Genomic DNA, 57,671 nt, shown 5'->3' with positions numbered 1-57,671 from the left:
GTGGAAACTTCGGGCATAAATCCGTTTAAACTTATAGACAAGTACGCTTTTGAAAACGCTTTTTATTTTGATGCTGAACATAAAATTTCGGATAAACTGGCGTTATCGTACGGGTTAAGATGGAGTTCGTTTTTTCGCTTGGGGCAAGACGAACTTAATGTATATGAAAACAATCAAGCTGTCGTTTTTAACGCCAATTTTCAAATTTACGAAGAAGCCAATCCTATTGGTACAGAATCATTTAAACGTGGCAATGTGATTGAAAAATTCTTCAATTTAGAACCGCGTTTTTCAGCAGCTTATCAAATCAATTCAAACAGTTCTGTAAAAGCTAGCTATAACAGAATGAGTCAATATTTACATTTATTATCGAACACAAACTCGCCAACACCGCTAGATGTTTGGACACCAAGTGGTAGATATGTAAAACCCCAATTATTGGACCAATACGCTTTGGGTTATTTTAAAAATTTTAATAATGATGCATATTCATTAGAAATTGAAGGTTTTTATAAAACCATAAAAAACAGGATAGATTATATTGATGGTGCAGATTTAATAGCAAACAACGCTATCGAGCAGGTTATCCTTAACGGAAAAGCTAGAGCTTACGGCTTAGAATTTCTACTAAGAAAAAACGAAGGCCGATTTAATGGTTGGTTGGCGTACACACTCTCTAAATCTGAGCAAAAAACCCAAGGCAGAACAGCAAACGAAACAGGTATTAACAACGGCAATTGGTACAATACACCTTATGATAAAACGCACGACATCTCTTTAACGGGAAGTTATAAATTAAATGATAGTTGGGAAATTAACTCTAATTTTATATTCCAAACGGGGCAGCCAGCAACTTTCCCCAATGGTCAATATGTTTATAATGGTATTAATATTCCCAATTATGGCCAGCGCAACGAAAGCAGATTACCATCGTACAACAGACTGGACGTTTCGTTAAAATACCAGCCAAAACAAGCAAAAAACAAAAAGTGGAAAAGCCATTGGGTTTTTGGTTTTTATAATATTTACAATCGTAAAAATGCGGCTTCAATAAATTTCAGTCAAAATACAACAACAGGCTCAAACGAAGCAACGCGTTTATCAATATTTGGCATTGTGCCATCAGTTTCTTATAATTTCAAACTATAAGTTCATGAAAAAACTAGCATTCCTTATTATAATTAGCATACTTACAATGTCTTGCGAAGACGTTATTCAGGTCGATTTAGAGACTGCCGAAACCAGATTGGTTATAGACGCCTCATTAAATTGGCAAAAAGGCACAACCGGTAACGTACAACAAATTAAACTATCGCTCACTGCTCCTTTTTTTGATGAAGTTATTCCACCGGCAACAGGTGCAATAGTAACTGTAACCGATACCAATAACAATACCTTTAATTTTACCGAAGAAGGCAACACAGGCCTCTACAGAACCAATACCTTTATTCCTGTAATTGGCACCAAATACACCTTAACCATTGTTTATAAAAATGAAGTATTTACCGCTACCGAAACATTAATACCGGTAACACCCATTGAATTTGTTGAGCAAAAAAACGATGGCGGTTTTGCAGGTGACGAAACAGAAATTAAAGCCTTTTATACCGACCCAAAGGATATTGAAAACTACTATTTATTCGAATTTAGAAAACCAGTAACAAACACTATTAACCTTGAGGTTTACGATGACGAGTTTACAGACGGCAATCGAATTTTCGCGTTTTATTCAGACGATGAGCTTATAAGCGGCGACCAATTAGAAATTATAAGTTACGGCATCTCCAGTAGCACCTACAGCTATCTTAATATTTTACTGCAACAAACCGACGACGAATCTGGCGACCCCTTTGAAACCCAACCAGCAACCGTAAGAGGCAATTGCATAAACACAACCAACGCAAACAACTACCCCTTGGGGTATTTTAGGGTTTCTGAAACCAGTATTTTTTCTTACCTTGTAGAATAACTTTATAATTTGAAATTAACCATTATGACTTAATTTTTGATGTATAGTTTAAAATAAATAAAATGTTTAAGACGATTTTAACTAAAATAAAATCTTACAAGTTTATATTTTATTTACTTTTACAAACAATCAATCAAGACTCAAAGTAATATGAACAAAAAAAAAATCGCCTTTATTTTTGGCGCAATCGTTTTATTAATTATTGTTTATTCGTTTTTTAGCTCCAATACCGATGAAGATGTTTCACTTACCGCCAAAGTAGTTAAAGGCACTTTTTTAAACGAAGTTTTAATTTCTGGCGAAGCACAATCTACAAGTTCAAAAGAAATCAATGGCCCTAGTAACGCAAGACGATTTGGTATCTACAATATAAAAATTCAAGATTTAGTACCTGAAGGAACCATTGTAAAAAAAGGGGGGTATATTGGTAAACTTGATGTGTCTGAACTTAACGGCAAAATACTTGATGCCCAATTAAACCTTGAAAAAGCACAATCAAGATTTACGCAACAACAATTAGATACCACACTTACCCTAAAGCAAGAACGCAATTCCATCAAAGATTTATTATTTAATATAGAAGAAGACAGTTTAGAATTAGAACGCTCTATTTATGAGCCGCCAGCAACCATTAGATCTTTAGAAATTAAAATTGAGAAAACAGCCCGGGATTTAAAAGAAAAAAAAGCAGACTACTCTATTAAAAAAAGACAAGCTAATGCAAAAATGATTGAGGTTGGCACAGAGGTTTCCAAAATTTCTAAACGAATAAAAGAATTATTAGAATTACAAAAAGAATTCACCATTTATTCTGATGATGATGGAATGGTAACCTATATAAAGGAGTGGAACGGCACAAAAAAGAAAGTAGGGTCTACAATATCGCCTTGGCAACCTGCCATTGCCAGTTTACCAGATTTAACTAAAATGGAATCGCGAACTTATAGCAACGAAGTTGACATTAGAAAAATAAAAAAAGACTTAACAGTAAAAGTTGGTTTTGATGCTTTCCCAGATATTGAGCTTGATGGCATTGTAACCGATGTTGCCAATGTGGGCGAGACTAAAGCAGGCTCGGATATTAAACTGTTTCAGGTTTTAATTAAATTAAATGAAACCAACGAAAATATAAGACCTGGCATGACAACATCAAACAGAATACTAATTGATAAAAAAAATGATGTTTTAATGATTCCGTTAGAAGCCGTTTTTGCCAAAGATTCCATTAGTTATGCCTATGTAAAATCTGGTTTATCCATAAATAAAAAACAAGTAGAATTGGGTGCATCAAATAACGAAGTTGTAATTGTAAATAAGGGGCTAAAAGAAGAAGAGGTTGTTTATTTAAATAAACCCAAAGATTTAGAAGATAAAAGTATAACGCTATTAAAATAAGATGATAGACAAACTACTTTTAGACAAACTAAAATCTAATTTCACAGAGGCATTTTGGTTTATAAAAACAAATAAGGTTAGAACCTTTTTAACAGCACTAGGTATAATTTTTGGTGTAGCTTCTGTAATTACCATGCTTGCCATAGGTAATGGAGCCGAAAAAGAAATATTATCGCAACTAGAATTAGTAGGTGTAAATAACATTGTGGTTACACCCATACCCGATGAAGAAGATGAAGACGCCAAGGAAACCGATGAAAATGCTGGTGAATCTGAGCCAAAACGATTTTCAAAAGGGTTAGACATACAAGATGCTTTAAGTGCCCAAAGAAACATTCCGAGTATAAAACTTGTTAGCCCAGAAATTATTTTAAACACGTATGTTATTAACAATGGCAGACAAAACTCTGTTAAACTCGTTGGTATAACCCCTTCGTTTTTTGAGTCTTCAAATATAAACTTAGAAAACGGTAAAAGTTTTTCAGAATTCCAAATTAAAAACGCCTTACCCGTATGTATTATAGGAAAAAAAGTTGAAAAAAAATTATTTACAGGCGAAAGCGCTTTAGGCAAACAAATTAAAGTTAAAGATGTTTGGTTAAAGGTAATAGGTGTTATTGAAGAAAAATTAATCTCTGATAAAGCACAAGAAAACTTAGGAATAAGAGATTTAAATGAAGACGTATATATACCCATAAACACATTTTTAGTACGTTACAAAGACCGCAAAATAATTAGTGATAAAATAGGGGCTAGAAATAGAAATCAAAATGGCCCTAAACAGAGGCAACCCAGAGGCAATTATCATCAAATAGATAAATTAACGGTACAAGTTTCAAATTCAAACGAGTTAAAAGCAACTGCCGAAGTTTTAAGCAAAATGCTAAAACGAAGACATAACGATGTGTTGGATTTTGAAATAGAAATACCCATCCAGCTCCTTAAACAACAACAAAAAACAAAGCAAATATTTAATATTGTTTTAATCATTATTGCAGGCATATCGCTATTAATTGGTGGTATTGGCATTATGAATATTATGCTAGCTTCGGTATTAGAACGCACCAAAGAAATAGGCATAATCAGAGCCATTGGAGCCACAGAAGAAGATGTTATTCTACAATTTCTATCAGAATCTGTACTCATTAGCGTTGGCGGTGGAATTATAGGAATTATCGTTGGAGTTATGGGAGCTTACATTATTGAAATAGTTTCCGGTATAGAAACGGTTTTATCTTTAAATTCAATTTTGGTATCATTCTTTATTGCTGTTGCCGTAGGCTTGATATTTGGAATATTCCCCGCAAAAGCAGCCGCTAACAAAAAACCCATTCAAGCTTTAAGATCAGAATAATAAAATATGAAAAAAATACTCCTTCTTATTATTGTTGTTTTTCCATTATTCAATAATGCACAGTCCAAAAAACTAACGCTTAACGAAGCGATTGAAATTGCTCGAAAAAAATCGCCCGATTATAAAATTAACCTAAACAGAAACCAATCCAATTACTGGCGTTACAGACGTTACAAAGCAAGTTTTTTACCAGAGCTTAGGCTTACCGCTACACTACCGCAATACACAAATGCTGTAAATAGAATAACAAATGATGCCGGACAAGATATTTTTGTAACACAAAACCAATTACTTATAGAGGGCGGTTTGTCAATTTCGCAAAGTGTACCCTACACAGGTGGCACATTGTCCGTAAATACAAATTTAGAGCGTGTAGAATTATTTGGTCTAGACGATAATATCGGGTATTCTGTTGTTCCGTTTTCTGTTAATTATTTTCAACGTTCAATATTATTCAACGAATTCAAATGGGACAAAAAAATTGAACCACTCATTTACGAAGAATCAAAAAGAGATTTTATCGAAAACATGGAGCGCATATCTGTTAGCACCTCCAATCGCTACTTCGATTTGCTAAAAGCGCAAATGCAGTTGGCCATTTCAGAAACCAACTTAAAAAATCAAGATACCTTATTTCAAATAGCAAAAGGACGATTTAGAATTGGAAAGATTGCCGAAAACGAACTTTTGCAAATGGAGTTAAGGTTCTTAAATTCTAAAAATAGAGTTACCACAAATACGGTCGAGTTAAAAAGAGCGTCACAAAATTTAGCACGCTATTTAGAATTAGATACCGAAGATTTAACCTTAGAAATTCCAGAAGACCTACCGCTTTTTAATGTCGATGTAGATAAAGCTTTAAGTGAAGCGCAGTCTAACCGAAAAGCAGTTATAGAATTTAGAAGAAAACGGTTGGAGGCCGAAAAAGAAGTGGCATTTCAAAAAGGAAATAATAGGCTGCAATTAGCCATAAGGGCTAATTTTGGAATATCGCAAAATGGCGAAGATTTTAACAACCTTTTCAACAACTTTAACAAACAGCAAAACGTTACAGTTTCTGTTGGCGTACCTATATTCGATTGGGGCGTATCCAAATCCAGACGCAAAATGGCTGAAGCTAATTTAGATTTAACCAACAATAATATCAACCAAGACAAGCAAGAATTTGAACAAGAAATTTATCTGCATGTTTTAAACTGGTCCAACCAAAGAGATTTTTTAGTTACTGCCGAAAAAGCTAAAGAAGTTTCAATGAAACGTTACGAAATTTCTAAAAAAAGGTATGTGCTAAACAAAGTAACCATTACAGATTTGAACATTGCTTTAGAAGAAAGGGATAAAGCTATACTTCAATACTTAAATTCTCTAGAAAATTTCTGGCGAGATTATTATATATTAAAACAACTTACGCTTTATGATTTTATTAATGATAAAAAAATAGAAGTTGAAGATATTCTTTTTGATTAAAACTCGCTAATAATTCATACTTTTGAATTATGGGCTTTACAAAAATAACCGAACAAGATTCAAACTACAACCATCTGGAAAAGATGAGTGTAAAAGAATTAATTTCGAACATAAATACCGAAGATAAAACAGTACCGCTTGCTGTAGAAAAATCGCTTCCGCAAATAGAATTACTAATAGAGCAAATTGTACCAAAATTAAAAAAAGGTGGTCGCTTATTTTATATCGGCGCAGGTACAAGCGGGCGTTTAGGTATTTTAGATGCCTCAGAATGTCCACCAACATTTGGCGTTTCCCCAGATTTGGTTATCGGAATCATTGCCGGAGGCGACACCGCTATTAGAAACGCCGTAGAATTTGCTGAAGATTCTACAGAATTGGGTTGGCAAGATTTACAACATTATAACATTAGCGATAAAGATGTTGTAGTTGGTATTGCGGCTTCTGGCACCACGCCTTATGTTATTTCGGCTTTAGAAACATGCAACAAAAACAACATTATTACGGGGTGCATCACTTGTAATTTAAACAGCCCTTTGGCAGCGGCATCAAAATACCCCATAGAGGTTATTGTAGGTCCAGAGTTTGTAACCGGAAGCTCCAGAATGAAAGCAGGAACCGCCCAAAAATTGGTTTTAAACACCATAACAACAACAACTATGATACTGTTGGGCCATGTAAAAGGCAACAAAATGGTCGATATGCAGTTGAGCAACAACAAACTTGTTGATAGAGGTGTTAGAATGATTATGAACGAAATTAACGTACCTCAAGAAAAAGCAAAATACCTATTGGACAAATTTGGCAGTGTACGTTTGGCGGTTAAAAATTACAACCATGGAAACACATAAAACAAATAAAAACATATTGGTTAAAGGTCTAAAAAAAATGGGGGTTGCCCTAGGCGGAATGTTTTTAGGCCCAATACTTTTGCATATTGCGCTAAGCAATAAAGAAAAACCACTTTACATACCTATATTGATTCTAGGCGGCACAATTTGCGCACTAGCCGTTTTTTTTGCCTTTAAAGGCATAAATACGGTATTAGACAGTATGTTTAAAAACAACAATTCTTAATTTAAAGAAGAAAGCTTCGGAGTTGTTGGGTTATAACCAAAATCAGCATCGTTAAAAGGAATCTTCAAACCTTGCAATATATAATTTATAATAGCGTAATGATGAATGGTATGGCTATTTGCCTGTGCAAAAACAGCACCCAGGGTATATTTTATTTCTATTTTACCAAGGCCTAAATCATCAACTACAACTACGGGATCGTTCATATTAAAATCAGCTTTCCGCAATTTTTCAATAATTGTATTTAGATAATTTGCTGCACAATCACATTTAGATTCCACATCCTTACTTCTACTCCTAGCAGTCAAATCAATTAAATTATCCGAATTGAATATACAATCATAAAAATCTAAAATATGTCTAATATGGGTACCAATACTAGAATAATAAGGAGCTACAGTAGCATTGCTTAAGGTGTGGTCCTGCAAGCCATCTAATAAAACTTTAGTCTTTTGAAGTGTTTTAAGTGTAGATTCAATAATTGTAATCATATAAACCAAAATAATAAAAAAATAACCCAAAAATACTGTTGCTTAGTCTTTTATATCTAAAATACTTACAGTATTGTAAAATAAAATTCTGCGCTAATAATTACATTCTATGTACCTATTAATAAAATTCTTTGCTAAATTTACAAATAGCTATTAAACAACACTTTACTTAATTGAAAAATTTTGTCTCGGCTTTATTTGCTTGTACACTGCTAAACTGTTTTTCTCAAAATAATTTTGAAAAAGACACACTTAAACCAGAGATTAAAAAACAAATAGCCTTTAGCAATTTATCTATAACAGACGGGCTCTCACAAAACAGTGTAATTAGCATAGCCCAAGATAGCGTTGGCTATATGTGGTTTGCTACCCAAGATGGCCTAAACAAATACAATGGGCGTTCGTTTAAAGTGTACAACAAACAATTTGAAGACATTACAAGACCCACATTTAGCAGACTGGGCAAAATTTATATCGACAAAAAAAACAAACTATGGATAATTACCAACCCAGGAAAACTAGAACTTTACAACCCCAAAACAGACAGCTTTGTTGGCATTAAAGCATTTAGCAATGTAAGTGCGATTTTTCAAGACAAAAAACACCATACCTATATTGGTACTCATGGAAAGGGTTTGTTTAAAATAAACGCTATTACAAAAGATACCGTACAGCTATTAAAACCAATAGATTTAACAAAAACCATTAATGCCCTTTACCAAAACAACAACACAGTAATTGCCGCAACATCGGGTACGGTTTTGCAAATTAGCGAAAATAACAGCTATAAAAATTTAAAAACCAATAAAACAGATAGTATAAATTTTAGTACTATAGAAAAAACCAAAGATGGTACACTTTGGTTTGGTAGTTTTGGCAACGGGCTGTATTACAAAAAAGCAAAGCAAGATTCTCTACATGCGTTTGCAGAACATGGCGGTATTAAAATACCAAAACACTTAAATATTGAAGACCTTTTGGCAGACAGCAAAGACCGATTATGGATTGCCACCTATGGCCATGGTGTATATTTACTAGATTTTAAGCATAAAACTGTCGCCAATTTTCTGGAAAACAAAAGCAATCCCTTTGCCATTCAATACAACGATATTTTGTCTTTATACAAAGATAACACAGGTATCATCTGGCTTGGTACAGATGGTGCAGGTGCCAATTACTACGACGAACATTTACTTAAATTTAATGTGCTTACCAACAAACAAATGCCAAAATCCGTCAATATAGATGTGGTTAGAAGCATTAGCACAGATCCCAAAGGAAATATGTGGATTGGCACCTCAGGAAAAGGCTTAACATATATTAATAACGATAAAAACATTTACAATACAATATCAACAAACAACTCTGATATAGCAAGCAACCGGATTATCAGCTTGTCTTATAATAACAAATCCTTATGGATTGGCCACCAGGCATTTGGACTGAATATTATGGGAACAGATGGGCGTTTTAAATATTTTCCGGAGATATCTAACTACACCATTTGGTGGATGCTGCCCAAAACACCACAACGCAATTGGTTATGTACAGAAAACAACGGTTTGGTACTTTTTGATAAAAATGAAGGCATTATAGAAAAATACAACACCAAAAACTCTGCCTTAACCTCAAACAATATAAAAACAGCAGTTAAAGGCAATTTAAACGAACTTTGGATAGGCACAGAAAACAAAGGGGTTTTTAAACTCGACCTGCTAACCAAAAAAATCGAAAAACTTAAAAGCGTTAACGGCTCTATTAAATCGCTTTTATTTAAAGATGGTGTTTTATGGATTGGCACCGCGGGAAAAGGGCTAAAAAAGTACGATATTAAATTAAACGAAACATCTGTATTTACCACAGAAAACGGTTTGCCAAATAATGTTATCTACGGTATTTTACCCGATAACAACAACCTTTGGTTAAGTAGCAACGGCGGTTTAACCAAGTTTGGCTTATCGCCAAACCAAGACAATCCATTAATTGAAAACTATAATAATTATGATGGTTTGCAAGCTCTAGAGTTTAATACCGGAGCGTATTTTAAATCGCCAAACGGCACCCTTTATTTTGGCGGTCTCGAGGGCGTTAACTGGTTTCATCCAAATCAAATATCATTCAATAAAGTAAAGCCAAAAACCATAATTTCAAGCTTCGGAATATTCAATAAAAACAAACCCCTCATTCAAAATAAAGCCTACAAGCATAACCAAAATACCGTAACATTTACATTCTCTAGCTTGCATTTCTCTCAACCCGAACGCAATTTATATAAGTACAAACTAGAAAACCATGATAGCAATTGGCTAAACTCTAACAATGTAAACACTGCCCATTACACCAACTTACCACCAAATAATTATGTTTTTAAAGTAATCTCCAGTAATTACGATGGCGTTTGGAACCAAGTTCCGGCAACCTACGCATTTACCATATTAAAACCTTGGTACATAAATAACACAGCTAAAATTATTTATGGGCTTCTTTTAGTATTAATTCTATTTTTAACCTACAAATACTTTAAATGGCGATGGCAGCTAAACTTACAACTAGAGCTGGAACACGCCGAAACCAATAGGTTAAAGGATTTAGATGAATTTAAAACCAAACTCTACACAAATATCTCACATGAATTTAGAACACCCTTAACCTTAATTTTAGGACCAACCGAAAACCAACTGGCAAAAAACAAGATTAGCGATACCGACAAAAAAGAGCTTTCCCTAATCCACCGAAACGCTAAACGCCTTTTAAACTTGGTCAATCAGTTATTGGATTTGGCAAAATTAGAAACCGGCCATTTAAAATTAAACATAGAAAACAACAATTTAAGTATTCTTTTAAAACAGATCGCATCATCCTTTCAATATCGGTCACAAAAAAAAGGTTCGCGCTTTAAAACAAACATTTCAAACATCCCTAAAGCTTGGTTTGATAAAGATATTGTAGAAAAAATAGTAACCAATTTACTGGCCAATGCGGTAAAATACACACCCAAAAACGGCCACATATACTTTAGTGCAGAACAACAAAACCACTATGCCATCCTTACCGTTTTAAATAGCGGAAGCACCATTAAACCAGAAGATTTAAGTAAATTATTTACCCGCTTTTATCAGGTAAACCCCAATGCAGACGGTGTTGGTATCGGGCTGGCCTTGGTTAAAGAACTGGTTGCTTTAACCCATGGCTCTTTGGTAAGCAGTACCGTTAATACAAACGAGATCCAGTTTACCGTAACGCTTCCCATCTATAAAGACGCATTTAATATTGAAGATATAAAACATGAGCAAAGCAAAATTATAAACCGGCATACTTCAGACATAAAAAAAGAAGGATTAGAAAACACCAACGAATCTTCTGAAAAACCTGTTTTGTTAATTGTAGAAGACGATAAACACATAAGGCAATACATCGAATCCACTTTAAAATCTAATTACAAAATCATAAAAGCATCCAACGGAAAAATTGGTGTAAAAAAAGCGCTCGAAACTATCCCTGATATTATAATAAGCGATATAATGATGCCCGTTACCAATGGCATCGAACTCTGCAACACATTAAAAAACAACATGCTTACAAGCCATATTCCCATTATATTGCTTACCGCAAAAGCTGGTGAGGAAAACGAATTAAAAGGGCTTGAAGCCGGTGCAGACGATTTTATTACGAAACCTTTTAAATCCAAACTATTAATCAAACGTATTGAAAATTTAATTGAATTAAGAAAATCGCTTCAAATGCGCTATTCTCAGCATAGGTTTTTAAAAACAAAGGATATAGCAACCAGCACACATGATAAAGATTTTTTAAACAGCATAGAAAATGTCCTGGACAAACACCTATCAAACCCAGATTTTAACGCGGCCATGTTTAGCAAACTAATGCTGGTAAGCCGTATGCAATTGCACAGAAAACTAATAGCACTTACAGGTTTAACAACTACTGGTTTTATACGCTCACAACGCTTAAAAATGGCCATATCGCTATTAAGGAAATCTAATTTAACCATCTCAGAAATTGCCTACCAAGTGGGTTTCAACACCCCTTCTTACTTTATTAAATGTTTTAAAAACGCCTATAACTGCACGCCAAACGATTATATGAACAAAATATAAGTTATTCAATTTATGTTACAAATGTTCTATGTTTTGTTACATATATGGTACGCCCCAAAACACTTTCCATATAATTTTACATGGTAAAACAAAAGGTGTTTATAGACCTTGTGGCATAGCTTTTTAATGAGCAATTCAAAAGCAAACTATAATAACCAGTTCCTTAATTACCAAGATGCGATTATATAAAAAACAACCATTACAAGCTAAATTGTACACTTAAAAACTACATTATGAAAACAAGATTTACTTTATTATTTGGCCTGTTATTTTCTTATTTGTGCATGGGAAATAACATAACGGTAAGCAATATTACTTTAGAAAATTTAAACGAATCCGAGAGTTGGGTGCAAGTGGAATTCGACTTAAGTTGGGAAAACTCATGGCGCATTAGTGCTGGCCCTTCCAATTGGGATGCCGCCTGGGTATTTATTAAATACCGCGTAAACAGTGGTAATTGGGCTCATGCGCAATTGGCACAGACCGATTTTGTTACCGCAGCCGGTAGCACCATTGATGTAACCAATGATGGTGTTGGCGCTTTTGTTTACAGAGACAGCGACGGTAGTGGTAATATCAATCTGCAAAATATGCGCTTACGATGGGATTATGGTTCTATAGATACCAATGATATTATTGACATTCAAGTATTTGCCATAGAAATGGTATATGTGCCACAAGGTGAGTTTTCGGTTGGTGGCAGCACAGGAAATGAAAGTGGCAAATTCTACTCCTTTTTTTCTTTTGTTCCTTATAAAATAACATCGGAAAATGCTATTACAGTTGCTACCGGTGCTGGCAACCTGTATTATGGGCAACCTAGTGGTTCCGACACAGGAGATCGATTAGGCCCCATTCCCTCTACGTTTCCAAAAGGATTCAACGCTTTTTACTGTATGAAATATGAAGTAAGCCAAGGCCAGTGGGTAAGCTTTTTTAACACACTTACCGATACCCAAAAAACAAACAACGATATTACTGGTTCTATCGGAAAAAATTCGGATGCTCCGTTTGCCCGAAACACAATTTCATGGGAAGATGGCAGTGCCACTGCCACTACAACAAGTCCAGACATTGCCTTAAATTATGTTGCAACTACATATACGCTGGCTTATTTGGATTGGGCAGGCCTTAGGCACATAACCGAACTGGAATATGAAAAAGCATGCAGAGGACCTATTGCCCCAAAAGCAAATGAATTTGCCTGGGGAAACTCAAATATTGCCACAACAGCATACACCTATATTAACGAATCTCAACCTGCTGAGTTGGTAACCAACCCGGAAACAGGTACTGGAAATGCTAACTATACAGTAACAAATGGCACCCCGAGCGGTCCCAAACGCTGTGGCATTTTTGCCGCCAGTGCCATAAACAAAACCCGTGAGGAAACTGGCGGCAGCTATTACGGCATCATGGAATTAACAGGAAATCTTTACGAACGTTGCATAACCGTTGGGCTTCCCGAAGGCAGGGCCTTTACCGGCACGCATGGCGATGGTGTATTAACAACAGCCGGAGCCTCCAATGTAAGCTCATGGCCCACAAATGCTACGGGCATTGGGTATAGAGGTGGATCTTATGCAAATGGCACGGACTTTATAAGAGTATCCGATAGATATGATGCCGCCAACGCTATAACAAATGGCAATACTAGATTAGGCTTCCGTGGCGGTCGTACAGCTGAATAATATCCATAAAACCATGAAACATCTATTTATAACACTATGTGCTGTCTGTATTAGCCCGTTTGCAAATGCCCAATTTGCAGGTGGCGATAACGAAGGAAGCGATACCTCACCATTACATGGTAGCCGCCTTAATGGAGAAATAGCTTCATTTTCGGTGCTTTATCAAGGTGGTTTTGGCGATGGCTTTAATGCAGATAAAAATCAAGGGCTGCTCATTAATCAACCCTTTACAATTTTCCACGGAAGTTCTGGAGATGGGTTTTCCATTAATATGGCATCCAGCACAATAACCGGTAGTAATGTGAATAGTATGTACGGCGGAAAGTTTGGTGATGGCTTCTCCAAAGATAACCTACAATCCGTTCTTAACGGACAGGATTTAAACGTTTTATATGTTGGCAACTCTGGCGACGGGTATGATGCCGAAGTATTAAACGGCACATTTCTTAAAGGGTTTATCGCTGAAATTTTTAATGGTGGAGATGGTGATGGTTTTGCTAATTTGTTAAAATCGGACACCTATTTATCGGGGCTTATGTTGATGCTTTACCAGGGCGGAAACGGCGACGGCTTTGATGCCGATTTACTAACAACCGCATTAACGCTGGATGTGGTAGAACACCTGATTGAAATGGATGTGCTGCTATACCCTAATCCGGCAAACCATTTGGTTAACATTAAAGCTGGTAACGGCATCATCATTAAAGCTATAGATTTATATGATATATCGGGAAAAAAGATTGAAGTTAAATTATCGAACAAAAACCAATTGAACGTAAGTAATCTGCCTGATGGCATTTACCTAATAAATATATATTCTGAAACAGGAGCGGTGAGCAAAAAACTTATTGTTAAAAAATAATTCACAAATTGCTAACTATTTCGTTTGAATTTAACACAAAACTATTCAGTAAAAAATGCTAATAAATTTATACGATTCCTCAGAAAACAAAAAACAATAACCTAAACACAGAACAAACGATTATAGATGCACAATAACATAAAATAAGTAGCCCGATGTTACAAATGTGCTATGTTTTGTTACATATATAGCATGTGTTAAGACTTAATAATTCTAATTTTAAATCAGCATTAAAAACTGTTAAAGTGTGTTTTTCACAGCTATTAAATAATGCCAGAGCTAACTAAAATAAACGAAGACGAAAATAAGGAACATCCTATATATTTAAGCATAGATCATTTAAAAGATGGCCGTTACAAACTAAACATAACTCTTAAAAACAAGGTAATAAAATCTATCAAACTGAATAAAAATATATAAAGACGCTATTAATCAAGTCTGTAAAGGGGAATAACAAAAACGTTAGTTGGCGTTGTTCCCTTTTCAATTTAAAATCAATTAACCATTATAAAATTATAGTTATGAAAACAAAGTATATCCTTACCGCAATTTTACTATTCTTAATAACAGGAATGAGTTTTTCACAAAACTTTCATGACAAACCAAATAATGAAACAGATGGTGATTTCCCATCTAAATGGGATTTAATAAAAGGTTCTGCTCAAATTGACACGTTTCAAGGCGAAAAAGTAATTTCGTTATCAAATGGTGCGATAATTACACCTTTATTAAACAGTAAAAGCTACTTAGCCGATTCATTTACATTAGAATTTGAAGCTTATTTTAATGTGGTTAGAAAAGGCCCTACCGAACAACATTATAGCATTAGGTTTTGGGATAGCAGTGATCGAATTATCTTCAAAAACAGTATTGGAAAAGGATGGTACGGCCCTGTCAAAATTTTTAGACATGGCGCTTATCTTTATGGTAATGACGAAATAAATAAGAGAAACATAGCTCACAATGTCTTTAACAATGATCATGCCCAAAAAAAAGAAGCCACTTGGCGCTTTATTGCAATACATTTTAATAAAGGTTCATTAAAAGTATCTATTGATGGGAACCAGATAATTAATGTGCCAAAGTACAAATTCAAACCTGCCATCATTACCATTGGAGGTGAAACCTTAGAGACTGGCAATGCTTTTGTTCGAGCTATAAAAAACGTTAAACTAACTGGTATCAAATCATCTAAACCAAATCAAGCAGGCACAAAAATAGTGCTGGTTATTGATAAAGAAACCAACCAAGTTCAGAATATAGAATTGTTTGAAAGCATGCAAAATACAGAGCTTGTCAATGCAAAATATCCAAACAGCAGTTTCCGTTTAGGTATTTTATATGGTGATTATGTGGTACAACCTTTAAAAAATTCTGCGATTTCTATTAACACCTCAAAAGCGTATTTACCTGGGGATCAGTTTCTTCCTGGTGATCAATTTTTACCGGGAGACCAGTTTCTTCCTGGTGACCAATTCCTTCCGGGTGATCAGTTCCTTCCAGGAGATCAGTTTCTTCCAGGTGACCAATTTTTTCCTGACGACCCGCCTTTCTTACCAGGAGATCAGTTTAATAAGGGCAAGCAATTCCTTCCTGGTGATCAATTTAATATGAGAATCATAAAAGCAAAAATACTAGCTACAACAAACAATAAAGTCCTTTTAAAAGTAGAATAGTTATAAAACCAAAATTAATTTTGTTAGTGTTTCTTCTTTTTTCTGGGTTACAAACCCAAGCACAACTATTAGACGAGTTAAAGAAAAGAGTCAAAGAAAAAGGGCTGGAAACCAGAGAAGTTTCACTTGACACGTCTGATAATGCAAAGCACAGAACAAACGATTATAGATGCACAATAACATAAAATAAGTAGCCCGATGTTGCCAATGTGCTATGTTTTGTTACATATATAGCATGTATTAAGACTTAATAATTCTAATTTTAAATCAGCATTAAAAACTGTTAAAGTGTGTTTTTCACAGCTATTAAATAATGCCAGAGCTAACTAAAATAAACGAAGACGAAAATAAGGAACATCCTATATACCTAAGCATAGATCATTTAAAAGATGGCCATTATAAACTAAACATAACTCTAAAAAGCAAGGTAATAAAATCTATCAAACTGAATAAAAATATAGAAAGCCAAAAACATATAAAGACGCTATTAATCAATTCTGAAAAGGGAATAACAAAAACTATTGTTGGCGTTGTTTCCTTTTTATTTAAAAACTTATTAAGTAGTTAGCAACAAACACAACATTTAGTCTTGATCCGTAATTAATTCTTTACCAGAAGAATAACAAAGTGCTTGATTTAGTATCAAATCAAATTAATAGCTTGAAAAATTCATTATTCTGTACTTATTCTGTACTACCCTAAATAGAAAAAGGCTTTCGATTTCTCGAAAGCCTTGTCTTCTCTAGTAGCGGGAACTGGACTCGAACCAGTGACCTTCGGGTTATGATTACCAAGTAGTTACACATAAATAACATAATATGTATGCCGAAAAGTGTGCCTTATTTACTCTGCAATACTATTTGGCAATGGTATTTATCTTTGATTAGAACTTCAATAGTTACCTCTTTAAATGCACACTGATTAACTTTAGATTTTAGATAACTGTAATGAGATAGCTCAAAATCGCAAATTACACTATAGAGTATATCTCCGTTATACTGTAAGATTACATTATTTGAAAATGGTATTCCAAATAGTGTTTTAAAATCTCCTTTTATATACTCATAATTTTCATACTCTAATTCATTACTAAAAGTTGATTTTAAAGTCTTAAGATTAAACTCATTTAACTCATACTGTTCTCCAATCTTAAATGGTAACTCTTTTAATAAGGAATTACACATACCTTAATTAAAAGTATATTGATACTGATAACTTTGTTGGTTTATAGTTTCTTGATGTACATTAACACCATTCACAGAACCATAAAAACGCATTTCAGCTTGAGAAGAATCTTCTATATAGAATTCTAAATCAAAGCTTGCTGTATTCTCTGGAATCTCTATACTAACTATATTTTGAGTATAATCGAAATCTGAATTAATTGTTGACTCTGTACCATCTTCTAAAGTCAATGTAGTTGTTAATCCTACAGATACCCAACTTTCAAGAGAACCTGTTGTAAACTCTACTATATGAGATTGGCTAATTTGCTGTTCTTCTCCTTGATTGTCATCATCACTTGAACAGGCTGTAAATGCAAAAATCGCTATTAATGCTAAAAAAATATTCTTCATAATTTATTATTTATTGGTTAATTGATTTTTTTGTTAAAATGGCAAGTCATTATCTGCTTCATCTAAAAAGCTAACTGGTTCTTGCTGTGTTTGGATTTGAGGTGTAGGCTGTTCACTATTTACAAGCTCTATTCTCCAACCTTGAATAGCATTAAAGTATTTAGCTACTCCCTCTGGATTAATCCACTCTCTACCTCTTAAATTAAGAGCTATTTTCACTTCTTGACCTACAACATAACTATCTAGCAAATCACACTTATCTTGTATGAACTCTACTAAAATATGTTGAGGATACTGTTCTTCTGTAGTTATAACAACCTCTCTTTTTCTGAAGCCATTATCACCTAGGACTTGAGTCCCATTTAAAATTTTTATCTTTCCTATTAAGTCCATTTGTTGACGTTTTAATTTTCATTATAATATCTTTAAGATATACCTCTTCTTTACTAAATGGTTTTGTAGTTTCAAAATTCTTATTTACTCCCTCATATAGTTCTGTGAATAGTAATTCTACTATAAAAGATTTATGCTCTCTTAAGTTTCTATCAGGAAATTCAGCTTCTAAAGTGTCTTTAATTTTACTTAAACCAATGTATCTTTCTTCATGTTTAAATAACCACCAAGCAACTTTATCCCTACTACAAAAACCTTCAAGATTTAATAGAGCTTCTAGCTCGTCTATTACCTCTTTAAACCTCATATTAACCTATTCTATTTATAGAATTTTTAAAATTGAGTTTACTATAAAACTCTATGAACAATTGTCTCACCTTTAAAGAATAACCTTCATATACCATTATCGACTTACTTCCCTTACTACTATTTGAAGTACTAAAAAAGATAAAGTCACTTTCAAACTTATCAGAATCAGAACTTTCTACATTAATTGGACTGAACTCAAGTATTCTTTTACCTGCATGATTCAACTCATAAACATTAAGACCTTCAAAAATTAATTTATAGGGCACTTCACTAGATGATAGTAACTTATAAGGAACATAAATAAGCCCTGTGAATGAAAGTAATATCATTAAAATATTATCACTAAACAATGCTAGTACACTTACAACTAAAAGCACTAATAGAACAACATAAAAATGCTCAAACATCAAATGTTTATGTAGCATATTTCTATGGTTTGTATTCACAAAAACCAAACTATTAGCATTGTTTTTAGAAGTTTTCAACTCATAATCAATAAAATTATCTTTATCCTTATAAAGGTCTAAAACAACATTTTCTTTAGACCTCAATGAGTCCTTATTTTCTGTAATTCTTGAAATATTTAGTTTCATACTGTATTAATCTATAATTAACAAACATACTTATTTTATCATTTATGATAACCAAAACAACACAGTTAATTATCATTTTTGACAACTAGATAATATGTGTTTTAAAATGGATGATAAAGACCAACTTCAAATAGCAATTGGAAAACGAGTTAAAATGTTAAGAGAAAAGCAAAGAATTGCTCAACAAGACCTTGCTGCTAAATGTAATATTGAAAAATCTAACTTTAGTCGTTTAGAAGCTGGTGGAACCAATCCTACTTTATACACTTTAAAAAGGATTGCTGATAATTTAGGTATCACTTTATGTGATATTGTAAACCTAGAGGATAAAAAGTAAGATTTAGCTATTAATACTAATCTATAGGACTTACAAACTGCAAATTTTCACTTAGAAAGACTACTCACACACTCTTTCACACATAAACAAAAGACAAAAAGTCCCACTTTTTCCAATTCACTATATATAGAAATGGAAAAAAGAGGACTATTTTATCAATCCATTATCACTAAAACTATAAAAGTCATCTTTAGTAACGATTAAGTGGTCTAACAATGTAATATCTAAATACTGACCTGCCTTTTTTAGCTTTTGAGTTAGATTTTTATCTGCTTCGCTTGGGGTTAAATTTCCACTTGGATGATTATGGGAAATAATAATACTACTTGCATTGCATTTAAGAGCTACACTAAACACTAATTTCGCATCTACCACAGTAGCAGAAACACCTCCTTTAGAAAGCGGATAAACACCTAAAATCTGGTTACTCCTATTCAGCATTAATATTTTAAACTCCTCTTGTAATTCTATGGTAGAATCACTCCAGCAAGCCCTTATTATATCATAAGATTGCTTACTATTACTTATTTTTAGTCTATCACTCCTGTTATTTGAGTATGAGACACTTATTTCTGAAATTTTCATATTTTTAAATTTAGTTTCCTAGGAAAATAATTACCAATTTACTTGCATCTTAATTTTGGAACATATACCTTTGCCAAAGAAGTTTCTTTCTGAAACACTTCAGAACAATTCTTCGCAAAAAGTATATAAATATGGTTGAGGGGAAGAGCTATGAAGTTTCTTTCTTTTTGGTTCTTTTTCTTTCTTAAGCAGAATTAAAACCTATTAATACTATCTTATTCTTACCTTCAAGATTAATAATATATCCTTATAGAAAGTGTAAACTAGCTACAGCTAGACTATTTTTTATTTATGAAGGTATGAGCAAACAAGTATAATAAAGTAAGGGTATTTTAAAACTCAAAAAACAAAGCCCAATCTATTTACATAGACTAGGCTTATATTTTTACTCTGCATGTTCAAGAATTCCATTCTTTGAAAACACATCAGAGTTTGCAATAACATTCTGCTCATACTTAACAGCAGTCTGTTTTGGCTTAACAGCATCTTCTGTAACATACACCCATCTATGGGATAATGTTATTTCTTCACCTGTTTCCTTAACAACATATTCAAAAGGCTCACAGTCCTCTTTAATGATGCTTCCTGGCATTTCTGTACCAATCAAACCTGTACAGGTCTGCTCATCAAATGTTGAAGGGATATAAGCTTTCTTGGCAGTAGCATAAAAGTTACCTGTAACCTTGCTTAATACCATTTCAATTCCTCCTTGCAGTTCCAAAACAAAGAATGATGTTCCATCCTCTTTCTGTCTCTCTTTGTAGTTTACGATTCTAACCATTGTTCTAAAATTTTTGAGTTGTAGTACACCACACAGAAAATCAATCCTCCACAGCATATAAATTACAGCTATCAACTTGAATTTATTTATCCTGCTAGAAAATTATCTTTACTATATAAAGTGGTGGGGGAATCTCTATCCCCAGAAATGGGTGGGGGTTTTGCACAAGGTACTCAGCTCTCTCATATAGCATCCAAAAAAAAATTTTTCAAAAATTTTTTATATCAATAATTCTAGTTAGATTTAGACAATATTTGACAAGAACTAATTTGACTACCAAATGATACTCTCAGAATTACTAAAATCAAAAAGGGAAACTAAAAACCTATTACTGCGTGAAGTAGCTTCTATGATAGATACAGACACTGCTTTAATAAGTAAAATTGAAAAAGGAGATAGAAAACCTACTAGAGAGCAAATAGATAAATTGGCTATTGCTTTAGATATTGAACATAGTAAACTTTTAAAGTTATGGCTTAGTGAGAAAGTATATGAAGATGTAAAAGGAGAAGAAGTTGCTATAGACGCCATTAAAATAGCCTTAAAAAGAATTAAATCAGAAGAAAAGAACTAACTGTATGCCAACATTAAACTGGATAGGAAAAGAAAAAGTAATAAACCATCATCAAGATGTACCCTATAAAACATTAGAGCCTCAATACACCTTTACTAATAGTAAGGAGGGTAAAGATGCTACCTCGCAAAATAAAATTATACATGGTGATAACCTAGAAGCCTTAAAAAGTTTATTGCCAGAATATGAAGGCAAAATAAATTGTATCTATATAGACCCTCCTTATAATACTGGTGATGAAAAGTGGATTTATAATGATAATGTAAATAGTCCTAAAATAAAAAAATGGTTAGGAAAAATAGTTGGTTCTGAAAGTGATGATTTGTCTAGGCATGACAAGTGGCTATGCATGATGTATCCTAGATTAGTTTTACTACACAAACTTCTAGCTAAAGATGGTGTTATTTTTATTTCAATAAATTTCAAGTATGAACATGCTCATCTAAAATGCTTATGTAATGAAATTTTTGGAGAAAGGAATTATATAGGTGAATTAACTTGGGAATCAACTACCCAACCAATTAATTCAGGTTCTGCAAGATTTGGTCTTCAACAGAAAGTTGAGCCTATTACATTTTACGCTAAAAACAAGAATAGCATTAATGGCTTTTTATTAGAAGAAATTGAAAGTGGACTTAAGTACCCTCATCAAGGGATTTTAGGAAAGTGTAGGTTTGAAATTATTGAAAAATCTGATGCTGGTGGCTACCAAAGAGACACAATGAAGTTTGAAATTTTAGGGCAGAAACCAAGAGATGGAAAAAGGTGGCAAATTGGGATAGATACAGCTATAGAGTTAGAAAAAAATAATAGATTAGAAATTATTGATGGTTTAGTTAAAAAAGCCGTTTACCCTGAAGATGAATTAGAAAAAAGAAAATTTATTCCATTTTGGTCTCACTTTAGCTCAGAACAAGTTGGTTCTGCTTTAAATGGCAAAGACATTTTAAATGAAGTTATGGGAGAGGCTGTTGGATTTGATACAGTAAAGCCTCCTAAACTCATAGAGGAATTAATTTCTCACCTACCAAAAGATTCGATTATTCTTGACTCCTTTGCAGGTTCAGGTACAACAGCTCACGCAGTACTAAATCTAAACAAGCAAGATGAAGGTAACAGAAAATTCATTTTAGTAGAAATGGAAGACTATGCCAATACCATAACTGCTGAAAGAGTAAAAAGAGTAATTAATGGTTATGGAGAAGGCTCTAAAGCTATTGAAGGTACTGGTGGAGATTTTACATACTATGAGTTAGGAGAACCTTTATTTTTAGATAATGGCTTTTTAAATGAAGATATTGCCTTAGATAAAATACTAGAGTATGTTTGGTATAGTGAAGCTAAAGCTCCTTTTATCAAACCTAAAGAAGATTATCTATTAGGCGCCAAAAATGATACTGCTTATTATTTCTATTACCAAAAAGATAGTATAACTACTTTAGATGAAAGCTTTTTAAGGTCTATTAAAACCAAAGCTAGTCAATACATTATTTATGCAGATAACTGTTTGCTAGACCAAAGCATTATGGATAAGTATAATATTGTTTTTAAAAAGATACCAAGAGATATAACTAGATTTTAAACACATAATTTAAAAATATGTTGTGCATGTAGTACAACACATGCACAAAAATACGTACTTTGTTGTGCATGTTTAGCTGTTATTAACAATGTAACAGATAATATTGTGCATAAGACTATAAAAGATGACAGAAATAACCATAAAACCATTACCTCCCAAAACAAATTGTGAATCAGTAGCAATTTTAAAAGCTTTAACAAAGGCTAGTAGAGCTCTTGGAGAATTAAAAGGAGAAGTTAAAAAAATTCCAAACTCTCAAATACTTATTGATACACTGTCTCTCCAAGAAGCTAAAGATAGTAATGAAGTAGAAAACATAGTAACCACAGATGATGAACTATACCAAGCTGCTGTAGATGAAGATGTCACTTCAATTGCAGCAAAAGAGGCTAAAAATTATGCAGATGCTTTAAAACTAGGTTATAATGTTATTAAAGAAAAAGGTCTTTTAACTACCAACGATATTATTAAAATTCAAAAAAAAATAGCTCCCAATCATCCAATAAGAAAAGTTCCTGGAACAGTTTTAAAAAATCCCAGAACTGATGAAGTAGTATTTACACCACCTCAAAATTATAATGAAATAAAATCTTTATTGGAGAATTTAGAAGTTTATATCAATAGTCCAGAATTTCATGATATAGATAGCTTAATTAAAATGCCAATTATACACTACCAATTTGAAAGCATTCATCCTTTTTATGATGGTAATGGAAGAACTGGAAGAATTATTAATATGCTGTATTTAGTACAACAAAAACTATTAGACATTCCTGTTCTGTATTTAAGTAGCTATATCATTAGAAACAAAAATGATTATTATAGATTATTACAAGAAGTAAGAACAAAAGACTCTTGGGAAGAATGGATAATATGGATGCTAAAGGGTGTAGAAATAACTGCACTTGAAACAATTAAAGTAGTTAACAAAATAAAAATATTAATGGATGACTATAAAAAAGAAATTAGGTCAGAGTTTAGCTTTTATAGCCATGACTTAATAAATATCTTATTTAAACATCCTTACACAAAAATTGATTTTCTTCAAAGAGAGTTAGGAGTTCATAGAAACACAGCTAGTAGTTACCTAAATGCATTGACAGACCATGGTTTATTGACCAAAGTTAAAATTGGTAAAAGTAATTACTACATCAACCAAAAATTATTTAACACACTTACCAAAAGGTAAATTACGCATTTAAACTAATGGAATTAAAACCATACCAACATAAAGTCATTAAAGATTTAGAGCATTTTTTGTCTTACACACAAAAAGAGGCTACACCTGCAAAAGCATTTAATCAATACTGGGAAGATAAGTTAGGCATACCCTATACCCCACAATTAGATGGTTCTTTTACAGGTATGAAACCTTATAAAGATAATATTCCAAATGCATTACATATAGCCATAAAAGTGCCTACTGCTGGTGGTAAAACATTTATTGCTTGTAATGCTATACACACTATAAACAAGCATTTTTATCAAGGTAATGCAAAAGCAGTTGTTTGGTTAGTCCCTTGGTCTAATTTATTACAACAAACAGTAAAAAACCTTTCAGACTCTAATCACCCTTATAGAGAAAAGTTAAATAGCCTATTTGGTAACAGAGTTGAAGTGTATGAAAAAGACCAACTCTTACAAGGTGCTAATTTCAATCCTACTTCTGTAACAGAACAGCTAAACATTTTTGTTTTCAATTTTAGTAGTTTACGTATAAACTCAAGGAAAAAGGATGATAGAAAAGTGTTTCAAGAAAATGGTGCTTTAGAGTCTTTTAGAAACACTATTGTAGATAAAGACCTTGTGTTACCAGATACAGATGAAACTGCTTTAATTAATGTTATAAGAAGCCTAAACCCTATTGTAATTGTAGATGAAAGCCATAATGCTGAAAGTGATTTAAGTGTTGAAATGCTGAACAATCTAAACCCATCTTTAGTTTTAGATTTAACCGCTACACCTAAAGAAAACAGTAATATCATTTCTTTTGTAAATGCATTGGCTCTTAAAAAGGAAAATATGGTTAAACTTCCTGTTGTAGTCTATAATCATCATAAAAAAGAAGAAGTTATTACAAGTGCATTGCACTTACAAAGGCAATTAGAACTTTTAGCTATTGAAGAAGAAAAGCTAACAGGAAAATACATAAGACCTATAGTGTTATTCCAAGCTCAATCTAACATTAAAGGAAAGAACAACACTACTTTTCAAAAGATTAAAGAGCAGTTAATTAAGATTAAGATTCCAGAAGAACAAATAAAAATAAAAACAAGTGGCATTGATGAGCTAAAAGGTATTGACCTAATGGCTAAAGACTGCCCTGTTAAATACATTATTACAGTAAATGCTTTAAAAGAAGGATGGGATTGCCCAAATGCATATATTTTAGCATCATTAGCAGATAAATCTTCCCCTGTGGAAGTAGAACAAATTTTAGGTAGAGTATTAAGACAACCTTATGTAGTAAAGCATAAAGAAGCGTTATTAAACATGTCTTTTGTGTTAACAGCTTCAGCAAAGTTTAATGAGACCTTAGATAGTATTGTTAAAGGTTTACAAGAATCTGGTTTCAGTAAAGATGATTATTATGCAGAAGAAGCACCTGAAGAAGAATTAACTCCAAATGAAATACTTACAGATAACTTATTTTCAAATGAACCTGAACCTGACAGCTATGTTAAATCTGATGAAGATTTTGATGTCGAAGCTGTTGAGTTTAATCCAGAGGAAGAAGTTACATTAGATACTATTAGTCAACAAAACACTTTAGTATCTCATATTACAGAAAAGGCAAAGGTTGAAGGACAAACTTTTGAACAGAAAGTAAATGATATTGAGATTGATGATACCACTTCTATTTTTACAGATATTATGAAAACTGCACCTAAAGTTTATAAATTAGACTCCCAATTTAAAGAAGTTGCAACTACTATTAAATTACCTCAATTCTTTAAAAAAGTGGAAGAAGGTGAGCTTGATGGTGTTAGTCTTTTTGAAGAATTAAATTCTGAAGACCAATACCTAAACAAGGTTAGTTTACTTGATGGTTTTAAGTTATCTAATTACAGCACACAAGTAACTTTTGATGATATTTCTAAAGAGATATACGCAGTAGATTTTAATGAGCAGAAAAAGACTGCTACAGCCCAAAAAGTAAGTAAGAGAGCAAAGGATATTCTAGTTGACACCATATTATCTAAACCTAAAGCATCACAAGTAAACCAAATTAGTAGTATTATCGTTTCTAAACTTGGTGACATGACACCTATTTCGCAACAAGAATTACAAAAATATGTCAGTCGCGTTTTTGATAATCTATCTAGTGAGCAAATTAGAGATATTGTAGATAATGATTTTATTTATGTAAAAAAGATTAGAGATAAAATCAATGAACTAACAGACACTTATGCTAAAGAGCGTTTTAAAATTCTTATAGATAGCAACAAGATTGTTGTAAAAGAAAATTTTGAGTTTCCTGAAACATTAACCTTTTTAAACCCTAGTACCACTATTGGCAAATCTCTATATGATAGAGAAGCTAGTATGAACAATTACGAGCAAAAAATGATTATGGAAGTTGCCTCACTTGAAAACATAGTCTTTTGGCATAGAAACCTAGAAAGAGGTAAAGGGTTTGCTTTAAATGGGTTTAGTTCTAACCATTATCCAGACTTTATTCTTTACACTAAAAAAGGAAACATCATACTATTAGAAACCAAAGGAGATGTCTATGATAATGATGATAGTAGAAATAAAAATATTTTAGGTAAGACTTGGGCTGAAAAAGCAGGAGATAACTTTAAGTACTTCATGGTATTTGAATCTAAACAGGTTGAGAATACTTATACAGCTAGGAGTGTCATTGAGGTATTAAAAGATTTGTAAGATGAGTAAATTGATTTCTAAAATAATCATTGACAATGTAGCCAGTTACAAGGAACCTACAGAAATTAAAGACTTGAAAAAAATCAATTTCTTTTTTGGTAGTAATGGTACAGGAAAGTCTACCATAGGCAAATATTTACAGGCTTTAAAAGAAGCAGAAGACAAAGAAAATGTAAAGGAATTTGAGCAATGTTCCATTCAAGGTTATAATCAAGATGAGCATGAGATTATAGTTTTTAGTCAAGATTTTATTGAAAGAAATTTTATTAAAGCCAAAGATATAGCTGGCATTTTCACTTTAGATGAAATAAATGATAATATAGAAAAGCAAATCAAAAATGAACAAGACAAAATTAATAAATGGAATGAAATTCTAAATAAACTTGAGGAGCAAAAAATAGAACATGAAGATTCGAGAACAAAAATCTATGAAGGTAAAAATGGAATTCTTCAAAAATGTTGGGACATAAGAAAAAAAGATTTTGAAAATAATTTTTCCAAACTATTTAAAATTTTAGAATTTAAAAAACGTGAAACACATTACAATAAATTAATATTAATTTTAAAGAACAAAGAAGAACAAAAAATTGACTACGAAAATTTAAAAGATGAATATCAAAAACTATATGAAAAAGTAATATCAAAAATTGAGCAATCTTTCAATTCAGATATGTACAGAAAAATCAGAAGACTTGAAAGACAAATCAACACTAAATTATCTCTCCCTTTTACGGGAAATAAAGATGTAGATATTGCCAATATGATTGAAACTTTAAATATCAATAAATGGGTAGAAGAAAGATATATTCAATTAGACAAATCTACTTTACCACAAAAGTGTCCTTTTTGCCAAGAAAAAACCATAAATAAAGACTTAATACAACAATTTGATAATTATTTTGATAGAACTTATACAGAAAAAAAAGAGGCTATTAAAAACTTAAAAATCCTCTATAACTATCACACCAAAGAATTTGTTTCTCATCTAAAGAGTATAAAACTTAACTATCCAAACAAATCTGATTTAAACCAATTAATAAACAAGTTAGAGAAGTTTTTTGAAAAGCAAGAGAAAATAATTCAGGATAAAATAGATAACACAAATAAAGAGCTTTCAATTACAAGCCTCAATTCATGCATTCAAGACCTAAAAAGAGTTATTATTACAGTAGACTCTAACAATGAGAATTTTGAAAAACTTGATGAAAAGAGACAAGAATTAATCCAAAAAATATGGAGTTACATGGCATTTCATGCCAAAGAACCTATTGAAGTATATAAAACCAAGAAAGTTAAAATTGAGAAGAAACTAAAGCAAATTAGAAACATAACTCATTATTTAAAGAATACTAAAATAAAAAATTCTAAATCTCTAATAGAAGCTAAAAGAAAAGATACTGCTAATACTGATACTGCTAAAGATGAGATAAATGAGATTCTAAAGAGTACAGGGTTTCATGGTTTTGAAATAGACAAAAAGGATGAAACAGAAAACAATGTCCCAAGATATTATCTAAAAAGACATAATGAAGAAGAAAATGATGTTTTTAGCACCTTGAGTGAAGGAGAAAAGAATTTTATTGCATTTTTATATTTCTATTGGCTTTGTAAAGGAACTGATGACCAAAAAAAGAAAAAAGGGAAGAAAAAAATAATTGTTATTGATGACCCTGTTTCCAGTTTAGATAGTCAGGCACTTTTTGTGGTAACAACTGTTATTCGTGAATTGATAAAAAATGAAGGACATAGCAAACCTCAAAAAAAAGAACTATTAAACAAAAGCATTAACCAAGTCTTTGTGCTTAGTCACAATTTATACTTCTATAATGAAGTGTCATATAATAATGGGTTTAGACTTATTTGCCAAAATATTAACCATTATAAAATATCCAAGCCATCACATAAATCTTTAATATCTAAAGGTACAGAATATAGTAAAATTGAAAATGATTACAATCTTATGTGGAGAGGTCTTTTTGAGCTAAAGGAACAAGAAGGCAGTTTTAATATTGTAATTGGTAATTTGATGAGAAGAATTATCCAAAGCTATTTACAATTTACTCACAATCATAATAAAGAAAGAGTGTCTTATGAGGCGCTAACTTGTACAACAAAAAAGATGTTATATGACGCCTTTTCTTCCCAAATTAATAAAGAAAGCCATCACATTAACCCAATGGAAGAACTAAGCTTTCAAAGAGTTTCAGGATTTAATAGTTTAGACAACAATACTCTTTTTGAAGTGTTTGAAATATTATTTAAAGATATAGGAGGTGAAAATCACTATAAAATAATGGTCAATAGTAGTAATTAAAATAACCCAACCTCCATATAAACAGAGATTGGGTTCTACTCAACTCAAAAACCAACGATGTTTAGAATCACCATTGATAGCATTTGCCAGACCTTGAGTAAAATCAAAGGCATTGACATTTCTTGATAGAAAAGAGTCTATGTAAGAGCTCTTATTGGCTCTGGTAAATAAATTATAAACTTTCCACAGGTTTATGTCTCCATTTTCGTTTCTACAAAAGCTTTCATCCTGATAATAGTCTTTGGCTACTGTAGAAATTTGTCCATCATTAAGCATTAATTCTGGAATTAGAGCCTTTTCCTGTTTAGGTAAAAAGTTATATAATCTTGCTCTACCTAAAAGTTGAGCAAATTGTTTTTCAGTAATACTCTGTTGTGATAACTGCTTCATTTCCTGTAAATGAGATTGTGCATTGTAATTCTCTATTAAGTCCATAATTTTAGACTGTAATTCAGAATAGTTCCCTACTCGCATTTCATCTTGATACCCATCTGTAGAAACACATAGGTTACAACACACCATATTTTGAAAACCTACAAAGAACTTAAATTTCTCATAAGATTTCCTGTTATACAGGTTTTCTTGGTTGTAAGCTCTTACACCTCCAACTGTTAATGATACATTATGACCATTTATGTTTTCTGTAATAGATGGTATTCTAATGATAAATGCCATTCTTTCAAAGTACTGTGTTTTTTCATGTTCTAAAAGCTCTTTTACAGGCTTGTAAATAGCATCAGCAGTTCTCCCTTTAATTTGATGAGAAACTCTAACCTCTGGCACTTCTATTGTATGATGTGAAAAGACTTTACCAACACAATCTTGAGCTATCTCTATAAACTCTTGATGTGCTAAAGTCTTTTCATTATCTTTTGAAAATACTGGAATAATGCAATCATGCTTTAAAGTAGAAAGGCTAACCTCCTTTGTGTTAGCCTCTATAAATGGGTTATGTTGATATACTTTATTTTCTGAAGGTATTTGCAAAGGATGCACAATTTCAGGAATACCTTCAGGATTATTAAATACTCCATTACGTTGCTTGTTAAGCTCTGTTACTGATACTATTTCCATTTTGACTAAAATTTTCTGGTTTAACTAATTGTTCTAACTGGTCTTTTTTAGCTTGATACAAAGCTTTTAATGGCAACTGAAAACTAGGATACTCTTTGTATAGCTCCATTAACTGACTAACAGATAAGCAATCTTCTATCCTTTGTTTTACATCTTCTTCTTTTATAGGAGATGTACACCATTCTAAAATGCGTTTTCCTGTAGAAGTATTTATCATAAATTCAGGCTTTCCAGAAAATAGATTAGTTCTGTCCTTGCTTGCTACAGCAAAGTGCTTTATATCTATATCAAACACAATGGTAAACTCATAGGAAACATCATCTCTTTGTACAGCTTTAAGACCAACTTTTTCAGGAACATATTTTCCATCTTTTTGTTGTAGTACATAATCCTGCTTTGTTCTCATTGTAGCTATAACATGTGCATCACATTGTAAAATCTTATTGATAAATGCTTTTTGTCTAGGTGTAACTTTGTTCCAATTAGCAAAAGAATTCCCAGGTAGTTTTGAATGGTAATCTAAAAGCTCATCCCACACTTGAGATATAGAATCTAAAATTATCACTTCCATTCCTGCTTCTTCACAAACAGAAATAGCTTGGATGAATTTCTCTGGTGTATAAGGTGGTTGTAATGGTAATACATTGTAGTTACCTAAATGAGCATAAAGGTCTGCTGAACCATTCTCTGTATCTATTACAGCTACTTTATCCAGTTGGTCATTAGTCAGTCCTTTAGCAAGTAAAAGAGAGCTTAAACTCTTGCCTGAGCCTGATGAACCTTGCAGAGCCATTTTAATTTTTGCTTGTTGTCTTTCTGATTTTCTTAATTGCATAATTTTATGTTTTTGAAGGTTAATATTAAATTGAATTGTTTTTAAGTTGAATCTGAATAGATTCAGTACATAATGAAAAAGACCCTCATAAAATGAGAGTCTTTATTGTTATTTAGGTATTCTTAAAACGGCATAGTTTTTCCAAAACACTATATAGATGAATGGAAAAAGATGTCCTTTTTTTTTATAAAATTTCTTCTGGTAAGTCTTTAAAAAGAAGATTAGGTAAGTTTTCAACTTTTTTTGATTTGACTAAATAAACTCTAGTCTTAACATTATTAACTCTAATTGTATCTTTCTTTTCACAAAAGAAAACATTTATTGTTAAGTTGTAGATTGTATTCATTTTTTTTGAAGGTAATCGCTCTTTTTCAAAAGTGTTTTTAAGAGGAAAAATCCCTGTACTTAATAAAGTATCATTAGATAAAAGATATTTAATATCATTCTGAAAACTAATTGCTTTATACTCTACTTCAAATGCTTTTTTTGCTTGCTTATCAATGTAGTTATGTTTCTTATAAGTTTCTATATTTAACTCTATTACATCAACTAAATGTTTCCAATTTTTATAAGCATTAACAATATGCAATTTAGACTCAGGTATTTTCTTAAAATCCTTTGCTTTAATTGAGCTCATCACACAAGACTTTAGATAAAGTTGAAAAACTTCAGTCTTGGTTGTATCTTGAGAATTAAAGAGTATAATTTTTAAAATATCTAAGAGTACTTTTGCTTTTTCAGAAGCGCCTATCTTTTTCTTGTCTAGAATTACTATGATAGAAAAAATGAAATTTTTAAACAACTCTATTTTCTCAAAAGGTTTTAAATAGATATAAAAATAATTTTCTTCTATAACCTCAATATCATAAAGTATGTCTTCAACAATCTTTTCTAACTGCTCATATTGCCAAGGTGTATTTAAGTAAATTCTTTTTATGAAATTAATATCTTTCAATCTACAGTTTAAAAACTGATTTGTAAGTGATGCCCATAAAATATAAGCTGGTAAATCACCTCCAAAAAAACCTCTAACTAGATGTTTTTCACCTTTATCTAAATTAAAAATCTCTTTAGTTGGAAACAGTAATCTATTTAATTTCCTATCTCTATTAGCTGTTTCTATTTTTTCTATTGCAAGTTCAACTTCTCTATAAAGTTTATTGTAGGTCTTATCTAATTCTAAACCTTGACCATTTATATATGAATAATCTATAGTTTTTTCTCCATACTTTTTACCCTCTTTAAAAACATCTAATATTGTGTTCTTTTGATTTGCTGTATAACTTAGAGGCAAAGTATCTTCATTAATATCTATGGGAGGAGGCATAAACAAATGTATTTCACCTTTTTTTCTTTGCCTTGCCAAAGCCTGTATAACAGTATTAGAACCCATAGTAAAAATCCCCTTATTATTTATGAACTCAACATTTAAGTCCTTAGGAAAAATCACAATATAAGTGTGCTCCTCATGTTCAATACTAATACCTGTACTAAATTTAGTCCCAATATTAATTTTATCCTTATCATAACCAATAGAACCATCATCATGACTAAATGGGTCATTAATACTTTTATTAATATCTGCTTCTCGACTTATAAATAATTGACCAATCCTACTTTTACTACTAGTCAATTTTTGTACTAGTTTCTTTGAATAGACAAGTATATCAAACTTCTTATCACTATCTAATAACTCTTTTATCAATTCAAAAAGAGTTTCATCTTTTTCTATATTCCTGTCTATATAAAAGTTTAAAAACAAATCACTTTGTCTCTCTTTTACTGGCAGTCTTGTAGATTCAATAATTTTAATAGTATTATCTGTAAATTCTGAAAGATACTTTATGACTTCTTTTGAAGCTTCATTATAAGTTGCACTTACAATATAGTTTTTGTGAACTAAACCATGATAGTTCCATAGCTTGTAGATGAACTCTTCTTTAAAGTTATGAATACTGGCATGTATTTCATCAAACACAAAAACTAATTTCATATCCGTTTTTTCACAGTAACCAAGTAACCTATTGAAATACTCTGTTTTTTCCCTAGCCTGAAACAAACTCTCTACAGAGTTCCCAAGTAATGCGTTTACAGTTAAAATATGAACATCAAAGTTTCTTATATTAAACTTATTGATAACCTCTTCTTCACTGTAAAGACTTCCCCATTCAGATTTTACTTCTTTCTCTTTATTATCAAAATATTTATCAATTTCTAATTGGTTAAAAATCCTATGTTTTGAAATGTCATTTTTTATACAAACTTCTTCATACTGCTCTATAAGACTTTTGAAAGGTACTGCAATAACAACAATATAATCTTTGTTATTAGCAAACTCTTTTATGACCTCTATAATAGCTGTAGTCTTACCTTGACCTACACCAGCATTGATAACAGTAGTATTTTTTTCATGAAGGTCTTTTGTTAAAATAGGTATCAAGTTATCACTTAAATAACCTTCATCATTTGGTTCAACAATCTCTTTTGGTTCTACCTTGTATAGGTTTTTATCAAAATCAGTATGATTTATTTCTTTAAACTCTATTGGAGTATCTTCAAAAAGGCTGTTATCAAAATCCATGTATAATATTTAACTGTGCCATAAATGTATTACAACACAGTTAATTTATTATCCTTTTTTCTTCAATTTCTTACTTAACTTACTCATTTGACTACTCACCTTGTGCTGAACTACTTTAGCATAATGCCTTTGTGTTATAGAGATACTTGAATGCCCTAGTAACTCAGAAACTGTTTCAATAGGAATATCATTATAAAGCAAAACTGTAGTCGCAAAAGTCTTCCTAGCTATATGGTGAGTTAATCTTTTATCAATCTCAACCAACTCCGCTATTTCTTTTAGATAAGAATTAAACTTTTGATTGCTAATCACAGGAAGTAATCTTCCTTCAGGTCTATACTTATCTAGAATTTTTGATGCAGTAGGTAACAAAGGGATTGAAACTTTAGATTTAGTTTTTTGTCTCATCATTTCAATCCAGATGCCTCCATCAAACCCTTTTATTAAATGCTCCTCCTTTAAAGTTGACATTTCTTGATATGCCAGTCCTGTATAACAACAGAAAATGAACATATCCTTAACTTGGTTCAACCTAGCTTGTCTGAAAATATGCTTTTCGAGTTTATCTAATTCTTTTTGATTTAGGTAAACTACTTTACTTTCATATTTTTTAGGTTTGTAAAGAATGAATGGGTCTTTCTTCAAATAGCCTTTTGCTAGTGCTAGTTTAATAATCTTTCTAACACGTTGAATACTCTTATTAATAGTAATCTGCTTTTGTTTCTTTTCAGATTTTAAGTAGAAATCAAAATCATCTAAAAAGTTTTGATTGATAGATTCTAGTAGTATATCTCCTTTCTTGTATTGGAACCGAATAAAGTTTGAAACATGATTCCTAGCCTCTGTAAACTTGTTATAAGTAGACTTTGAGTACTCAATACCTATTAGCTTCTTCATTCTATTGTTATGCAATTCAAATACCTCTAAAAGCGTTTTATTAGCCTTTACATTCTTTCCTACATACTGCAAATAGATATCTTCTACATCAAAACTCTCATTGTTAACTTGTAGCAACAAAAAAGCCTGATTAACTTTTTGCTTAATCAGGCTCAAATGAGTATTAATGTTTTCATTTTCTTTATTGAGAGGTATTGCTTTTTGTTTTTTACTGTTCCAACAATCTACAACAGTAAATAAGCCTGTAGAGAATACTCTTCTTTTTTTTAAATAAGTAATCCTACACTTTATAGGACACTTCTCCTGTTTATTTATTTTGGTTTTGTCAATTAAAAACAAAACACTTAACTTATTATATTTCATAATGTTCTGTTTTAAATTTTGGGGTACTTTTTTTAAATAAGGGTGTGCCTTTTTGTGTGCCTTTTTTTAGTTAAATGAAGGTAATCTGTACTTTAGTAAGAATCTAAAATAATTGCCAAACAGCTGAGTTTACTGCATAAAAAAAGAGTAACCATTTCTGATTACTCTTACTTAGTAGCGGGAACTGGACTCGAACCAGTGACCTTCGGGTTATGAGCCCGACGAGCTACCTACTGCTCTATCCCGCGATATAATTTTAAAAATGATTGTTTTAGCTTTTAACTATCGGTCCATAATGCCGATCAAATCATTTCCGACTGCAAATATACAACCCTTTTTAAATTTAGCAACAATAAATCAATAAAATATTATTGCTCTATGCTATCTGCCTGAAAATGTGTTAATTTTAAATTTAAAAATTTAACAGAAACTTGAATGGGGTTGCAACAAACCTCGCAATCTTCAATATAAACCTGATTGGATACAGAGCTATCCAACAACATAGAAATAGTTTCCCAACAATATGGGCAAGTAAAATAATGCGCTTCCATTTGAGTTTAAAATAAAAAAAAGATAACAATAAATTGCTATCCTTTTCTAATTTATAAAACTAATTTAACTCAAACTAATCTTTTTCAATATCCATTGTCGCCGTTGCGTTTTGCAACTCTAAATGCATTAAACTAGGTGGGTTTTTTCCAGAAACGCTTAGGTATTCTTTGTTTAGGTTATTGTCGCTTACCATAAAGGTATTTAGCTTTTTTAAATTCATAAACTCCATAGGCAAATCGCCCGTAAACTTATTACTCGATAACAATAACTCTTGCAACTGTGTTAACTGTGCAATCTCTACAGGTATTTCGCCTTCCATTTTATTATCCATTACACTTAGCTTTTCTAGTTTATTTAAAGCATAAATCTGGTTTGGTATGGTACCTGTTAAAAAATTACTACCCAACAAAAGCTCTTTTAGGTTGGTTAAGCCCATTAATTCTACTGGGATATTGCCTGTTAGTTTGTTACTGTATAATTTTAATGATTGTAATTTTGTTAGACTACCAAGTTCTGAAGGGATCTCGCCTTCAAAACCATTCATAAATAATTCTAAGGAGGTTAGCGCTTTTAAATTTGCCAATGCCGTTGGGATTTTTCCAGTTAATTTGTTAAAGCCTAAGTTTAACTGCCTTAAAGAGACTAAATTCCCTATTTCCTTTGGTAAATTTCCCTGAAGATTGTTAAACGGTAAATTAAGCGCCACTACTTTATGATCTTCAACGGTTACACCGTACCACGAATCCATAGAAGCGTTAAGGTCCCAAGTAGTGTTCCAGTCGCTTCCTTTTGTTGAATTGTATAAGGCTATTAATGCGTCTTTATCGTTAGTGGAAATGTTGGCAAAAGAATATGCTGATACCAAAAAGCACAACATTATAAGTTTTAAAGTTTTCATCCTAAAAATAGATTTGTGATTGTTTGCTAGACAAAAGTAGATCTAAATTAGACGAAATACTATTTTATTCGTTAAAATACATTAAATTTTAACATTTTATGCATTATACTTTTCGATCTCGGTCTGGATGTTTTCCCATTTTTGCATAAACCCCTCTAAATCTAATTTCTTTTTTTGATAGCTATCAAAGAAATTGGATTGAGACGTCACTTCTTCGTAATTCTTTTCTAAAGATAAGTCAATGGCTTTAATCTCCTTTTCCAACTGATTGATTTTCGACTCAACGTTGCTCAATTTGTTATTCAAGGATTTTATTCTTTTCTGGTCTTCGTAAGATTGTTGTTTTTTTACCTTTGGTGTTTCTTTTACAACGGTTCGTTTTTCAACTTCGCGCAAGCTCTCTACTTTCCGCAGATCCAAATAATAATCGATATCGCCTAGATATTCTCTTATTTTATGGTCTTTAAACTCGTAAACCGTATTGGTTAAACCCTGCAAAAAATCACGGTCGTGCGAAACAAGAATCAAAGTGCCCTCAAATCGTTTTAAAGCTTCTTTCAACACGTTTTTAGATTTAATATCCAAGTGGTTGGTAGGCTCATCCATTATTAAAACATTAAAGGGTTGCAGCATTAATTTTGCCAATGCCAAACGGTTGCGCTCGCCACCAGAGAGCACGCGCACGTACTTATCGACCTCGTCTCCCCTAAATAAAAACGAGCCCAAAATATCGCGCACCTTACTCCTGTTGGTTTCGTTTGCGGCATCAATCATGGTGTCGTGCACGGTTTTGTTGCCATCTAGATATTCTGCTTGGTTTTGGGCAAAATACCCAATCTGCACGTTGTGCCCCAATTTTAAATGCCCTTTGTGCTTTATATCGCCAACAATAATTTTGGCAAGCGTAGATTTGCCCTGTCCGTTTTGCCCAACAAAGGCCGTTTTGCTATCGCGCTCAATTAGTAAATCGATATGTTTTAAAACTTGATTATCGCCATAATTTTTAGAAACATCTTCAGCTTCAATCACCACTTTACCTGGAGTAATTGACACCGGAAAGTTTAAAGTCATCACACTATTATCATCTTCATCAACTTCAATGCGGTCAATTTTATCAAGCTTTTTTATCAGCGATTGTGCCATAGTTGCTTTTGAGGCTTTTGCACGAAACTTCTCGATAAGTTTTTCGGTTTGTTCAATTTGCTTTTGCTGATTTTTTTGCGATGCCAATTGCTGGGTTCTCAACTCTTCGCGAAGCACTAAATATTTCGTGTAAGGCTTCGGATAATCATAAATTCTACCTAACGAAATCTCTATGGTTCTGTTGGTTACATTATCCAGAAACATTTTATCGTGCGATACAATAACCACGGCACCAGCATAGTTTTTCAAGAAGCCTTCCAACCAAATAATAGACTCGATATCCAAGTGGTTGGTGGGCTCATCTAAAAGTAAAATATCGTTGTTTTGAAGCAGTAATTTTGCGAGTTCTATTCGCATACGCCACCCGCCTGAAAAGGTATCGGTAAGCTTGTTAAAATCGTCTCGTTTAAAGCCTAAACCTTGTAAAATCTTTTCGGTATCGCCCTGGTAGTTGTAGCCGCCCAAGATTTCGTATTGGTGCTGTAGCTCGTTAATATCTACCATAAGCTGGTGGTAGCCCTCACTTTCATAATCGGTGCGTTCTGCCATTTGGGTGTTAACCGCTTCCATTTTAGTTTCCAAGGCTTTAATTTCGGTAAAGGCTTCGTAGGCTTCTTCAAGTACCGTTCTTCCAAAAACAAAATCAATGTCCTGTTTTAAAAAACCAATTTTAAGCTCTTTATCGGCCGCAATTTGCCCAGAATCGGGCTCCATTTCTTTCGATAAAATTTTAAGCATCGTCGATTTTCCCGCACCATTTTTTCCAATAAGCCCTACCCTATCGCCGTTTCCTAGTTTAAACGTAAGGTCTTCAAACAAGTATTCGCCTTGAAACGAAATCGATAAATTATGAATGTTCATCATAGAAATGTAACTTATATCACAGAGCCTTTAGTATTTATATAGTATTTTTGCTTCTGCGATTGCGCATGCAAAAGTACATTAAAATATATGTTTAAAAAAGGAACAAAATTATATAGTATTTTTACGGGTACTTGCCCAAAATGCCACGAAGAATCTATGTTTAAAAACAAGAACCCCTACATGCTTACCGAGGCATTGAGCATGTACGAAAATTGCTCGAATTGCGGTACCAAATACAAAATTGAGCCGTCTTTTTTCTACGGCTCCATGTATGTAAGTTATGCCGTTGGTATTGCGTTTGCAACCGCAGCTTTTGTGATTTCGTTTTTTGTTTTCAATGCCGGCATACATGCCATTTTCATCTCAATAATAGCAACATTAATTGTTTTTATGCCGGTAATTTTAAGGCTTTCCAGAACTATTTGGATTAACTTTTTTATGCATTACAACAAAAATTTAGCTAAAAAATAATTTACCTATGGGCGTTACCACTCCCGATAACTATCGGGAGGTCGGGCTTTCACTACTCGCTTCCTCTCCCGAAGCCTCGGGATCGGCGAGCTCAAACATGCCGTTCAATCCCTAACGCAAATGCTCAACTTAAATTGATAAAACGTTTAATATCAACTTCATTATCCAAAGGCACCTCGTGTTCAATAAAATTATAAAGTTGCTGTGCCACATAAGGGCCAACCATAACACCGCGCGTACCCAATCCGTTTAGCACGTACATATTTTTGTAGGTTTGGTGCCGCCCCACCAATGGGCGCCTATCTTTTACCGTAGGCCGTATGCCGGCAACTTGGTTAACCACCTTAAACGGGCAATCTATTAGGTTTTTAAGTTTAGTTAACAACTCAGTTTTGGCCTTATCGGTAGTTTTATTGGTTGTTTCGCCCCAATTGTAAGTGGCGCCAACTATATATAAATCGTTTTGCAACGGAATTAAAAAAACTGCCGCTTTTAACACAAAATCGATCTTTAAATCTGGGGCTTCAATTATTAACAATTCGCCTTTTGTTGGCAGTAATGGTAGGGTATTAAAAAACGGGTTTTTATTGGAGCCAAAACCTTCGGCAAATACAATATGTTTTGCTTCTATGTTATTATATTTAATAGCATTATCTAAAATTTCAATTTGGCTGTAATTAAATTCGTTCTCAAAAAACAAGTCCTTTTTTAACAATTGGTTTTTATAGGCCTCTGTTAAGCACTTTACATCAATTCTGCCAGATTGTAACACTTTGCCATAACCAAAAGGGGCATCTATAAAATTATTTTCATTACTCATAATTTTAGTCGATAGGTAATCCGAAAGACCTGGTTTATCAGAGGCAGCAAACCAATCGTTTTGTTCTTCAAGCGATGCGAATTTGCGATACACCGGAATTTTATAATCTAACCTTACTTTTAACTTTTTCTCTAAATTGGCATACATGGGCAGTGCCACTTGTAATTGCGCTTTGCTTTTCCAAACCGAAGTAAACCGCTTTAAAACCACCGGATTGTACAAGCCGCCAGCAACCACAGACGATTGTTGCGATTTATCATCAAAAACCACAAAACTTTTGTTATGGGTGCTTAGTTGTTCGCAAAAACCAATACCCGCCAACCCAATACCAACTACTATATAATCTACTTTCATATGTTGCGAATATAATTAGAAAATAGATTTTAGCATACAGGAAACAACAATTTAAAATAAGGTATTAAAACTCTCTGCAATTGCAGGAATCTTATAACCGAGAAACTATTAATTGTAAAAAGCTACTGTTTTAATTTTAGGTAAAGTTTCATAACTTTATAAAAATTTTTTTATGAAAAAAAAAGCGTTCATACTAATTGCCATTTCTATACTAAGTTTTAATTTATCTAAAGCTCAGAAGGATCTTCCTCTAAGTTCATTTGATGTTTTTTATATAGGAATGTCAGAAAAAGAATTTCGAGATTCAATTACCTCAAAATATGAGATTAACAACGAAATAGTGCATACCCATACTAGTTTTGCTACTAAATCTGTTAAGTCATTGGATAAGTATAATTTACGCAAAAAAACTCTAACAATAAAACCCCCTAGTTACAAATTGGGCAATACAGGTTTAGTTTGTAATTATATTGATTTTGATTTTCTTAACGATCGTCTTTTAAATATTAAGCTAATTATGCCAGATTATAAATTGTCAGAAGAGGATATAAATTCGACAATAAAATACCTAAACAATAATTATGCGAACGAGTTTAAATCTTCGAGACATTATAAACATTCTGCTAGTTTATCTAAAGGGCATTATGTGCTGCACAGTGACACAATGATTAATGATAAATGGTCAGATTGTGGTAACAGTTTAACCTTTAGGTATACTGTGAAAAACAAGCATAAATACAAGAGAGAAAATTACCTATATCTAAAAGATAATGAAGCTAATTTTTTTTGGAAATACCATATTTTAATGACGGAAGAGTTTGAGTCAAAATCCTTAAAAGCATACAATGCATTTAGAAATGTTAATTTAGGAGGTAGTTTATCAGATTTTTTAAAAACTTATAACAAAGAGCTTACTTTTGTTCCTGATTCAATAGTAGCTAAAGCTTATAAAAACAATTCAGATGTTGGTGTTTATCAAATGCACGAAACCTACGTTGATGCTAATCCTGAACCTTTGCCTGATGTACGTTTAAATGAAATTCAGTACTTTTTTTATAATGGATTATTAACAACAATTACCCTAATTATTGATCCAAAAGTTGATGTTGTTAAACTTGAAAACTTGCTTAATCAGGTTTATGGTCCTGTTGATAAAATATTTTCTGACAATAATACTTTGCGAAAATTTAATGATTACAAAGAAAATTTAAAACAAAGTGCTTTCGGTTTTTCTTTGCAATACTACAGTGGTTCAAAAGAATATCCGCCTGCATTGACATATAAAAGCGATTATCTTTTTAATAAATGCCAAAATGAATATAAACTCAATAAAGCTGAATCTTTAAAGAGTGCGTTTTAAAGTAATCTGAGATTCGAAATTAAAATCCCTATAAAATAAATACTAAAATATTGAACGTTACAATTTTTAATAAATAGCAATTTGTTGGTTTTTCGTTTAAATAAGTTGGTAATTCAAGTATATTATAATAACCTAAACGTTTATAATAAAGGCTACAAAATTTTATACAGTATGCTCAAAAAATGATAAAGAAATTAGAAATCGCCAGAAATCTTTTAAACTGAAAATTTTAAATCCAAACAATTGATTATTATCAACATAACAAAATATTTTATACAACCTCAAAAGCAGTTTGAACCACTTAATAACGTTTATTGAAAAATAATATAGATACCAAGATTGATGAACAATAATAAAATGTAGTTAAATAACAGCCATGTCATAAATTTAACATAAACCTAAAAACAAAGGAAGTATAAAGTCTGGGCTAAACCATATAATTATAAACAACGTACTTATCTTATTATGGCGCTAAGGCGGACTTTTACGCTAAAACAAATAAAATTAACAAAGCCATTACGTATCTTGACTTAGCTTTAAACTCAGTAAATAATCAGTTGGAAAAAGACTATTTACGGAAGAAAAAATTATCCCTAATTAAAAATAAAACTGATTGAAATTTTTGTAGATTTATAGAAAAAAATGAAAAAGCTATATGTCTTAATATTTATAACTCTTATTCCTATTATTACTTTCGGACAAGCCAAAAAACTATACAGGCAAGCCACAAGGGCAACTAACCCAAAAGAAAAAATAGAGTTGTTCACACAGGTTATTGCACTAGAACCTAAAAATTTAGATGCCTATTTTTACAGAGGTATTGCAAAAAACGATGTGGGCGATTACTCTGGAGCGATATTAGATTACACAAAAATACTTTTTTACAAACCCGATGCCGATTCGTATTACAACAGAGGCAATTCCAAATACAATTTACAGGATTATTTAGGAGCAAAACTCGATTACGAACAGGCCCTGAAACTAGACCCGCAATTTATTGATGCGCAATACAATTTGGCCAGCACAAAATATTTTTTAGAAGATTATATGGGAGCGATTACAGATTTAAGTAAAATTATTGAAGTCGCACCAACCGAATCTAAAGCTTATACCCAACGTGCCAATGCACTTTTAGCTCTTAGAAAATATAAATTAGCCTTACAGGATTTTTCGATGGCCGTATTAACCAATCCGAATGCCAACACCTACTACAACCGAGGTTTAACGCATTTAAACATCAACTACTATAAACAAGCTAAAAAAGATTTTGATAGATCTTTAAATTTTGATGCCAACAATGATTCTGCTTATTTTTTTAGAGGGGCATCGCATTTACTGTTAGGTAAATACACTAAAGCCATTTCAGATTTTAATACTACTTTAAAATACAATGCTTCAGATTACGAGGCTATTTTAGGCTTAGCCATAGCTTACCATAAAATAAATGATACACAAAAGGCAAAACTAAACTTAAAAAAAGCCAAATCTTTGCTCTCTGATTTTTCAGAAGAAAGCCAGAGCATCAATTTGTTTTCAGATACCTACTGGTATAAAAATCAATTCTACTTTTTCAAACAAAACCTTGAGGCCTTAAATAACATTTAAAAAAAATCAGCCTTTATATTTTAACGGCAGATGCACCAATTTTTTGGTTTCAAAAAAATCTTCAGCATAATAATCGCTTAAATTATAAATAGTTGCCGTTTTGTAGGTTTTAAGTTCTTCGGTTAAATCGCCACCCTTTAAATAAAGTATGCCGTTTTTTAATTCGTGGTTTTGTTTTTTGGCAATCTTGCCTTTAACCCAATGCACAAAGGTTGGCATTGCAGCTACGGCGCGACTTACTATAAAATTGTAAGTGCCGTTAATATCTTCAACCCTGGAATGTGTTGTTTTTACGTTGGTTAAACCCAATCCCTCAACCACATCATCAACAACTTTTAGTTTTTTCGCTATGCTATCTACCAAATGAAACGAACATTCTGGAAACAAAATAGCTAACGGAATGCCAGGGAATCCGCCACCCGTACCAACATCTAAAAGTTTAGTACCAGCCTTGAACCGTATTAATTTCGCAATGGCCAAAGCATGCAGCACATGGCGCAAATAAAGCTCGTCTATATCTTTACGCGACACCACGTTTATTTTTAAATTCCAGTCTTTGTAAAGCGTTTCCAACTTGGTAAATTTTTCAATTTGGTCTTGGGTAAGATTTGGGAAATATTTTAGAATAAGCTCCATTTAAGTTAAATTTTCAGCAAAAATATACTTTTTATGTGCATTTTTTTATAAAAAAACAGTAATAGTTAAAAAGCATAATACCTATCTTTGCATTATGCTTAGTTATAAACTTAAGAATTAAAAATAGCACAATTAAAATGAATAGTATGAATAAAGAAACCCTTACGTTTTCTAGAACAGACTCCGCGAAATTTTTTAAAACACTTAACAAACGTGTTAACAACTATTTTAAAGAGAACAATATAAAACGTACAGGTAACTGGAAACTCTACCTAAAAGCTATCGTTATGTTTGCTTTATTGATTGTTCCTGTGGTTTTGGTTTTAACAATCGATTTACCTGCTTGGGCTCAAATTTTATCAATGATAATTACCGGTGTTGGTATGGCCGGTGTTGGCATGAATGTTATGCACGATGCCAATCACGGCTCGTTTTCAAGTAAAAAATGGGTTAACAAACTTATGGGAAGCAGCATTTATATTTTAGCTGGAAACGACTACAACTGGAAAGTACAGCACAACGTTCTGCACCACACCTATACCAATATTCAAGGCCATGATGAAGATATTGACGCTGGCAGGATTATACGTTTTTCTAAACACGCCAAATGGTTTAGATTTCATAAATACCAAAGATTTTATGCCTTCTTTCTTTATGGTTTGCTAACAGTAAATTGGGCTATCACTACCGATTTTATTCAAACCTACCAGTATTTAAAAAGAAAATTGGCTTATGGTAAACTGCCAAATCCTGCAACACAATGGACAAAACTAATCATAGGAAAAATAATCTATTATGCCATTTGGGTAGTTTTACCTTTATCGCTAGGTTTTGCATGGTGGCAAGTATTAATAGGCTTTTTGGTTATGCATTACACTGCTGGTATTATTTTAAGTGTTATTTTCCAATTAGCACACGTTATGCCAAATACAGAAATGCCATTGCCAGACGAAAACGGCAACATGAAAAACACTTGGGCAATCCATCAGCTATTCACAACCTCTAACTTTTCGCCTAAAAGTTGGATTGTAGAATTTTACACGGGCGGGTTAAACAGACAGGTTGAACACCATTTATTTGCCAACATAAGCCATATTCACTACAGAAAAATAGCTAAAATAGTTAAAGAAACAGCAAACGAGTTTAGCTTACCATATAATGAATATAGCACATTTTGGAAAGCCGTGGCCGAACATTACAGGCAATTAAAAGAATTGGGGCAAAAACCAAGTTTACCTCAACCCAGCTTAGCCTAATTTTATACTTACCAATCTTAATAAACAACATGCAATTATTATCCAACAGAATTTTAAACATGGCCACTTCTGCTACGCTGGCCATGGCTGCAAAAGCCAGAGAGCTTAGAGGCGAAGGAAAAGATATTATAGGCTTAAGCCTTGGCGAGCCAGATTTTAATACACCAGATTTTATTAAAGAAGCAGCAATACAAGCAATTAACGACAATTACAACTCGTACACTCCCGTTGATGGTTACGTAGAGCTAAAAGAAGCCATAATTACCAAGTTTAAACGCGATAATAATTTAACTTACAGCCTACCCCAAATTGTAGTTTCTACAGGAGCCAAACAATGTTTGGCCAATGTGGCTGCAGTTATGCTTAACGCAGGAGACGAGGTAATTTTACCATGCCCGTATTGGGTAAGTTACGCAGATATTGTAAAGCTAAACGACGGCATCCCGGTAGAGGTAAAAACATCTATCGATACCGATTTTAAAATGACTGCTGCTCAACTTGAAACGGCCATAACGCCTAAAACCAAAATGATCTGGTTTAGCTCGCCCTGTAACCCTAGCGGCTCTATTTACAGTAAAGAAGAGTTAAGGGCTTTAGCCGATGTGTTGGTTAAAAATCCTAATATTTATGTGGTTTCAGATGAAATTTACGAACACATAAACTATATTGGCGGCCATGCAAGTATGGCGCAGTTTGATGATATGTACAACCGCACCATTACCGTTAACGGCGTATCTAAAGCATTCGCTATGACTGGTTGGCGTGTAGGCTATATTGGCGCACCAGAAAAAATTGCCCGTGCTTGTAATAAAATGCAAGGGCAAATTACCAGTGGCACCAACTGTATTGCGCAACGCGCAGTAATTACCGCTTTAAACCAACCGCCTTTGCGTGTACAATATATGATTGATGAGTTTAAAGTACGTCGCGATTTAATCTTGGGCTTATTAAACGATATTGAAGGCTTTAAAACCAATATGCCAGAAGGCGCGTTTTACGTATTCCCGAATGTATCTCATTACTTTGGAAAAACATTACGAGGTAAAACCATTAACAACGCAACAGATTTTTCTTTGTATTTGTTGGAAGAAGCGCTTGTAGCAACCGTAACCGGAGATGCTTTTGGCAATCCAGATTGTATCCGCATTTCGTATGCCGCTTCTCAAGAGCAAATTACTGAAGCTATAAAACGTATTAAAGAAGTACTTAGCTAAAAACTTAATCCGGATTACATAATCTCAAGACCTGAAGAGCATTAATACTTTTCAGGTTTTTTTTATATTAAAGCATAGAGAAAAAACAAGAATGAAATTATTAACAAGATCGCTAATATTAGTTTCTTTCTTATTTGTTTTTCCTCTCGTTTCATGTTTTCTTTTATCTCAATCAATTGCTCGGGCGTAGCGTTAGGGAATTCCTTTAGTTGTAAATTGGCATAACTGCCCGATAAAGCATTCTTCCTATTCTTTTTTAAAAGATTTCTGTTGTTCTTTAAAGAATTATTGGCAGCTGCCATAGATCCTTCTCCACCCATAACTTCTAAGATTTAAAAACGAAATAAAATTAACAAACAACAAATCCATGTTAATTGATTTCAATAAGTTAAACTTCATTTTCAAAATTAATTGAAATATAATTGGTTATAAATCATAATAACTTACTTCATACAAGTAGAAAATTTCAAATAAATGTTACACTACAATAAGTTAAAATGATGGTAAGAATAAATCACCTATAAATAAATGCAATTGCGATACATTGACATGGTGTAGATAATTGAATCAAGTTGATAATACTATCTTATTAAATGCTATAGATTACAAAAACGAATTATCAAATTACACGCAAAAATTCTTTTTAACGGTTTTTAAATATGAATGTGTAAAGAAAAAATACCTTCTAATTTAATTTCTTTTCTCTTTTGTATTCATAAACTGAAAGGAGACCGGCCAAAACAAAAAGAATGCTGGCTTTTATATAATCGTCAATAGGTAATAAACGGTCTATATTCAAAAGCAATATAACCACAACAATTGATACTAATGCTACTAATTTTTTCAAGGCTAAAATTTTTAAGGTTAAGTTTTTTAAGTTTCTAATCTTTATCAATAGTTATACCAAAACACATTTTATTTAAAATATTGGGTACACTTTATATGATAATTAATAAATTTGGGTAAAAAAAACATTACAAAATTAATGATAATAATCAATGTATAAACGTAATCTTACAAAAAAAATTGTTAAATTTAATATGATTTTATCTGTTTCGCCAAAAGAAAGGCGTAAACAATATAAGTACCGTAAAAAGTTCTAAACGGCCAATAAGCATTAAAAAACTACACCACCATTTGCCAATTAAAGGCAAATTTGCATAGTTGTTTACAGGGCTAAATTCTCCCAAAGCAGGTCCTACATTACCTAAACTTGAAGCTGCTAGCCCAACAGCAGATTGAAAATCTATTTCCATTAAAGAAAAGCCCAAAGCCCCAACAATAAAAGATAGCATATATAAAATAAAAAATGCGAGTACATTAAAAACAATATCGCCAGAAATAGATTTTGTATTATAGCGTACCGGTATAATGGCATTGGGGTGTAGTGTGCGCTTAAATTCCAAAAAACCGTTTTTAATCAATATTAAATGCCGCACCACTTTTACGCCACCAGAGGTACTACCTGCCGATCCGCCTAAAAACATAAGGCCAAAAAAGAATACAACTAAAAAAGGGGTCCACATGGTAAAATCTGCGGTTACAAAACCCGTAGTTGTAATTACAGAAATAACTTGAAAAAGCGCATGCCTAAATGCACTTTCCGCTTCTCCCCAAACCATAGGATATAGAATTGAGGATGCCGATATATCTGCCCTAAAATATATAATAAGTGCAGCTATTACCGTAAAAACAGCTATAAATTTAAAATAGAGCTTAAACTCTTCATCTTTTATTATTTTCTGTACTTTTCCTTTAAAGGCAAAATAGCTTAATACAAAATTGGTACCTGCCAAAAACATAAAAACAATAATAATGTATTGAATAATAGGTTGGTCGTTCCAATGGGCTACACTAGCGTTTTTTGTTGAAAAACCACCGGTTGACAAGGTGCATAATGCATGGTTTATAGCATCAAAAAAAGACATGCCCGCTGCTTTTAGCAATATAGTTTCGGCGGCAGTGTAGCCAAAATAAATAAGCCACAAACGTTTTGCGGTGTCTGTAATTCTAGGATGCAATTTATCGGCGCTTGGACCTGGGGCTTCGGCTGCAAACAACTGCATGCCTCCAATTCCCAGTAATGGTAAAATAGCAATAGCGAGCACAATAATGCCCATGCCACCAATCCAATGGGTTAAACTACGCCAAAACAAAACCCCTTTCGGCACCGCTTCAATATCGTTTAAAATAGTAGCTCCAGTAGTTGTAAAACCAGACATGGTCTCGAAAAAAGCATTTGTAAAACCAGCAATGCTACCTGTAAAAATATACGGTAAAGTGCCCGATAAGGCCATAATAATCCAGCCAAAGGTTACTACAATATAACCTTCGCGCTTATTCATTTCTTTTTTGTGGCGTCTGGTTAAAAACATAAGCAAACTTCCTGCTGTTAATGTTAAAATGCCTGCCAAAAACAATGGGAGCGTAACTCCATCTTTATAAATTAAACTAACAAGAGATGCCAACAATACAAAACCACCATTAAATAGCAGAAGTAATCCGAAAAAATGAAAAATGATTTTGTAATTAAGTTTCATTATTTTAGAGAAATAGTCTTTCTACGCTTTTTATAGATTTAAGCAAACTGCAAATCACAACACGGTCGCCTTCTTGTATTTTAAAATCCCCCAAACCAATTAACCCCAAACCGTCTCTAATAACACCGCCAATAATGGCAGTTCTTGGAAAGTCTATGTCTTTTATAAATTTATTACATATTGCCGATGTGGCTTTAACCTCAAACTCCAATAACTCGGCGTTCATGTTATTTAATTTGGTCATGGCAACGACTTCGCCTTTACGTATATACCTAAAAATATTGTTTGCTGCCAAAAGCTTTTTATTGATAAGGGTATCTATGCCAATAGATTGCGACAATTCAAAATAATCCATGTTTTCAACCAAAGCAATGGTCTTTTTCACCCCTTTGGATTTTGCTACCAAACAAGACATTATATTGGTTTCAGAATTATCGCCAACCGCAATAAATGCGCCCATATCACTAATGCTTTCTTCATCTAAAATATCAACATTTCTACCGTCGGTATTAATCACTAAAACATTTGGTAAAGCATCGGCAATATCAAAAGCACGCTCTTTGTTTTTTTCCAAAAGCTTAACTTTAAAACCTTTTTCGCAAAGTTCTCTGGCCGATTTAAAACCTATTTGGGTACCACCAAGTATCATTACGTTTTTAATCTCTGTGTTTTCTTTTCCGGTAAGCTTACAAAGCTCTTCGGCACCACCTTCAGATGTTACAAACACCACGTTATCGCCTTCTTTAAACAGGGTATCTCCACGTGGAATAATGGTAAATTGAGTTCCCGCACGCTGTATGGCAATAGGCACAAAGTGAATTTCAGGGAAAATTTTAGCAGCCTGTTTTACCTTTTTCCCAACAAACGAAGCCTCTTTAGATAAGGTTAAACCCGCCATGGTAAGCGCACCATCTTCAAACTCGTAATTATCGTTAAACGACGATTGCTTTAACGACAATTCTATCTCTGAAGCGGCCAAGGCCTCAGGCGAAATAAGCTCATCTATACCAAACCTTATAAATCCAACTTCATCTTTATGACTTATAAATTCCGTATTGGAAATCCTAGCAATAGTGCGTTTAGAGCCCAATTGCTTAGCCAAAACACAAACCGTTATATTGGTCGTTTCAGACGATGTAACACTTATCAACAAATCGCTTGTAGTTACCTGAGCCTCCTTTAAAATAGCAATAGAAGTAGCATCGCCCTTAATCACTTTAATATCCAAATGGGTATCTGCATAGGCAAGACATTCCTTGTCGGTGTCTATTAAAGTAATCTCTTGAGATTCATAAGACAATAATTTTGCTAAATGAAATCCAACTTCACCAGCTCCAGCAATAATTATTTTCATTTGTGATTTATCATAAAAAGTATAACAAATATACTATAAAAACCATAGTGTATTATTATTAAAACAAAAAGTTGTGCGCCTTACCTAATAAGCAGCTACTTGTTCTCTCTGCAAAACAATAGCAAGAAATAACTTTAATGTAAATCACAAAAAAAATTATAAACTGTTTTTGTTATTTCGTTTTTTATAATTGTCCTATTCAGTTCATTCTTATTACCGAACCCATTTTAAGGCATCAATCTATTAAAAATTGGTTTTTTCTAAATCGGTTTTTGCCTGCAACAGCTTTTTACTGTCAAGTCTTCTACCGGTCAAGGTTATGTGATAGCGGTTTTGTTTGATGTATTGCAACTCTGAAAATTGGATATTTTTAACACGCTCTTCTTTTAATAACATCCTAACACCTTGATGGTCTTGGGTTTTTGCCCAATTATTATCCCCTTTGTTGTTTACCTCCATAGAAATCATTTTATGGACGGCATTGACATGCCCAAAACCATAATTTCCGGCACCATCCAAAATTTGGACTATAATGTTTTCGCTTTCATGATTAGGGTTTGTACTTACACTATAGGTTCCTACAACGGTTTGCGGTGCTGGCGAATCTGAACTTCTTAAAGGCAAACCTGCCAATTGTTTAGGCAGTTTAGCCTTGAGTTGGTCTATTTGCAATGGTTCTGTTGTTATCAAGTTTTGTTGCCAAGAACCAACTTTAGTTGAATTTTCAAGTTCATCCATCTTTTCTTCAAACACATTATTTTCCTTATCTGAAGATTGCTTGCATGAACTTGTTGCAAATAAGATGGAAATCAGTATCAAAAAAATGGGCCTCATAAGGTTTTGGTTTTAAAATTCAACATATACAAGTCATTTTGTTTTTTCCTATTGTTTAGAAATATTTTGCAATCCATTTAATACCATCTTCTGCTTGAACATTTTTAACTACAACCTTACTGGGTTTATTGGAGGTAACTTTCGAATTCATTTTATGAATATCTTCAATGGTATAGGCTATAACATTCAATCCTGCTTCTAGTTCCAATTGATAGTGGTAGCTGGCGTTTACCGTCTCTTCTGAAAACTGAAATGTAGTAGCGCATTCGGTTTTAAGTGTGGTGGCTTCAGCAACGTAAACCATTTCGTAAAATGTGCCCTCAACGGGATTGTTGTAGGCTTCGTCTTCCATCCAATGAATCAACCGCTCATCGGTAACGGGAAACAACACGCCCACATAACGGTTTTTGTGCCACAGTGTAATGGGGCTTATACTGGTAGCCATAACATTTGGATACTCGGGTTCGTCTTGCCCAATGCAATTAAAACGGAGTGCGTATTTAAAATCGTCAGCTACCATTTGTTTTTCCGCATCGGCAGATTGAAAAGCTTCTTTTTCCGGAAAATTGAATTCCAAAGTACCATTGGCGGTTAATTTTCCAATGTTTACAGCGCTGTCCATCCCCATAGGCCAAAGTACTATGTCCATTTCGGGCATATTCTTTAACGGGTTTTCAAGCTTTCCAGTATGGGTTTGTGTATGCCCTAAAATACATAGAAGTAGACCAAGAAATGTAAATAATTGCTGTTTCATTGTATGTTTTTTAATATTTGTAGAATTGTTATTGTAAACCTCAAAGCAGTCAAAAACGAAACATTTTTAATGGTTGGTTATCATTTGTGAAAAGTGCTTCGTTTTTCGTGTCTTACACCTAAAGATGACAGCCTTAAACTTAATTACTGATAACCAATTTTTTATAGGTTATTTTATCCTTTTGGGCAATGCGTACCATGTAGATGCCGTTGGTAAAATTGGTTGTGTTAATGGTTTCTATTCCTCTATTTGCGTTGATTGAAAACACTTCTTTTCCCGTAATGTCAAAAACTTTTATGTCCGTTTCTCCATAGGGTAGATTTGTTAAGGTTACCAAATCGTTGGCTGGGTTGGGATATAAAGAAACCCTTGAAACTTCGCTGTCTTGAATGCTCATGGTGTTTGTGAATTTCATAACGGACAATTCGAAACCGTAGCCAGTATCACTAAATGCTACAATTGGTTCATTATTACTGTTAAATACCAAAGAAGTGTAGTATATTTGTTCATTGGAAAAACCTTGGTTTCCGACTGTTTCCCAGCTACTACCGTTAAATTTTTTAACGGATCCCCAATAAAAATAACTACCATCTGAATAGGCTACATAAGGTTCGTCGTTAGAGTTTAGTGCCATGGAAATATAATCTTGACCACCACCCGAATAACCTGATAATCCAACGTTTACCCAATTGGTGCCATTAAACTTCTTAACTGAACTTTTATCTATATAATCATAAAAAGCTATATATGGCTCATTGTTACTACTAAATGCTAGGGAAGTATTCCACGCTTTTCCTGTTGAAAAGCCTGGTGTTCCCACATCTACCCAATTGGTACCATCGAACTTCATTACTGTTGCCTTTTCTGAATTGCCAAAATCTTTATAAGAAATGTGTGGCACATCATTGTTGCTAAACTTAAATGAAATAAAGTCGGCCTTACCAGCAGAGAAACCTGGTGATCCAACATATACCCAATCAGTGCCATTAAACTTCATTACGGTTGCTTTTTGTGAAAATGAGGCATCGGCAAAAGCTATATATGGTTCACCACTATTGCTAAACGCCAATGAGGTAAATTGTGTACCACTTGTTGAAAAACCGGGAATACCAACATTAACCCAATTGGTTCCGTCAAATTTCATAACGGTAGCCTTGAAATCATTCCCATGGTCTGTATAGCTTACATAAGGCTCATCAGTATTACTGAATACCAAAGAGATATACGAAACCATTTGTGCCGAGAAATCTGGTTGCCCAACACCTATCCAATCGGTTCCATCGAACTTCATGACTTCAATATGTGCAAAATTACCACTTCCACCACGAAAAGCGACATAAGGCTCGTCGGCACTATTAAGAGCCATCGAAGAATAAGTCGAAACTCCAGTTGAAAACCCTGGCGTACCCACATATTCCCAACTTTGTGCAATGGACAATGGTATAGTGCATAGTGTTAAAACTATAAAAAATGTAAAATTGTGTAGTGTTGTTTTCATATTTGTCATGTTTTAATTTAATCTAAAAATCAATCAACCTTAAACGAAAGCGTGGTATTTATGGATTCTGAATTTATCTTTACAGGTTTCATTTCCAGTTGTATTTCATAATTTCCTGGAGCGAGTTTGCCTTTGTTTTTAATGGTTGTTTTTGAAGCAACGGAATAAAATCGAAAGCTTCTACGGGAACATACATATCACCCGGTAACCATGGCCAATCGTTACGGCTGCTGCTCCCAATGGCTTTTCCGTTATGGGTAATGATAGTTTTTATTTGAAAGAGCACTAGATCCTCGTTTCCCGAATTATTCTTAAATCGGAATAGAATTTTGTGCTTGCCATCCCTAAAGTTTTTGAACAGAGCCAACGGTTTATCTGATTTTAATGTAGTGCTTTCGTCCCAACCTTCCACAATAAGTTTTCCAAAAAGTGATTGACCAAAGCTTTCAGTGCTAAATAAACAGCACAAAAAAATAAATATATAGACCATGGTTCTAATACTTGTTCTTTTATACCTCTTAATTGATTATAGTTTTAAATAATCTTTGGTGCTAAACTTATAGTCTAAAGCTTCAATGGCCACACACGCCATAGTTCCAGAAGTGTTTTTCTTGCCTTTGTTTGTTTTATCGATCATTTCCATATGCATCAAAAGTGCACCCTTATAATTTTTGAATTGTTCTTTTATAGGTTCGGGATAGCGGTCCATTTCAGACTTGAAAACTTGGTCAAAACTCACAGGAGCATCTACCGTAAAATAGGATACAAATGCATACGCATCATTTTCAAACTTTTTACCTATGCAATCGTAACCTAAAAATGTTTTGTTGGGAAGGTCTTTTATGGTTGAATTTTCTAACGATGGCGCTTTTATATCGTCAATATCCTCTAGGTTTTCGTTCATATCTAAAGAAGTTGCCGTTACCACTTTGTTGCCGCCGCTTTCCATGAACATATAGGTAGTATTTAGATCATCATCTATAACCATAAAAAAAGGGACGCCTGCATTCATTTTCATACCCATATATGTGGCTTCTGGCTGGAGAAAATAATCGATGTCCATATCGCCGCTGGAGGTGGTCATTTTTAATTGGTACCTATATGAAAATTGATAAGAATCTGGAACATTTTTGGCATCTACCTTTTTGCCCTTTGCCTGAGGACTATTGAGGTTAACATCAAAAATTTTGTCTAAAGAATTAGAAGCTTTTTCGGAAGCTTTTTCGGCAGTTTTCTCAACAACAGTCTGTTCCACCTTCTCTTCAATCCTTTTCTTGAGTTTTTTTAAAAATTGAGCCTCTGAGGTTTGTGTAAAACCCACCACCAACAAAAGGAATATTATGTACCTTGACCTTTTCATAATTATTGTTTTGAAACAAACTTAACCATCAATAGTTGTTTTAAAAACACGTGTTTAGAATTTGGCAGATTCCATTTAGAATTTGGAAAAAGTAGCTTTGGCTAACCAAATCCTAAACCCAGACAGCCAAATTCTAAATTTTGTATAAAGGAGTAAAAATCATTTTTTATATTGTAAATTATTGAACGTTTAGATGATTTTGGTTTTAGAATTAGAATACGTAAAAAAATGAAATTCACCCTTCATTGAGTTTTAATTGCAAAGCAAAATGTTAATTTGGGTGTTACATACATCCTTGGAAAGAATAATTACTAATACATGAAAAAAGCGGTAATAATTGGTGTTTTCTTCATTTTAAAATGTCTTGCTATATCTGCGCAGATAAATGCTGATACTGTTGCTACAAAATTAGATCTCATAAACCATCCTGAAGTAAAAGCACTTAAAACCAATAGTAATGTTACTTTCAAAACTATTTTAGGCACCAATAACTGGAAGGCTTACGATTCTACTTTCGCTGTAGATCGCGAAACAGCAGTTTGGATTAATTTCAAACTAAAAAACACCTCTCAAGATAGTCTCACAACGTATCTTTTTTACGGTAGTTTTTACATCGACATATATTTTGAAAAAGAAAATGGTTACGAACATTACAAAAATGGTTACTTCAGGCCAGTAAACCAACGTTCCGAACCTAAATCCTACTTCTTTACAGAACTCACACTCACATCATCTCAACAGGCGCAATGTTATATAAAATTGAGTTCTCATAACGATAAGAAAAATTTCACTGCTCCCATTTTGTTCTCAAAACTTGGGTATTTGGAGTTTATGGACAATGTTCAACAAGCACATTCTCCGCCAATAGCGTTTATCTACGTCTATTTGGTTTCGCTGTGCTGTATCGCCCTATTTACACTGGTGTTTTGCTTTCGTTTGAAAAAACAAATCTATTTCTATTACATTGGGTATCTGTTTTTCCAAATTGTTTATGCGTTTCTGGTTTTACAGAACACTCCTGCAACCATAGCAAACCTTGCTCAGCATTTTCCTTATTTTTCGAACCTGATTTCAGAATCTATACAATTTATCTTTATTGGTTTTTACATATATTTTATACTGCATTTGCTTACTGTAAAAACCTTTAGCCTTAAACTTGCCAAAGCCTTAAAAATATTGGCTATTGTTTGCTTTGGGTATGCCATATTGTGGTTTGGTTTTAGTCTTTTTCATTTCGATTCGGAAGTCAGAAGAATTGCATCCATCATTGTTCGTACCGTTGTTTTACCATTTAATCTGTTCTTGTTTTTTTGGATAATTTACAAAGTAAAACATCCATTGTTGAAATATTTTGTTGTCGGACAGAGTCTTTTTTTTGTAGGTTCTGTCCTTTCATCCATTGTTTACTACAATGGCTTACACCAAGTACCCAATGGCATTTTTAATTTTAGGCACTCTCAAAACATCATCTTTATGGCAGGGCTATTGGGCGAAGTGCTCTGTTTTTCAATAGCTTTGGGCGAAAGCATGTTTCTTGTCCAAAAAGAAAAAGAAAAGACGAGCCAAAAATTAATTGAGCAATTACAGCAAAACCAGATTATGGAAAGCAATATGCGCAAGGAATTGGATAAGCAAATTAACCAAAAAACCGAAGAACTGGTACAACTCTATTCAGAAATAGAAAAGCAAAAAGAAGAACAGTTCAAGAAATCGTTTACCGAACGGCTTCGGAATATGGAAATGTTGGCATTGCGCTCACAAATGAATCCACATTTTATATTTAACAGCCTTAATGCCCTTAAAAGTTTGGTAATGCAATCACGAGAGGAGGATGCCGTTAATTATTTAGATGATTTTTCGATACTGCTACGTACCATCTTGCAAAACAGCAGTAAAAATATCATTACCGTAGAAGAAGAGCTCGAAATATTAGTATTATATCTTTCTTTGGAAAAAAGCAGATTGGGTAATAATTTTTCTTACCACATCCAATGTAATTCCCGTGAAGCACTATCTCAATATACCATACCGCCATTGTTGCTACAACCTTTTGTGGAGAACGCTATTTGGCATGGACTACACCCAAGTAGCAAACCCCAAAAAAACCTTTCAGTGATATTCGACACCTCCAAACAGCTTAAAATTATAATTGAAGACAATGGTATTGGAAGAATGGAGAGCGGAAAAGCAAAAAAAATGCACCAACCTCTGGGAACCAATATCACAAAAGAGCGATTAACCTTGTATAACCATATAAGCCATACCCAAATGCAACTGAATATTTTAGACCTTGAAGAGAATGGTGTACCTTCAGGTACACGTATAACCATAACATATATAGATTAGGCCATGGTAAAAATTATTATTATAGATGATGAAGTACACTGTGTAGATGTGTTGCTCAATCTTATTAAAAAAGCGCATCCTGATTATGACATTTTAGGCGCCTTTTATAATCCTTTAAAAGGTTTAGAATTTATTAAAGATAATCCACCAGACCTTTTGTTTCTGGACATTGAAATGCCCAATCTTAATGGTTTTGCTTTGTTAGATAAAATGCTACCCATAGATTTTGACATTATTTTTACAACAGCTTATAACAAATATGCCATTCGTGCCTTTGAGTATAGTGCTATTAATTACCTATTAAAGCCCATTACAGAAAAAAGTATTGTACAGGCCTTATCAAACTGGGAAAAAAGGCGTAAAAAAATCACTATGGAACAATGGCAGTTGTTACAGAAAAATGTAAACAGTTCAGGAAATAGCGCTTCTAAAATAGCATTGCCTACAGGAGTGGGCTACCATATTGTAGAGATAAAGAATATTTCACGCTGTGAATCGGACAATAACTATACCTATTTCTTTCTTGAGGGCGAACGTAAGCTACTCATTTGTAAATCTCTCAAGGAAATAGAGGAAATGCTTCGCTATTATGGTTTTTTACGTGTGCACCAGTCCCATTTAATCAACCCACAATTTGTTAAGGCCATTCTAAAACAGGACGGAGGAACTGTACTTATGAGCGACGGCAAGGAAATTCGCGTCTCAAGGGCAAAACGCAGTGAGATAAGCGGTATCTTGGAGTCCATGTTACGCTTTAAGTATTGAAATATTACTGCTATAATTCAAGTATGTATAATAAAGAATGACATTAAAGCATATTAACACAACGAAAGCGAAGGCTTATTCTCATATTATGGAAGAATCCTAAAAACAAAAAGTCCCCAACAAATAAATGTTGGGGACTCCAAAAAAGGCAACGACCTACTCTCCCACAAATGCAGTACCATCGGCGCTAACGGGCTTAACTTCTCTGTTCGGAATGGTAAGAGGTGAGCCCCGTCGCTATAACCACCTTAAGCTTTAGTCCCG

51 protein-coding genes, 1 tRNA gene and 1 rRNA gene (1 of these 53 running past the window's edge) are annotated in these 57,671 nt (G+C 33.1%); 26 read left to right on the top strand and 27 right to left on the bottom strand.

Features of this window, described 5'->3' with window-relative positions; genetic code table 11:
• From ACFSQS_RS00265 to ACFSQS_RS00235, 7 genes are all read left to right on the top strand, one after another.
• Nucleotides 1-1,149: the end of a TonB-dependent receptor gene (locus ACFSQS_RS00265; RefSeq protein WP_388012282.1), read on the top strand. Its footprint begins 1,227 nt before the window's first position; only the last 1,149 of its 2,376 coding nucleotides appear in the window; its start codon lies off the left edge, out of view; the stop codon is at nt 1,147-1,149.
• A 4-nt stretch (nt 1,150-1,153) separates the two neighbouring features.
• Nucleotides 1,154-1,969: a DUF4249 domain-containing protein gene (locus ACFSQS_RS00260; protein ID WP_388012279.1), complete on the top strand. Its 816-nt coding sequence runs from the start codon at nt 1,154-1,156 to the stop codon at nt 1,967-1,969.
• 150 nt (nt 1,970-2,119) lie between these two features.
• Nucleotides 2,120-3,364 (top strand): efflux RND transporter periplasmic adaptor subunit, encoded by a 1,245-nt coding sequence (locus ACFSQS_RS00255; RefSeq protein ID WP_388012276.1) that lies wholly within the window; start codon nt 2,120-2,122, stop codon nt 3,362-3,364.
• Nucleotide 3,365: 1 nt separating this feature from the next.
• Complete coding sequence (locus ACFSQS_RS00250; protein WP_388012273.1) at nt 3,366-4,718, top strand: ABC transporter permease; 1,353 nt, start codon at nt 3,366-3,368, stop codon at nt 4,716-4,718.
• 6 nt (nt 4,719-4,724) lie between these two features.
• Nucleotides 4,725-6,185 carry a TolC family protein gene (locus ACFSQS_RS00245; protein WP_388012270.1) on the top strand — a complete coding sequence of 487 codons (1,461 nt, stop codon included), beginning with the start codon at nt 4,725-4,727 and terminating at the stop codon, nt 6,183-6,185.
• 29 nt (nt 6,186-6,214) lie between these two features.
• On the top strand, nt 6,215-7,036 hold the full coding sequence (gene murQ / locus ACFSQS_RS00240; RefSeq protein WP_388012267.1) for an N-acetylmuramic acid 6-phosphate etherase: 822 nt from the start codon (nt 6,215-6,217) through the stop codon (nt 7,034-7,036).
• Nucleotides 7,023-7,262, top strand: coding sequence for a DUF6095 family protein (locus ACFSQS_RS00235; RefSeq protein WP_388012264.1), 240 nt, complete (start codon nt 7,023-7,025; stop codon nt 7,260-7,262). Before murQ ends, ACFSQS_RS00235 begins: the two co-directional genes overlap by 14 nt.
• Here the strand turns inward: ACFSQS_RS00235 and ACFSQS_RS00230 are convergent.
• A complete protein-coding gene (locus tag ACFSQS_RS00230) occupies nt 7,259-7,753 on the bottom strand; it encodes a hypothetical protein (protein ID WP_388012261.1) in 495 nt (164 codons plus the stop codon). The two genes, ACFSQS_RS00235 and ACFSQS_RS00230, sit on opposite strands and share 4 nt — an antisense overlap.
• A gap of 173 nt (nt 7,754-7,926) precedes the next feature.
• Between ACFSQS_RS00230 and ACFSQS_RS00225 the strand changes: the two genes are divergently transcribed.
• The 6 genes from ACFSQS_RS00225 (at nt 7,927) to ACFSQS_RS00200 (ending at nt 16,668) form a co-directional block, all read left to right on the top strand.
• Nucleotides 7,927-11,871, top strand: coding sequence for a hybrid sensor histidine kinase/response regulator transcription factor (locus tag ACFSQS_RS00225; protein ID WP_388012258.1), 3,945 nt, complete (start codon nt 7,927-7,929; stop codon nt 11,869-11,871).
• Nucleotides 11,872-12,104: 233 nt separating this feature from the next.
• Nucleotides 12,105-13,562, top strand: coding sequence for a formylglycine-generating enzyme family protein (locus ACFSQS_RS00220; protein ID WP_388012255.1), 1,458 nt, complete (start codon nt 12,105-12,107; stop codon nt 13,560-13,562).
• A gap of 13 nt (nt 13,563-13,575) precedes the next feature.
• Nucleotides 13,576-14,424 carry a T9SS type A sorting domain-containing protein gene (locus ACFSQS_RS00215; protein WP_388012252.1) on the top strand — a complete coding sequence of 283 codons (849 nt, stop codon included), beginning with the start codon at nt 13,576-13,578 and terminating at the stop codon, nt 14,422-14,424.
• Nucleotides 14,425-14,694: 270 nt separating this feature from the next.
• Nucleotides 14,695-14,844 carry a hypothetical protein gene (locus ACFSQS_RS00210; protein ID WP_388012249.1) on the top strand — a complete coding sequence of 50 codons (150 nt, stop codon included), beginning with the start codon at nt 14,695-14,697 and terminating at the stop codon, nt 14,842-14,844.
• A gap of 101 nt (nt 14,845-14,945) precedes the next feature.
• Complete coding sequence (locus tag ACFSQS_RS00205; protein WP_388012246.1) at nt 14,946-16,100, top strand: hypothetical protein; 1,155 nt, start codon at nt 14,946-14,948, stop codon at nt 16,098-16,100.
• Nucleotides 16,101-16,413: 313 nt separating this feature from the next.
• Nucleotides 16,414-16,668 (top strand): hypothetical protein, encoded by a 255-nt coding sequence (locus tag ACFSQS_RS00200; RefSeq protein WP_388012243.1) that lies wholly within the window; start codon nt 16,414-16,416, stop codon nt 16,666-16,668.
• 619 nt (nt 16,669-17,287) lie between these two features.
• On the opposite strand, the gene ACFSQS_RS00195 is transcribed toward ACFSQS_RS00200, so the two are convergent.
• Genes ACFSQS_RS00195 through ACFSQS_RS00180 form a run of 4 tightly spaced genes read right to left on the bottom strand, consistent with a single transcriptional unit; the run spans nt 17,288 to nt 18,972 of the window.
• Nucleotides 17,288-17,677, bottom strand: a complete 390-nt coding sequence (locus tag ACFSQS_RS00195) for a hypothetical protein (protein ID WP_388012240.1) — start codon at nt 17,675-17,677, stop codon at nt 17,288-17,290.
• A gap of 33 nt (nt 17,678-17,710) precedes the next feature.
• Nucleotides 17,711-18,070 (bottom strand): DUF3127 domain-containing protein, encoded by a 360-nt coding sequence (locus ACFSQS_RS00190; protein ID WP_388012237.1) that lies wholly within the window; start codon nt 18,068-18,070, stop codon nt 17,711-17,713.
• The gene (locus ACFSQS_RS00185) at nt 18,018-18,377 is read right to left on the bottom strand and encodes a hypothetical protein (protein WP_388012234.1); all 360 of its coding nucleotides are present in this window, start codon (nt 18,375-18,377) and stop codon (nt 18,018-18,020) included. The genes ACFSQS_RS00190 and ACFSQS_RS00185 overlap by 53 nt, the downstream gene beginning before the upstream one ends.
• Nucleotide 18,378: 1 nt before the next feature.
• Complete coding sequence (locus ACFSQS_RS00180) at nt 18,379-18,972, bottom strand: hypothetical protein (RefSeq protein ID WP_388012231.1); 594 nt, start codon at nt 18,970-18,972, stop codon at nt 18,379-18,381.
• 106 nt (nt 18,973-19,078) lie between these two features.
• Between ACFSQS_RS00180 and ACFSQS_RS00175 the strand changes: the two genes are divergently transcribed.
• Entirely contained in the window at nt 19,079-19,309 is a 231-nt protein-coding gene (locus tag ACFSQS_RS00175) for a helix-turn-helix domain-containing protein (RefSeq protein WP_388012228.1), read from the top strand.
• Between the two features lie 147 nt (nt 19,310-19,456).
• On the opposite strand, the gene ACFSQS_RS00170 is transcribed toward ACFSQS_RS00175, so the two are convergent.
• Both ACFSQS_RS00170 and ACFSQS_RS00165 read right to left on the bottom strand, forming a co-directional pair.
• Nucleotides 19,457-19,894 (bottom strand): JAB domain-containing protein, encoded by a 438-nt coding sequence (locus ACFSQS_RS00170; RefSeq protein ID WP_388012225.1) that lies wholly within the window; start codon nt 19,892-19,894, stop codon nt 19,457-19,459.
• Nucleotides 19,895-20,279: 385 nt separating this feature from the next.
• Entirely contained in the window at nt 20,280-20,675 is a 396-nt protein-coding gene (locus ACFSQS_RS00165; protein ID WP_388012222.1) for a hypothetical protein, read from the bottom strand.
• A 280-nt stretch (nt 20,676-20,955) separates the two neighbouring features.
• Between ACFSQS_RS00165 and ACFSQS_RS00160 the strand changes: the two genes are divergently transcribed.
• The 5 genes from ACFSQS_RS00160 (at nt 20,956) to ACFSQS_RS00140 (ending at nt 29,033) form a co-directional block, all read left to right on the top strand.
• Nucleotides 20,956-21,249, top strand: a complete 294-nt coding sequence (locus ACFSQS_RS00160) for a helix-turn-helix domain-containing protein (protein WP_147678669.1) — start codon at nt 20,956-20,958, stop codon at nt 21,247-21,249.
• 4 nt (nt 21,250-21,253) lie between these two features.
• Nucleotides 21,254-22,831: a site-specific DNA-methyltransferase gene (locus tag ACFSQS_RS00155; RefSeq protein WP_388012218.1), complete on the top strand. Its 1,578-nt coding sequence runs from the start codon at nt 21,254-21,256 to the stop codon at nt 22,829-22,831.
• Nucleotides 22,832-22,955: 124 nt separating this feature from the next.
• Nucleotides 22,956-24,020 carry a Fic family protein gene (locus ACFSQS_RS00150; RefSeq protein WP_388012215.1) on the top strand — a complete coding sequence of 355 codons (1,065 nt, stop codon included), beginning with the start codon at nt 22,956-22,958 and terminating at the stop codon, nt 24,018-24,020.
• Between the two features lie 17 nt (nt 24,021-24,037).
• The gene (locus tag ACFSQS_RS00145; RefSeq protein ID WP_388012212.1) at nt 24,038-26,719 is read left to right on the top strand and encodes a DEAD/DEAH box helicase; all 2,682 of its coding nucleotides are present in this window, start codon (nt 24,038-24,040) and stop codon (nt 26,717-26,719) included.
• 1 nt (nt 26,720) lies between these two features.
• Complete coding sequence (locus tag ACFSQS_RS00140; RefSeq protein ID WP_388012209.1) at nt 26,721-29,033, top strand: AAA family ATPase; 2,313 nt, start codon at nt 26,721-26,723, stop codon at nt 29,031-29,033.
• A gap of 39 nt (nt 29,034-29,072) precedes the next feature.
• On the opposite strand, the gene ACFSQS_RS00135 is transcribed toward ACFSQS_RS00140, so the two are convergent.
• The 8 genes from ACFSQS_RS00135 to ACFSQS_RS00100 form a co-directional block, all read right to left on the bottom strand.
• On the bottom strand, nt 29,073-30,107 hold the full coding sequence (locus tag ACFSQS_RS00135; RefSeq protein WP_388012206.1) for a DUF3871 family protein: 1,035 nt from the start codon (nt 30,105-30,107) through the stop codon (nt 29,073-29,075).
• Nucleotides 30,079-30,942 (bottom strand): AAA family ATPase, encoded by an 864-nt coding sequence (locus ACFSQS_RS00130; RefSeq protein WP_388012203.1) that lies wholly within the window; start codon nt 30,940-30,942, stop codon nt 30,079-30,081. Before ACFSQS_RS00130 ends, ACFSQS_RS00135 begins: the two co-directional genes overlap by 29 nt.
• A 184-nt stretch (nt 30,943-31,126) precedes the next feature.
• On the bottom strand, nt 31,127-33,523 hold the full coding sequence (locus ACFSQS_RS00125) for a DEAD/DEAH box helicase (RefSeq protein ID WP_388012200.1): 2,397 nt from the start codon (nt 33,521-33,523) through the stop codon (nt 31,127-31,129).
• Nucleotides 33,524-33,571: 48 nt separating this feature from the next.
• Nucleotides 33,572-34,783, bottom strand: a complete 1,212-nt coding sequence (locus tag ACFSQS_RS00120) for a site-specific integrase (RefSeq protein ID WP_388012197.1) — start codon at nt 34,781-34,783, stop codon at nt 33,572-33,574.
• A gap of 175 nt (nt 34,784-34,958) precedes the next feature.
• Nucleotides 34,959-35,031, bottom strand: a tRNA-Met gene (locus ACFSQS_RS00115).
• A gap of 120 nt (nt 35,032-35,151) precedes the next feature.
• Nucleotides 35,152-35,334 (bottom strand): CPXCG motif-containing cysteine-rich protein, encoded by a 183-nt coding sequence (locus tag ACFSQS_RS00110; RefSeq protein ID WP_388012194.1) that lies wholly within the window; start codon nt 35,332-35,334, stop codon nt 35,152-35,154.
• Between the two features lie 74 nt (nt 35,335-35,408).
• The gene (locus ACFSQS_RS00105) at nt 35,409-36,233 is read right to left on the bottom strand and encodes a Two component regulator three Y domain protein (RefSeq protein ID WP_388012191.1); all 825 of its coding nucleotides are present in this window, start codon (nt 36,231-36,233) and stop codon (nt 35,409-35,411) included.
• Nucleotides 36,234-36,329: 96 nt separating this feature from the next.
• Nucleotides 36,330-38,240, bottom strand: a complete 1,911-nt coding sequence (locus ACFSQS_RS00100) for an ABC-F family ATP-binding cassette domain-containing protein (RefSeq protein ID WP_388012188.1) — start codon at nt 38,238-38,240, stop codon at nt 36,330-36,332.
• Nucleotides 38,241-38,327: 87 nt separating this feature from the next.
• Between ACFSQS_RS00100 and ACFSQS_RS00095 the strand changes: the two genes are divergently transcribed.
• On the top strand, nt 38,328-38,711 hold the full coding sequence (locus ACFSQS_RS00095) for a DUF983 domain-containing protein (RefSeq protein WP_388012185.1): 384 nt from the start codon (nt 38,328-38,330) through the stop codon (nt 38,709-38,711).
• 124 nt (nt 38,712-38,835) lie between these two features.
• Here the strand turns inward: ACFSQS_RS00095 and ACFSQS_RS00090 are convergent, their stop codons facing one another.
• On the bottom strand, nt 38,836-39,885 hold the full coding sequence (locus ACFSQS_RS00090) for an NAD(P)/FAD-dependent oxidoreductase (RefSeq protein WP_388012182.1): 1,050 nt from the start codon (nt 39,883-39,885) through the stop codon (nt 38,836-38,838).
• Between the two features lie 172 nt (nt 39,886-40,057).
• Between ACFSQS_RS00090 and ACFSQS_RS00085 the strand changes: the two genes are divergently transcribed.
• Both ACFSQS_RS00085 and ACFSQS_RS00080 read left to right on the top strand, forming a co-directional pair.
• A complete protein-coding gene (locus ACFSQS_RS00085; protein WP_388012179.1) occupies nt 40,058-41,245 on the top strand; it encodes a hypothetical protein in 1,188 nt (395 codons plus the stop codon).
• Between the two features lie 642 nt (nt 41,246-41,887).
• The gene (locus tag ACFSQS_RS00080) at nt 41,888-42,850 is read left to right on the top strand and encodes a tetratricopeptide repeat protein (RefSeq protein WP_388012176.1); all 963 of its coding nucleotides are present in this window, start codon (nt 41,888-41,890) and stop codon (nt 42,848-42,850) included.
• A gap of 6 nt (nt 42,851-42,856) precedes the next feature.
• Here ACFSQS_RS00080 and rsmG read toward each other — a convergent pair whose 3' ends face one another.
• On the bottom strand, nt 42,857-43,486 hold the full coding sequence (rsmG, locus tag ACFSQS_RS00075; RefSeq protein WP_388012173.1) for a 16S rRNA (guanine(527)-N(7))-methyltransferase RsmG: 630 nt from the start codon (nt 43,484-43,486) through the stop codon (nt 42,857-42,859).
• 146 nt (nt 43,487-43,632) lie between these two features.
• On the opposite strand from rsmG, the gene ACFSQS_RS00070 reads away from it, so the two are divergent.
• On the top strand, nt 43,633-44,742 hold the full coding sequence (locus tag ACFSQS_RS00070; RefSeq protein WP_388012170.1) for a fatty acid desaturase family protein: 1,110 nt from the start codon (nt 43,633-43,635) through the stop codon (nt 44,740-44,742).
• Between the two features lie 29 nt (nt 44,743-44,771).
• Nucleotides 44,772-45,956 carry a pyridoxal phosphate-dependent aminotransferase gene (locus ACFSQS_RS00065; protein ID WP_388012167.1) on the top strand — a complete coding sequence of 395 codons (1,185 nt, stop codon included), beginning with the start codon at nt 44,772-44,774 and terminating at the stop codon, nt 45,954-45,956.
• Between the two features lie 62 nt (nt 45,957-46,018).
• Here the strand turns inward: ACFSQS_RS00065 and ACFSQS_RS00060 are convergent, their stop codons facing one another.
• The 9 genes from ACFSQS_RS00060 to ACFSQS_RS00020 form a co-directional block, all read right to left on the bottom strand.
• On the bottom strand, nt 46,019-46,276 hold the full coding sequence (locus ACFSQS_RS00060; protein WP_388012164.1) for a hypothetical protein: 258 nt from the start codon (nt 46,274-46,276) through the stop codon (nt 46,019-46,021).
• Nucleotides 46,277-46,641: 365 nt separating this feature from the next.
• A complete protein-coding gene (locus tag ACFSQS_RS00055) occupies nt 46,642-46,803 on the bottom strand; it encodes a hypothetical protein (RefSeq protein WP_388012161.1) in 162 nt (53 codons plus the stop codon).
• Between the two features lie 199 nt (nt 46,804-47,002).
• The gene (locus ACFSQS_RS00050; RefSeq protein WP_388012158.1) at nt 47,003-48,496 is read right to left on the bottom strand and encodes a TrkH family potassium uptake protein; all 1,494 of its coding nucleotides are present in this window, start codon (nt 48,494-48,496) and stop codon (nt 47,003-47,005) included.
• A gap of 4 nt (nt 48,497-48,500) precedes the next feature.
• Nucleotides 48,501-49,850, bottom strand: coding sequence for a Trk system potassium transporter TrkA (trkA, locus tag ACFSQS_RS00045; protein WP_388012155.1), 1,350 nt, complete (start codon nt 49,848-49,850; stop codon nt 48,501-48,503).
• A gap of 243 nt (nt 49,851-50,093) precedes the next feature.
• Complete coding sequence (locus tag ACFSQS_RS00040; protein ID WP_388012152.1) at nt 50,094-50,684, bottom strand: hypothetical protein; 591 nt, start codon at nt 50,682-50,684, stop codon at nt 50,094-50,096.
• Between the two features lie 55 nt (nt 50,685-50,739).
• On the bottom strand, nt 50,740-51,438 hold the full coding sequence (locus tag ACFSQS_RS00035; RefSeq protein ID WP_388012149.1) for a hypothetical protein: 699 nt from the start codon (nt 51,436-51,438) through the stop codon (nt 50,740-50,742).
• A 139-nt stretch (nt 51,439-51,577) separates the two neighbouring features.
• Nucleotides 51,578-52,936, bottom strand: coding sequence for a T9SS type A sorting domain-containing protein (locus ACFSQS_RS00030; protein ID WP_388012146.1), 1,359 nt, complete (start codon nt 52,934-52,936; stop codon nt 51,578-51,580).
• 88 nt (nt 52,937-53,024) lie between these two features.
• Complete coding sequence (locus tag ACFSQS_RS00025; protein ID WP_388012143.1) at nt 53,025-53,426, bottom strand: hypothetical protein; 402 nt, start codon at nt 53,424-53,426, stop codon at nt 53,025-53,027.
• 36 nt (nt 53,427-53,462) lie between these two features.
• On the bottom strand, nt 53,463-54,296 hold the full coding sequence (locus ACFSQS_RS00020) for a DUF4412 domain-containing protein (protein WP_388012140.1): 834 nt from the start codon (nt 54,294-54,296) through the stop codon (nt 53,463-53,465).
• 318 nt (nt 54,297-54,614) lie between these two features.
• On the opposite strand from ACFSQS_RS00020, the gene ACFSQS_RS00015 reads away from it, so the two are divergent.
• Nucleotides 54,615-56,642, top strand: coding sequence for a histidine kinase (locus tag ACFSQS_RS00015; RefSeq protein WP_388012137.1), 2,028 nt, complete (start codon nt 54,615-54,617; stop codon nt 56,640-56,642).
• A 3-nt stretch (nt 56,643-56,645) separates the two neighbouring features.
• Nucleotides 56,646-57,407 (top strand): LytR/AlgR family response regulator transcription factor, encoded by a 762-nt coding sequence (locus ACFSQS_RS00010; RefSeq protein WP_388012134.1) that lies wholly within the window; start codon nt 56,646-56,648, stop codon nt 57,405-57,407.
• Nucleotides 57,408-57,550: 143 nt separating this feature from the next.
• On the opposite strand, the gene rrf is transcribed toward ACFSQS_RS00010, so the two are convergent.
• Nucleotides 57,551-57,658, bottom strand: a 5S ribosomal RNA gene (gene rrf, locus ACFSQS_RS00005).
• Nucleotides 57,659-57,671: the final 13 nt, after the last annotated feature.

The organism is Gelatiniphilus marinus, assembly GCF_042684345.1.
GTDB classification, from domain to species: domain Bacteria; phylum Bacteroidota; class Bacteroidia; order Flavobacteriales; family Flavobacteriaceae; genus Gelatiniphilus; species Gelatiniphilus marinus.
The sequence above is the reverse complement of the archived record's forward strand: the minus strand, read 5'-3'. Positions and strand labels throughout refer to the sequence as shown.

Coding starts and splice junctions, on each gene's coding strand:
- ACFSQS_RS00185 (WP_388012234.1), bottom strand. CDS start 18,377: ATGAGGTTTAAAGAGGTAATAGACGAGCTAGAAGCTCTATTAAATCTT.
- ACFSQS_RS00150 (WP_388012215.1), top strand. CDS start 22,956: ATGACAGAAATAACCATAAAACCATTACCTCCCAAAACAAATTGTGAA.
- ACFSQS_RS00260 (WP_388012279.1), top strand. CDS start 1,154: ATGAAAAAACTAGCATTCCTTATTATAATTAGCATACTTACAATGTCT.
- ACFSQS_RS00220 (WP_388012255.1), top strand. CDS start 12,105: ATGAAAACAAGATTTACTTTATTATTTGGCCTGTTATTTTCTTATTTG.
- ACFSQS_RS00135 (WP_388012206.1), bottom strand. CDS start 30,107: ATGGAAATAGTATCAGTAACAGAGCTTAACAAGCAACGTAATGGAGTA.
- trkA (WP_388012155.1), bottom strand. CDS start 49,850: ATGAAAATAATTATTGCTGGAGCTGGTGAAGTTGGATTTCATTTAGCA.
- ACFSQS_RS00165 (WP_388012222.1), bottom strand. CDS start 20,675: ATGGTTAGAATCGTAAACTACAAAGAGAGACAGAAAGAGGATGGAACA.
- ACFSQS_RS00215 (WP_388012252.1), top strand. CDS start 13,576: ATGAAACATCTATTTATAACACTATGTGCTGTCTGTATTAGCCCGTTT.
- ACFSQS_RS00090 (WP_388012182.1), bottom strand. CDS start 39,885: ATGAAAGTAGATTATATAGTAGTTGGTATTGGGTTGGCGGGTATTGGT.
- ACFSQS_RS00105 (WP_388012191.1), bottom strand. CDS start 36,233: ATGAAAACTTTAAAACTTATAATGTTGTGCTTTTTGGTATCAGCATAT.
- ACFSQS_RS00120 (WP_388012197.1), bottom strand. CDS start 34,783: ATGAAATATAATAAGTTAAGTGTTTTGTTTTTAATTGACAAAACCAAA.
- ACFSQS_RS00160 (WP_147678669.1), top strand. CDS start 20,956: ATGATACTCTCAGAATTACTAAAATCAAAAAGGGAAACTAAAAACCTA.
- ACFSQS_RS00230 (WP_388012261.1), bottom strand. CDS start 7,753: ATGATTACAATTATTGAATCTACACTTAAAACACTTCAAAAGACTAAA.
- ACFSQS_RS00235 (WP_388012264.1), top strand. CDS start 7,023: ATGGAAACACATAAAACAAATAAAAACATATTGGTTAAAGGTCTAAAA.
- ACFSQS_RS00010 (WP_388012134.1), top strand. CDS start 56,646: ATGGTAAAAATTATTATTATAGATGATGAAGTACACTGTGTAGATGTG.
- ACFSQS_RS00155 (WP_388012218.1), top strand. CDS start 21,254: ATGCCAACATTAAACTGGATAGGAAAAGAAAAAGTAATAAACCATCAT.
- ACFSQS_RS00130 (WP_388012203.1), bottom strand. CDS start 30,942: ATGCAATTAAGAAAATCAGAAAGACAACAAGCAAAAATTAAAATGGCT.
- ACFSQS_RS00255 (WP_388012276.1), top strand. CDS start 2,120: ATGAACAAAAAAAAAATCGCCTTTATTTTTGGCGCAATCGTTTTATTA.
- ACFSQS_RS00205 (WP_388012246.1), top strand. CDS start 14,946: ATGAAAACAAAGTATATCCTTACCGCAATTTTACTATTCTTAATAACA.
- ACFSQS_RS00050 (WP_388012158.1), bottom strand. CDS start 48,496: ATGAAACTTAATTACAAAATCATTTTTCATTTTTTCGGATTACTTCTG.
- ACFSQS_RS00060 (WP_388012164.1), bottom strand. CDS start 46,276: ATGGGTGGAGAAGGATCTATGGCAGCTGCCAATAATTCTTTAAAGAAC.
- ACFSQS_RS00030 (WP_388012146.1), bottom strand. CDS start 52,936: ATGAAAACAACACTACACAATTTTACATTTTTTATAGTTTTAACACTA.
- ACFSQS_RS00180 (WP_388012231.1), bottom strand. CDS start 18,972: ATGAAACTAAATATTTCAAGAATTACAGAAAATAAGGACTCATTGAGG.
- ACFSQS_RS00250 (WP_388012273.1), top strand. CDS start 3,366: ATGATAGACAAACTACTTTTAGACAAACTAAAATCTAATTTCACAGAG.
- ACFSQS_RS00040 (WP_388012152.1), bottom strand. CDS start 50,684: ATGAGGCCCATTTTTTTGATACTGATTTCCATCTTATTTGCAACAAGT.
- ACFSQS_RS00195 (WP_388012240.1), bottom strand. CDS start 17,677: ATGAAGAATATTTTTTTAGCATTAATAGCGATTTTTGCATTTACAGCC.
- ACFSQS_RS00100 (WP_388012188.1), bottom strand. CDS start 38,240: ATGATGAACATTCATAATTTATCGATTTCGTTTCAAGGCGAATACTTG.
- rsmG (WP_388012173.1), bottom strand. CDS start 43,486: ATGGAGCTTATTCTAAAATATTTCCCAAATCTTACCCAAGACCAAATT.
- ACFSQS_RS00200 (WP_388012243.1), top strand. CDS start 16,414: ATGCCAGAGCTAACTAAAATAAACGAAGACGAAAATAAGGAACATCCT.
- ACFSQS_RS00035 (WP_388012149.1), bottom strand. CDS start 51,438: ATGAAACAGCAATTATTTACATTTCTTGGTCTACTTCTATGTATTTTA.
- ACFSQS_RS00020 (WP_388012140.1), bottom strand. CDS start 54,296: ATGAAAAGGTCAAGGTACATAATATTCCTTTTGTTGGTGGTGGGTTTT.
- ACFSQS_RS00025 (WP_388012143.1), bottom strand. CDS start 53,426: ATGGTCTATATATTTATTTTTTTGTGCTGTTTATTTAGCACTGAAAGC.
- ACFSQS_RS00085 (WP_388012179.1), top strand. CDS start 40,058: ATGAAAAAAAAAGCGTTCATACTAATTGCCATTTCTATACTAAGTTTT.
- ACFSQS_RS00190 (WP_388012237.1), bottom strand. CDS start 18,070: ATGGACTTAATAGGAAAGATAAAAATTTTAAATGGGACTCAAGTCCTA.
- ACFSQS_RS00210 (WP_388012249.1), top strand. CDS start 14,695: ATGCCAGAGCTAACTAAAATAAACGAAGACGAAAATAAGGAACATCCT.
- ACFSQS_RS00170 (WP_388012225.1), bottom strand. CDS start 19,894: ATGAAAATTTCAGAAATAAGTGTCTCATACTCAAATAACAGGAGTGAT.
- ACFSQS_RS00175 (WP_388012228.1), top strand. CDS start 19,079: ATGGATGATAAAGACCAACTTCAAATAGCAATTGGAAAACGAGTTAAA.
- ACFSQS_RS00065 (WP_388012167.1), top strand. CDS start 44,772: ATGCAATTATTATCCAACAGAATTTTAAACATGGCCACTTCTGCTACG.
- ACFSQS_RS00070 (WP_388012170.1), top strand. CDS start 43,633: ATGAATAAAGAAACCCTTACGTTTTCTAGAACAGACTCCGCGAAATTT.
- ACFSQS_RS00145 (WP_388012212.1), top strand. CDS start 24,038: ATGGAATTAAAACCATACCAACATAAAGTCATTAAAGATTTAGAGCAT.
- murQ (WP_388012267.1), top strand. CDS start 6,215: ATGGGCTTTACAAAAATAACCGAACAAGATTCAAACTACAACCATCTG.
- ACFSQS_RS00245 (WP_388012270.1), top strand. CDS start 4,725: ATGAAAAAAATACTCCTTCTTATTATTGTTGTTTTTCCATTATTCAAT.
- ACFSQS_RS00140 (WP_388012209.1), top strand. CDS start 26,721: ATGAGTAAATTGATTTCTAAAATAATCATTGACAATGTAGCCAGTTAC.
- ACFSQS_RS00015 (WP_388012137.1), top strand. CDS start 54,615: ATGAAAAAAGCGGTAATAATTGGTGTTTTCTTCATTTTAAAATGTCTT.
- ACFSQS_RS00110 (WP_388012194.1), bottom strand. CDS start 35,334: ATGGAAGCGCATTATTTTACTTGCCCATATTGTTGGGAAACTATTTCT.
- ACFSQS_RS00125 (WP_388012200.1), bottom strand. CDS start 33,523: ATGGATTTTGATAACAGCCTTTTTGAAGATACTCCAATAGAGTTTAAA.
- ACFSQS_RS00095 (WP_388012185.1), top strand. CDS start 38,328: ATGTTTAAAAAAGGAACAAAATTATATAGTATTTTTACGGGTACTTGC.
- ACFSQS_RS00080 (WP_388012176.1), top strand. CDS start 41,888: ATGAAAAAGCTATATGTCTTAATATTTATAACTCTTATTCCTATTATT.